At 66.1% G+C, this 55,988-nt stretch carries 52 protein-coding genes (2 of these 52 running past the window's edge); 25 read left to right on the plus strand and 27 right to left on the minus strand.

Going from position 1 to position 55,988, the window contains the following annotated elements; translation table 11 throughout:
• From C3942_RS22070 to C3942_RS14685, 3 genes are all read left to right on the plus strand, one after another.
• Nucleotides 1-224 carry the final stretch of a hypothetical protein gene (locus C3942_RS22070; RefSeq protein WP_133164311.1) on the plus strand. 283 nt of this gene lie to the left of the window's left edge, so 224 of the gene's 507 nt are visible here — the last part of the coding sequence; its start codon lies beyond the left edge, outside the window; the stop codon is at nt 222-224.
• 98 nt (nt 225-322) lie between these two features.
• Nucleotides 323-526 (plus strand): helix-turn-helix transcriptional regulator, encoded by a 204-nt coding sequence (locus tag C3942_RS22980; RefSeq protein ID WP_104231107.1) that lies wholly within the window; start codon nt 323-325, stop codon nt 524-526.
• Between the two features lie 31 nt (nt 527-557).
• Complete coding sequence (locus C3942_RS14685) at nt 558-1,028, plus strand: rolling circle replication-associated protein (RefSeq protein ID WP_133164312.1); 471 nt, start codon at nt 558-560, stop codon at nt 1,026-1,028.
• 163 nt (nt 1,029-1,191) lie between these two features.
• Here the strand turns inward: C3942_RS14685 and C3942_RS22075 are convergent, their stop codons facing one another.
• The 4 genes from C3942_RS22075 to C3942_RS14695 form a co-directional block, all read right to left on the minus strand.
• The gene (locus C3942_RS22075; RefSeq protein WP_133164313.1) at nt 1,192-1,533 is read right to left on the minus strand and encodes a hypothetical protein; all 342 of its coding nucleotides are present in this window, start codon (nt 1,531-1,533) and stop codon (nt 1,192-1,194) included.
• Nucleotides 1,534-1,829: 296 nt separating this feature from the next.
• A complete protein-coding gene (locus C3942_RS22080) occupies nt 1,830-2,021 on the minus strand; it encodes a hypothetical protein (protein WP_133164314.1) in 192 nt (63 codons plus the stop codon).
• 102 nt (nt 2,022-2,123) lie between these two features.
• Entirely contained in the window at nt 2,124-3,311 is a 1,188-nt protein-coding gene (locus C3942_RS14690) for an FKBP-type peptidyl-prolyl cis-trans isomerase (protein ID WP_165797463.1), read from the minus strand.
• Between the two features lie 229 nt (nt 3,312-3,540).
• On the minus strand, nt 3,541-3,873 hold the full coding sequence (locus C3942_RS14695) for a hypothetical protein (protein ID WP_104231110.1): 333 nt from the start codon (nt 3,871-3,873) through the stop codon (nt 3,541-3,543).
• A gap of 97 nt (nt 3,874-3,970) precedes the next feature.
• Here C3942_RS14695 and C3942_RS14700 point away from each other — a divergent pair, with 97 nt between their 5' ends.
• From C3942_RS14700 to C3942_RS14710, 3 genes are all read left to right on the plus strand, one after another.
• On the plus strand, nt 3,971-4,225 hold the full coding sequence (locus C3942_RS14700) for a helix-turn-helix domain-containing protein (protein ID WP_104231111.1): 255 nt from the start codon (nt 3,971-3,973) through the stop codon (nt 4,223-4,225).
• A 251-nt stretch (nt 4,226-4,476) separates the two neighbouring features.
• Nucleotides 4,477-5,055, plus strand: a complete 579-nt coding sequence (locus C3942_RS22085) for a hypothetical protein (protein ID WP_133164315.1) — start codon at nt 4,477-4,479, stop codon at nt 5,053-5,055.
• 792 nt (nt 5,056-5,847) lie between these two features.
• A complete protein-coding gene (locus C3942_RS14710) occupies nt 5,848-6,519 on the plus strand; it encodes a DUF4417 domain-containing protein (protein WP_243393615.1) in 672 nt (223 codons plus the stop codon).
• A gap of 825 nt (nt 6,520-7,344) precedes the next feature.
• Here the strand turns inward: C3942_RS14710 and C3942_RS22090 are convergent.
• The 3 genes from C3942_RS22090 to C3942_RS14725 are packed head-to-tail and all read right to left on the minus strand — an operon-like array spanning nt 7,345 to nt 11,316.
• Nucleotides 7,345-8,769 (minus strand): hypothetical protein, encoded by a 1,425-nt coding sequence (locus tag C3942_RS22090; RefSeq protein ID WP_133164316.1) that lies wholly within the window; start codon nt 8,767-8,769, stop codon nt 7,345-7,347.
• 3 nt (nt 8,770-8,772) lie between these two features.
• On the minus strand, nt 8,773-9,951 hold the full coding sequence (locus C3942_RS14720) for an AAA family ATPase (RefSeq protein WP_104231115.1): 1,179 nt from the start codon (nt 9,949-9,951) through the stop codon (nt 8,773-8,775).
• Nucleotides 9,952-11,316 carry a protein kinase domain-containing protein gene (locus C3942_RS14725; protein WP_104231116.1) on the minus strand — a complete coding sequence of 455 codons (1,365 nt, stop codon included), beginning with the start codon at nt 11,314-11,316 and terminating at the stop codon, nt 9,952-9,954.
• 470 nt (nt 11,317-11,786) lie between these two features.
• Here C3942_RS14725 and C3942_RS22340 point away from each other — a divergent pair, with 470 nt between their 5' ends.
• Nucleotides 11,787-11,960, plus strand: a complete 174-nt coding sequence (locus C3942_RS22340; RefSeq protein WP_165797465.1) for a hypothetical protein — start codon at nt 11,787-11,789, stop codon at nt 11,958-11,960.
• A 213-nt stretch (nt 11,961-12,173) separates the two neighbouring features.
• On the opposite strand, the gene C3942_RS14730 is transcribed toward C3942_RS22340, so the two are convergent.
• The gene (locus tag C3942_RS14730; protein ID WP_165797466.1) at nt 12,174-12,626 is read right to left on the minus strand and encodes a MarR family winged helix-turn-helix transcriptional regulator; all 453 of its coding nucleotides are present in this window, start codon (nt 12,624-12,626) and stop codon (nt 12,174-12,176) included.
• 142 nt (nt 12,627-12,768) lie between these two features.
• Here C3942_RS14730 and C3942_RS14735 point away from each other — a divergent pair, with 142 nt between their 5' ends.
• The 5 genes from C3942_RS14735 to C3942_RS14755 all read left to right on the plus strand — a co-directional run bounded on the left by C3942_RS14735 (nt 12,769) and on the right by C3942_RS14755 (nt 20,269).
• Complete coding sequence (locus C3942_RS14735; RefSeq protein ID WP_104231118.1) at nt 12,769-13,962, plus strand: efflux RND transporter periplasmic adaptor subunit; 1,194 nt, start codon at nt 12,769-12,771, stop codon at nt 13,960-13,962.
• The gene (locus C3942_RS14740; RefSeq protein ID WP_104231119.1) at nt 13,959-17,117 is read left to right on the plus strand and encodes an efflux RND transporter permease subunit; all 3,159 of its coding nucleotides are present in this window, start codon (nt 13,959-13,961) and stop codon (nt 17,115-17,117) included. The genes C3942_RS14735 and C3942_RS14740 overlap by 4 nt, the downstream gene beginning before the upstream one ends.
• Nucleotides 17,114-18,550, plus strand: coding sequence for an efflux transporter outer membrane subunit (locus C3942_RS14745; RefSeq protein ID WP_104231120.1), 1,437 nt, complete (start codon nt 17,114-17,116; stop codon nt 18,548-18,550). The genes C3942_RS14740 and C3942_RS14745 overlap by 4 nt, the downstream gene beginning before the upstream one ends.
• A gap of 16 nt (nt 18,551-18,566) precedes the next feature.
• Complete coding sequence (locus C3942_RS14750; RefSeq protein ID WP_104231121.1) at nt 18,567-19,526, plus strand: MBL fold metallo-hydrolase; 960 nt, start codon at nt 18,567-18,569, stop codon at nt 19,524-19,526.
• Nucleotides 19,527-19,588: 62 nt separating this feature from the next.
• Nucleotides 19,589-20,269: a DUF4336 domain-containing protein gene (locus C3942_RS14755; RefSeq protein WP_104231122.1), complete on the plus strand. Its 681-nt coding sequence runs from the start codon at nt 19,589-19,591 to the stop codon at nt 20,267-20,269.
• 39 nt (nt 20,270-20,308) lie between these two features.
• Here the strand turns inward: C3942_RS14755 and C3942_RS14760 are convergent, their stop codons facing one another.
• A complete protein-coding gene (locus C3942_RS14760) occupies nt 20,309-20,962 on the minus strand; it encodes a ribonuclease T2 family protein (RefSeq protein WP_104231123.1) in 654 nt (217 codons plus the stop codon).
• A complete protein-coding gene (gene ppsA, locus C3942_RS14765; protein WP_104231124.1) occupies nt 20,962-23,337 on the minus strand; it encodes a phosphoenolpyruvate synthase in 2,376 nt (791 codons plus the stop codon). The genes C3942_RS14760 and ppsA overlap by 1 nt, the downstream gene beginning before the upstream one ends.
• 77 nt (nt 23,338-23,414) lie before the next feature.
• Between ppsA and ppsR the strand changes: the two genes are divergently transcribed.
• The 5 genes from ppsR (at nt 23,415) to recR (ending at nt 29,384) form a co-directional block, all read left to right on the plus strand.
• A complete protein-coding gene (gene ppsR, locus C3942_RS14770; protein WP_243393616.1) occupies nt 23,415-24,254 on the plus strand; it encodes a posphoenolpyruvate synthetase regulatory kinase/phosphorylase PpsR in 840 nt (279 codons plus the stop codon).
• Between the two features lie 108 nt (nt 24,255-24,362).
• Entirely contained in the window at nt 24,363-25,685 is a 1,323-nt protein-coding gene (locus tag C3942_RS14775) for an alkaline phosphatase PhoX (RefSeq protein WP_104231126.1), read from the plus strand.
• Between the two features lie 11 nt (nt 25,686-25,696).
• A complete protein-coding gene (locus C3942_RS14780) occupies nt 25,697-26,959 on the plus strand; it encodes an alkaline phosphatase PhoX (RefSeq protein ID WP_104231127.1) in 1,263 nt (420 codons plus the stop codon).
• 86 nt (nt 26,960-27,045) lie between these two features.
• Nucleotides 27,046-28,737, plus strand: a complete 1,692-nt coding sequence (locus C3942_RS14785; protein ID WP_104231128.1) for an alkaline phosphatase D family protein — start codon at nt 27,046-27,048, stop codon at nt 28,735-28,737.
• Between the two features lie 44 nt (nt 28,738-28,781).
• On the plus strand, nt 28,782-29,384 hold the full coding sequence (recR, locus tag C3942_RS14790; protein ID WP_104231129.1) for a recombination mediator RecR: 603 nt from the start codon (nt 28,782-28,784) through the stop codon (nt 29,382-29,384).
• Nucleotides 29,385-29,459: 75 nt separating this feature from the next.
• Here the strand turns inward: recR and C3942_RS14795 are convergent, their stop codons facing one another.
• Complete coding sequence (locus tag C3942_RS14795) at nt 29,460-29,798, minus strand: 4a-hydroxytetrahydrobiopterin dehydratase (protein ID WP_104231130.1); 339 nt, start codon at nt 29,796-29,798, stop codon at nt 29,460-29,462.
• A gap of 54 nt (nt 29,799-29,852) precedes the next feature.
• On the opposite strand from C3942_RS14795, the gene orn reads away from it, so the two are divergent.
• Both orn and C3942_RS14805 read left to right on the plus strand, forming a co-directional pair.
• Nucleotides 29,853-30,428 (plus strand): oligoribonuclease, encoded by a 576-nt coding sequence (gene orn / locus C3942_RS14800; RefSeq protein ID WP_104231131.1) that lies wholly within the window; start codon nt 29,853-29,855, stop codon nt 30,426-30,428.
• Nucleotides 30,425-31,171, plus strand: coding sequence for a MipA/OmpV family protein (locus C3942_RS14805; RefSeq protein WP_104231132.1), 747 nt, complete (start codon nt 30,425-30,427; stop codon nt 31,169-31,171). Before orn ends, C3942_RS14805 begins: the two co-directional genes overlap by 4 nt.
• A gap of 704 nt (nt 31,172-31,875) precedes the next feature.
• On the opposite strand, the gene C3942_RS14815 is transcribed toward C3942_RS14805, so the two are convergent.
• The 15 genes from C3942_RS14815 to C3942_RS14880 all read right to left on the minus strand — a co-directional run bounded on the left by C3942_RS14815 (nt 31,876) and on the right by C3942_RS14880 (nt 49,315).
• Nucleotides 31,876-33,213 (minus strand): ATP-binding protein, encoded by a 1,338-nt coding sequence (locus C3942_RS14815; RefSeq protein ID WP_104231257.1) that lies wholly within the window; start codon nt 33,211-33,213, stop codon nt 31,876-31,878.
• 26 nt (nt 33,214-33,239) lie between these two features.
• Nucleotides 33,240-33,917, minus strand: coding sequence for a response regulator transcription factor (locus tag C3942_RS14820; protein WP_104231134.1), 678 nt, complete (start codon nt 33,915-33,917; stop codon nt 33,240-33,242).
• 16 nt (nt 33,918-33,933) lie between these two features.
• Nucleotides 33,934-34,071, minus strand: a complete 138-nt coding sequence (locus tag C3942_RS22345) for a hypothetical protein (RefSeq protein WP_165797467.1) — start codon at nt 34,069-34,071, stop codon at nt 33,934-33,936.
• A gap of 144 nt (nt 34,072-34,215) precedes the next feature.
• Complete coding sequence (locus C3942_RS14825) at nt 34,216-34,557, minus strand: hypothetical protein (protein ID WP_104231135.1); 342 nt, start codon at nt 34,555-34,557, stop codon at nt 34,216-34,218.
• Nucleotides 34,558-34,654: 97 nt separating this feature from the next.
• Nucleotides 34,655-36,004 carry a DUF1329 domain-containing protein gene (locus tag C3942_RS14830; protein ID WP_104231136.1) on the minus strand — a complete coding sequence of 450 codons (1,350 nt, stop codon included), beginning with the start codon at nt 36,002-36,004 and terminating at the stop codon, nt 34,655-34,657.
• Nucleotides 36,001-38,616 carry an efflux RND transporter permease subunit gene (locus C3942_RS14835; RefSeq protein ID WP_243393617.1) on the minus strand — a complete coding sequence of 872 codons (2,616 nt, stop codon included), beginning with the start codon at nt 38,614-38,616 and terminating at the stop codon, nt 36,001-36,003. Before C3942_RS14835 ends, C3942_RS14830 begins: the two co-directional genes overlap by 4 nt.
• A gap of 196 nt (nt 38,617-38,812) precedes the next feature.
• Complete coding sequence (locus C3942_RS14840) at nt 38,813-39,916, minus strand: efflux RND transporter periplasmic adaptor subunit (protein ID WP_104231137.1); 1,104 nt, start codon at nt 39,914-39,916, stop codon at nt 38,813-38,815.
• A 74-nt stretch (nt 39,917-39,990) separates the two neighbouring features.
• Complete coding sequence (locus C3942_RS14845) at nt 39,991-40,692, minus strand: response regulator (RefSeq protein ID WP_104231138.1); 702 nt, start codon at nt 40,690-40,692, stop codon at nt 39,991-39,993.
• Nucleotides 40,692-43,382, minus strand: coding sequence for a DUF4118 domain-containing protein (locus tag C3942_RS14850; protein ID WP_104231139.1), 2,691 nt, complete (start codon nt 43,380-43,382; stop codon nt 40,692-40,694). Before C3942_RS14850 ends, C3942_RS14845 begins: the two co-directional genes overlap by 1 nt.
• A 75-nt stretch (nt 43,383-43,457) precedes the next feature.
• Nucleotides 43,458-44,087: a potassium-transporting ATPase subunit KdpC gene (gene kdpC / locus C3942_RS14855; RefSeq protein WP_243393618.1), complete on the minus strand. Its 630-nt coding sequence runs from the start codon at nt 44,085-44,087 to the stop codon at nt 43,458-43,460.
• Between the two features lie 12 nt (nt 44,088-44,099).
• Nucleotides 44,100-46,139 (minus strand): potassium-transporting ATPase subunit KdpB, encoded by a 2,040-nt coding sequence (kdpB, locus tag C3942_RS14860; protein WP_104231140.1) that lies wholly within the window; start codon nt 46,137-46,139, stop codon nt 44,100-44,102.
• A gap of 8 nt (nt 46,140-46,147) precedes the next feature.
• Nucleotides 46,148-47,848, minus strand: a complete 1,701-nt coding sequence (gene kdpA / locus C3942_RS14865; protein ID WP_104231141.1) for a potassium-transporting ATPase subunit KdpA — start codon at nt 47,846-47,848, stop codon at nt 46,148-46,150.
• 17 nt (nt 47,849-47,865) lie between these two features.
• Nucleotides 47,866-47,955 (minus strand): K(+)-transporting ATPase subunit F, encoded by a 90-nt coding sequence (gene kdpF, locus C3942_RS14870; protein WP_104231142.1) that lies wholly within the window; start codon nt 47,953-47,955, stop codon nt 47,866-47,868.
• Nucleotides 47,956-48,154: 199 nt separating this feature from the next.
• Nucleotides 48,155-48,454, minus strand: coding sequence for a hypothetical protein (locus C3942_RS14875; protein WP_104231143.1), 300 nt, complete (start codon nt 48,452-48,454; stop codon nt 48,155-48,157).
• Between the two features lie 222 nt (nt 48,455-48,676).
• Nucleotides 48,677-49,315: a TetR/AcrR family transcriptional regulator gene (locus C3942_RS14880; protein WP_104231144.1), complete on the minus strand. Its 639-nt coding sequence runs from the start codon at nt 49,313-49,315 to the stop codon at nt 48,677-48,679.
• Nucleotides 49,316-49,389: 74 nt separating this feature from the next.
• Between C3942_RS14880 and C3942_RS14885 the strand changes: the two genes are divergently transcribed.
• From C3942_RS14885 to C3942_RS22350, 6 genes are all read left to right on the plus strand, one after another.
• Nucleotides 49,390-50,172: an NAD-dependent deacylase gene (locus C3942_RS14885; RefSeq protein ID WP_104231145.1), complete on the plus strand. Its 783-nt coding sequence runs from the start codon at nt 49,390-49,392 to the stop codon at nt 50,170-50,172.
• Nucleotides 50,169-50,804, plus strand: coding sequence for an HD domain-containing protein (locus C3942_RS14890; protein ID WP_104231146.1), 636 nt, complete (start codon nt 50,169-50,171; stop codon nt 50,802-50,804). Before C3942_RS14885 ends, C3942_RS14890 begins: the two co-directional genes overlap by 4 nt.
• A 466-nt stretch (nt 50,805-51,270) precedes the next feature.
• Entirely contained in the window at nt 51,271-52,263 is a 993-nt protein-coding gene (locus tag C3942_RS14895; protein ID WP_104231147.1) for a hypothetical protein, read from the plus strand.
• A 128-nt stretch (nt 52,264-52,391) separates the two neighbouring features.
• The gene (locus C3942_RS14900; RefSeq protein WP_104231148.1) at nt 52,392-54,119 is read left to right on the plus strand and encodes a vWA domain-containing protein; all 1,728 of its coding nucleotides are present in this window, start codon (nt 52,392-52,394) and stop codon (nt 54,117-54,119) included.
• 93 nt (nt 54,120-54,212) lie between these two features.
• Entirely contained in the window at nt 54,213-54,710 is a 498-nt protein-coding gene (locus C3942_RS14905) for a sigma-70 family RNA polymerase sigma factor (protein ID WP_243393619.1), read from the plus strand.
• Complete coding sequence (locus C3942_RS22350) at nt 54,697-55,551, plus strand: hypothetical protein (RefSeq protein WP_165797468.1); 855 nt, start codon at nt 54,697-54,699, stop codon at nt 55,549-55,551. The genes C3942_RS14905 and C3942_RS22350 overlap by 14 nt, the downstream gene beginning before the upstream one ends.
• A gap of 5 nt (nt 55,552-55,556) precedes the next feature.
• Here the strand turns inward: C3942_RS22350 and C3942_RS14920 are convergent, their stop codons facing one another.
• Nucleotides 55,557-55,988 carry the 3' portion of an acetoacetate decarboxylase family protein gene (locus C3942_RS14920; protein ID WP_104231152.1) on the minus strand. The gene runs 504 nt beyond the window's last position, so only the last 432 of its 936 coding nucleotides appear in the window; the start codon falls outside the window, past its right edge; its stop codon occupies nt 55,557-55,559.

Consider the following 55,988-nt stretch of genomic DNA (forward strand, 5'->3'; position numbering starts at 1 on the left):
GAGAGTTGGCGCAGACACCACCGGACAATTCCCCCGTCGCGAAAGAGGTCCCCAAAATGACGGTCGCAGATGTAGCGCGCCTGATCGCGGTATTCTCTCTCCGGCGCCATCTTTCAGACGGAAGGGCGATGGAACCTGCAGAGATTCATATCGAAAAGCTCGCCAAAAAAATTGAGGGGGAGTACGCCGCCATGGAAAGGGCCTCTAGCACACCTTCAAGTTGAAGAGTAGAGCAAAAAATCAGGCGTTTTTTCTCTGGTGACCCCGGTATGGGGCGGCTACATATTGCTGAGCATCCACTTACAGCCACCAGGATGCAGGCATGTCCACCAGTCAGTTGCAGATTCTTTCCCGGCGTGAGGTAGAGGTTCTCACTAGCCTGTCACGCTCCACCTTGTACGCCCTCGTGGGCCGGGGTGAGTTTCCCACTCCGATTCGCCTTCTTCCGACCCGGTCTGTCGGTTGGAGCAAAGAGGAGGTGGAGGAATGGATCCGAGCTCGCATGGCCGGCCGCGGCCATGGGTAAGCCAGTAACCACAGCGGCTGCAGCAAGGCCCGTGGCGAAGCTGTCATACGAAATTGCCGGTAATGTTTATTCAGCGCAGATGCTCCGCGCGTGGGTGGACTTTCTGGTCGATACAGACCTGCCGATTTTCGCCACCCTAACATTCCGTCGACCGGTGACCCAGCGGACCGCGCTGCGCAGTTTCCGGGAGATGATCGACTTCACGAACCGCAAGCTCTACGGCACGCGATGCTGGAAGAAGCCGAACCTGCTATTGCGCTGGGCGGTGGTGGTGGAGCGAGGTGTCGAGGGGCTGCTGCATGTCCATGCGCTCCTGGATGCCCCAGAACGCGATCTTGTCCTTGCCACGCGCCACCTTGAGCGCGTTTGGCGCAAGTACCAGGGTATCGCGCAAATTGGGCCTGTCAGGTCGTCGGAGCGCTGCGTTCGCTATCTCTGCAAAACCCTGCCGCAAGACGGGCAGGTTGAGCTCAGTCGCAACCTGAAGAAGTTTCCCAAGTAAGTCCCGCGCCCTGTCGGCGCAAGCTCCCGAGCGCTAGACGCGGGGGGGCTTCGGGACAGCGCGTGTGCGAGATTTATCTCGCGCTTGTCTGTAGTCCTGTCTGAAACCCAGGATTTCGGCGGATCCGGGTAGCCGTAGGCGCCTGTGCGCCGCAGCGTCGAGGTCACCAGAGCCTGGCGACGACTGTGCCAACAATCTGCATCGCGGAGCCGGCGAAGATGCAGAGTAATCCCGCCACCGTTAGCTCCTTCACATGCCGCTGGAAGAAGCTGTTCTGCACATACTCGGTGTATATGACTGCGACCGCACCTTTCATTTTCTCCTGCATTTCATCGCCGCTTTCAAGGTGCTCTGCGCTGCAGGGGTTGTGCCCGCTAAGTGTGCATAGTGCTTCTTGGGTTTTCAGTAGTGATTGATAAATGTCGCGCCCAGCTAAAAAAAGGAGAAAAGTTCCACCAACAATGACGACGGTGCCCAAAATGGATAGCCAGTCTTGCAGCAGCATGTAGCCCCCGTTTGTTCTTCTGAGCTATGGGAAGGATACGGTAGGAGTCACGGAGTGTTCAGTGACAACTCCCTGCGTAGTGTGCGGGTGGAATCGTTGGCTCCTGTCGCGACCGTGCTGTGGCGGCCACGCGAGGGTTTCGAAATGGTTTCGAAAGGGTTGGCCCAACCTTGTTGGAGGCCCCTGTAAGCCCCTCTAAAGCCCCTCTAAAGCCCCTCTAAAGCCCCTTCAAAGCCCTTCCAGGACTGGGTGGCGCCGTTCACGCCACCTGATATGCACGCCACCACGTCCGCCCATCAGGCGCTGGATGTCGGTGTGCTCTTTCGCTTTTTTATCGCCTCTTTGACGTGTTCAGGTGTCACCGAATCCCAGTAGGCGCGCTCTTCTTCGGAATACTTACGAGGAGGGCGGCAGTCATAGCCATCGTAGAGGTCTGGACGCTCAGCCGGGCTCGGCATCTTCGATTTGCATTTTGCTTGGTCAACCATTTTTTCTCCCGTGTGCGCCATGAAGGCTTGCCCAAAGACTTGGCCGAAGCCTTCCCGAAAGCCTTGCAGGAAGCCCAGCGGCTCTGCTCTGCGGATTTTTACTTACCCTTGGCACGCCGCGCCTCCGGAAACCTTGTTCAATTTGACCTTGTACGTTAGCGGTGAATTGGGTGGGATGCGGGGAAGCGCGCCCCGTGACCCGAAGGCCAGTGCGGCGGGGATGCGGGCTTCATAGCTGCCACCTTCGCGCATTTTCTGGAGGGCTGAGACCCAGCCGCGCAATTGGTGTCCGGCTAGGCGTGAATTCGCGGCATCGACGGTTTCAACAACTGACCCATCATCGAGCACCAGGGTGTAGGAAACATTGACGGTGCTGGTTGGCGTTGGCGCGCACCCTGTGCCTGGTTCCAGCGTCGTCACCTGGACTGCATCTTCGTCTCGGGGTGCCGCAGGTGATCCGGCGATAACGGGTGCGGCCTGGGGCTGCGCCGGTGCCGCCGCGCCGCCCTGCTCAGCGTAGGACTCGCAGTAGGTTGGGAGGGAGTTCGCAGCGGCCAAGTCGCTGAACTCCGCTCGCGTCTTGAGGGTGCATAGACGCTTTCCACGGAATGTGGCGAATTCGATCTTTCTGGGCATCTTGAAGACGGCGCCAGTGACTAGTTGCGCCTCAGTTTGGGTGATTTTGTACATGGCTGCGCCCTGGGGGGCGGCCTCGACCTTGCCACCTACGGCACGCCCCAGTTGGACAACTACGTCATCGTAGACGCAGCACGGATTCACTATCGCTTTATCGACAAGGTTGAAGGTCAGGTCCTTGATGTTCGCCGACCAAGTCGCACTTGAGGTGTTCTTGAGGGAGACATAAACCCCATTTCTCGGGTGCGCCGCGACGGCGATGATGGTGCCGCCGAACTGGCCGGCGAAGAATTGTTCTTCGGGCTGTTCCCCGAGCATTTTCTCTACGTTGGCGACCGACAGATATCCCCCCTCTTTGAAGCACTCCTCCGCCACGTCAAAGGGAGCCCCGTCGGCTGTCTTCGCACCAAAAGTGGCGAGTACGGCGGCCTCCATGTCCCGGGTGGTTAGTTTCGGCCACCGGGCCTTGTTGCCGTCCATGTCCTTCCAGAGTGCATCCAGCACATGGCCGGGCATGTAGCCTTGCTTGCGGCCGCGCGCGGCCTCCTGAGCAACGGCAATCATCTGCACGCATCGCTGCCGGTTATTTTCTTCATCCTGGGCCTTGATTGTCGCGGCGCTGGGGGGCGATGCCGCGGCAAGCAGCGGGGGCATTGGAGCGCTCCCTGCGGCAGATTGAGGGGCTGGCGGGGGTGGCCGGGGCGAGCCCTCTATCAGGGTCAGCGCAAGCATGCCTATCCCAACAATCACCGCGCCCGCCGCGACGAATGTCCCTGTCTTCTTCATTTACTACCCCCGGAGATGTGAATGGCGCGGGCGCCTGCTGCGCAGAGCGTCCGCAGGCCGTAGTAGACAGAGCCGACGGCGTGACCCGGCCCCCGCGCTAGTCGGAAAAGAGAACGTCGGAAACCCGGATGCCCTCAAACACGACTCGGGCAGTTTCCGCCTTTCCCGTAATGGGGTTGTAGGTGCGGCCCATATACCTCCAGTAGTCCGTGCCGGACACGGTAGTAGTGGCGTCAGGCCTTCCGGCGATAGACAGGACCTCTTCATAGGTCTTGCCGATCAGCGGGGCAGCGAATTCATCACGAGTGACAGTGGGCTGGGTATGGCCGGCGTTGTTGCCTTTGATGTTGACGCCAATGAGCAGGCCAATCCCTAGGAAGATCGCGCACAGCACCATGACAGCCCAGACGTTAATTCCTGTCGCCTGCATCCGAATATCTCCTTAGGCCCGGCAAGCTGAAAACTCCTAGTGCATATGATACTCATAGCCCGTGGTTCCTTAGGAAGCAAATTCCTATGGTCTGGGCATGCAGAAGCGGCCCGACCTCATTGCTCTTGGACGAAAAATCCGCGCCGTCCGCGAGGACAAGGGGTTTTCCCAGGAAGGGTTTTCGGTTGAGGTCGGTCTTGACCGTGCCTACTACGGTGGGATTGAAAGGGGCGAGCGCAATGTTGCTGCGGTCAATCTCATGAAGATGGCACAGGCCCTTCAGGTGGAAGTTGGGGAGTTGTTCCCCGCGCTTGATGAGCTGGCCGCCCTTTCCAAGCGACGGACCAAGTAACGCCCGTTTGCGCTAACAGTGCCGACACGCTGATTTTTACCCTCAAGACGGGTTGGATCGGACTCGGCGGAGTTTTGCCGAGAAAATCTGAGAGGTTTTGCCGGAATTAGGCATTACTCTAACTCGTTGTAATGCAGATGATTTCTGTTTTGCCGGCGTTATCTCGCCACGTAACTTTCCCCTGAATACCTCTGGACAGCGCAGATCAAGGGGCGTAATCTCACTTCATTCACGTGAGATTGGTTAGTGTCATGAAGTTATCCATTCATCAACTGGTAGGCGGTAAGGAGGTCTTGGCGGGTGCAGGGCCGGGCGCCGCTCTGCTTGCGCAACTCGTGGCTGTACGTCCTGAAGTTGCGGGGCCAGTGGTGATGCACTTGGACTTCAGCGGCATCGATGTAGCTACGTCGAGCTACCTTAGAGAAAGCGTGCTTGCGTTTCGAGACTACTGCCGGATGGGGTCATCCGAGGTGTACCCCGTTTGCGCCAACCTCTCCAGCGATATCGAAGAGGAACTCAAGGTGCTTTTGGCCCAGCGCGGCGATGCCCTGGCTGCATGTGATTTAGGGCCGGAAGGGCTGGCGGAAAATGCGCGGGTTATCGGAGTCCTGGAAGAGAAGCAGAGAGAAGCGCTGCAACTGGTCATCAATGCTGGGGCTGCAGACGCCCCCACGCTTGCCCGCCAGCAGGGAGCGGACGTGAAAGTGGGTACCACGGCTTGGAATAACAGACTGACGGCACTCGCTCGCAAGTCACTGCTGGTTTGCCGCCCGGCTGGGCGTTCAATGCAGTTCAGTCCTGTGCTGAGAGGTATGTCATATGGGCCTTGATTTCATTCGGAAGCGCGCGGGTAGTTTCAAGAAGGCCTGGCTGCGGGGAAGCGAGGAGCTCGCCAGGAACGACCTGCTCACGCGCCACCCGGAATGCCAGTCGCGCACGGTTGTCGCTGACCTGGGCGATGAATGTGGCGCCTCAGTAGGCCAGCGTGTTGTCCTGGAGGCCGCCGGCGGCAGGTTGCTGCTGTACCGCGGTCACGCGCGAATCGGCGCAATCGCGCGGCCGCCAGCGGACTTGGCGTCGGCGATCGCGAGCAACGGCGGCGTAGCTCTCGGTGAAATCACCCAACTCAACCACTTCAGCGGGACGGCGGACGTATGCGTCTTAAGGTAGTAAACCGGCAGCTTCCTGACTCCGAGCCGAGTTCGCCGCGGCGAGAGCGCCGCCTTTGGCATGTAGCGAATGAGGGAATGATGCCGATGGGCTGCGGGGCCTGCCCGGATAGCTCTCTGTGTGGCGGCTTGCAGATCAACGACAAAATCTTCGATTGCGGAAGTTTCTGCCGGTGCCCTGATCCCGCTGCATGCGACACGGTATGTAGAGCTCGACCGGAGCACTATGTTGCGCGCCGTAGCGAGGTCTTTGGATTCGACTTGGCGAATGTGCCCCGCTGTGAGGCTGTAGCGTCCATCAAGGCCCCCAGCTACATCCCCATGCTCATGCATGGGTCTCGTAGATCAACCCCGCTTAAGCTGGATGCGGTGGCCGTTCCCCTTGCTGAACTGCTGGACAGGCGGAGCGGGGCGCACCGCTTCGGCAGCCGTGCGGAGCTATATGATCATTTCATGCTCGATGATCTTACCGCCGTGATTGCTTCGGGCACGGATGAGGACAAAAGCATCGAGCGCGTTTGGGGGCTGAAAGACCCTGCGGCTTTCGCGAAAACCCTCATGAATATGGGGGTATCGGCTGTCACGTCACCCAACTTCAGCTTGTTCAACGATGTCCCGCGTTGGGACAACCTCTACAACATGAAGAGGATCGCTCTCTGCTGGCAGCAATTTCAAAGTGCCGGCTTGCATTCACTACTTCACGTGAACGCACGGACCGATCAGGATTGGAATCGCTGGATCGAATTCATCGAGGCGCGCCCAGAAATCTCTGGCGTGGCATTTGAATTCGGCACGGGTGCAGGGGCACAGTCTAGGGAAGGCTGGCACCGCGACCAGCTTTGCCGCCTGGCGCAGTCCATTTCCAGGCCATTAGAACTTTACGTGCGCGGCGGGCTTCAAGTGCTGGGCGAGCTTAGGACCGCGTTTGGTAACGCCAATATTAAGATGATCGACAGCCGCCCCTTCATGAAAGCAATGCACCGCCAGGCGGGGGAAATCGCGGCAAGCGGTAAGTTGGAGTGGACGCCGGCGCCAACGGCCTTCGGCCAGGAACTTGACGACCTGCTGGCGTTGAATATCTTCCAGTGCCGGCTTGACGTGCTCCAAGGCACGCGCAGGAAGTAAGGCTCGTTACCCGGGGTTCCTGCAAGTTATCGAAGTGACGAATCCAGGCAGGTTCGCCCGCTGTTGTACCCTCGCCATGGCTAAGTCCGGGCTCTGCCCATCGATTACCAGGACGTGGTCCCCACTCCTGAAACGCAGCATGCCCATCAAGTTGGCAAGGCCCACGAAGATGGGCCGGAATCCGCAGCCGCGTTGGGCGGAGCGCCCATATCGCGATACGCCGTCTTGGAGAGCAAACTGAAGTGCATCTCCAGCATCCTTTAGGTCGGCGTAGTCGGGGCAGCTTTTAAGGCTATTTAAAATGCCAACGCCTGCATCGGCCACCACAAACTCGAACTCGTTGTTGCCTGCACGGTACCCTACGTAGCCGGTATCGACCGCTTGGCTGTGCAGATGAATGTTGTCTTCCAACTCGCCTATTGCACCTACCAGTTGCTGCGCCACCCTTTTGTGTATACCGGCCTTTTCTGCGGCTCGCTGTGCCCAAACAAGAAACTCAGTCCATTTTAGGTCGGCAGAGGGATCAGTGCGAGGCGTAACGAAGTATGCCCCCACTTGGTCCGTGATCAATTTCCCCCGTGCATGCTTCTCAAAAAAAGGGGCTGCCGCTGTCCTCGCGGGGCACGGGGCAATGGAATCCAGGGTGGGTAAACTCGCTACGCCACCGGTCTTCATCAGCGCCAACTCCACTAGCGGCCCTAGTTCATTTGCCTCAAAGCGCATGCTACGAAGATCAACAGCCCGGCCCTTTGATAGGGCAAGTGCTAGATCATCAAGCAAGCTGAAATTTAGCAGCATGCGGTGCGTTATCGAGAAGAGCGGCCTCTAGTCAAGGAGGCGCTTTTGCTCCTTGCTGCTGGAGCTCGTCTTCTTTTTGCTTGAACTGGAAGCGCTCTCTTCAGCAACCGCGCGCACTCGCTCTGCTATGTGCGGCCATAGCAGATTCGCCAATGTCGCCGCGAGTGCATTGTCCACCGGCGGAGAGGTGGATGCTTTCGTGGCGGGCTTTTGATCATGTTCCACGGTGCGGGTGTCGCCTGCATCAGCCAAGGCGATAGATATGTTCACCCCAGGATATAGGGCTACCGTTCCAATGCGCTGCTGCTTGAGCTTTAGATGAACCAAAGGGTCCCGAAGTCCAGGATCCACCAGCACCACAGCTTCGTCTACAGCAATGTCTGCCGCTGGGGGTTCGTCTAACCGCAAAGTACGAGTTAATTCTCTCGCTACTAGCCTTCCTAGTCCGTCGAATCCGGAAGTCCATGTCACCTGTTCGCCTATTCCGCCGATGGTATAGGCCCAAGCAAGAATTTCCGGCCACCGCCTAGCCTCTCTTTCGGCCAAGCTAAGGCTAGGCGCACCACCTGCGGCTACCGTCGAGAGATAACCAGCCGCTAGTGCAAGCAACATTCTTTGCGAAAGATTTTCCTCGCCATCCAATTGTTTGAGCAGCTTGTCGTAAATTCGGAGACGTCTTTCCGCTGTCAACTGATGAAGTATCGCGATTTCGTCAGCTTCCGGAAGCATCCCCATCAACGGCTGTGCGAATTCCAACGCCTCAAATTCGCGGTTATTCGATCGGCCTCGTGCCAGGCCTCTTAAAGCATCAATGGCGCGGAAGGTTTCCGGGGATCGTGGTGAGCTGGATTCTTGAGATAACGCCATCAGCACCTGCCATATAGGAGCAAGTGCTGAAATGAGCCGCTGACTTGCCGGCTCACGAGGACGTAGCAGCCTGTTCGCGGCGTCAAACCGCCCCAGAACATCCTCAATCGAAACTCTTCCCCATAGCGCTGCGGTACGCGCTACGGCAAAAGTTCTTGTGCCCAAGCAAGCGGGCAATTTCAATGTGCGCAGAGGACGCTCGCCCAGCAGCAGCGCCTCTGCAATTACCAAGCCAGACCAAGCAGCCTCGAATCCCCCAAGATCGGCTTCGCGAGACGTAGGGGTGGTTTTTTGGAACTGCTCAACGGTTAAGTAGTGGCACCAAGATGTAAGGGGAGATAGCTCATTGCGCGTTTGAGCAAAGCGCCCGAACAGCCTTCGCAAATCCTCTTGTCGTGCCACTACCGCAAGAGGTTGTGCAACTTCTCGATGAGAATTTTCTCGCCAAAGGACGCCAGTCCTACCCGCGTCGATCCGAATGTTGGCTTCTCTTTTTATCCATTGAGAGCCTGGAATGGCATGACCGATGGTGACGTCGTTCAGTTCGTCATCATCGACAACTCGAAAGAGATACGTGTAATTCATTGGCTACCAGTCCGGCTTCGTTTTCTTTGAGTAGGATCCAGCGATTTCCTGCGGCACAACGCTTGTGAAGCGAATATCCAAACTGGTCTTTGCTCGGGTCACGACAGTGTAGTAATGCTCAGGAGTGTGGTACCTCATGAGGTCATCTGCAAAGAGCCAATGAACCGCGCGAAATTCAAGCCCCTTGCACCCCTGGACAGTCACAATGTTAATGGGGCGATCCGCATCGAACTCAGGACTGTAGTAGTCGTCGTCCTCATCGGGGTCCCATGCGCGGATGACTTTAGATTTTCCTTGTAGCTCTTCGTCTCTCTCAAGATGACTGAATACCAAGTCACGATCATCTTTTCTTGCGACGATAACACCCAGCCTATCACCTTGGCGCAGTCGGTCTTCATAGACTCGAATTTGATCGCGCAGTCGCTTGGTGCATTCCTCAAGCTGTTGGGCCTTTGAGGCAGGGCTTGCTACCTCAATACTTGCTGGTTTGGGACCTTTATAGTGGCAATTTGCAGACATCCCTTTCGTTCCTGGAGCAACGAGGATTCTATCAGCCATTTCGCAAATTTCAGGCGCGACACGGTAGTGCCATTCCAAGGCGGTTTCATGGCCGCTGACTAGTTTCCGTGCAGGCACTAGTCCATTAGTGTTTTCGAATAGCTTTTGGCGTTCGTCCCCCGTAAAGAAGAGGGTGTTGGCCCATTGACGAATGAGTTGAACCTCCTCATCGTAAAGGTCTTGTACTTCATCAACGAAAATGGCATCGAACGGGGGCTGTGAGGAATGTTTCTTGAAATCCAGCGCCCCTTGCGCAAGTTGTCGCTTCCAGATGGAGTAGTCGCGTTTTGAGGTCGGCCTCGGAGGTAGCGAAACTCCATGCGTTTTATACAGCCGGCGAATCCAAGACTCTAACGTGCTTACCGAGGCTTGCGGAAAAATCTCGCGTCCCTCCGCATCAAAGCACCCTGTCTTCACGAATTCCGTGAGCGAGCGAGTAAAAGTTAAGACCAGAACTCGCGGCATATCCTGGCTGCGAACAAACTGCGCGCGCCTCAATAGAATGTTTGTCTTCCCACTACCCGGCGGTCCAGTAACCAGGTGGTTTTGAGTAAGCGGCAGGTCATCAATCAGTTGGAGCTGTTTTTTGTCCAGATCATCGCGTTTTGCCCACCAGAGTGACATCTACTCCCCCTTGTCTTGTGCGATTGATAGGTCCCGGGCGAGAGTGGCGATCGCGGTCTCGACTTTGGACTTAAGAAGCAATTCCACATCAACGCTGTCGGCCATGTCTGGCAAATCCAACTCCGCAGTCCTATCTAGACCCGCTATGGGAGCTGCCATTTTCATGTGTATTCCATAGCCAGGCCCCTGAGGCGTGACGACGCCAGTTAGCACTATGGCGAGTTCAACTAGATCGTCACTGTGTTCCCGAGGTCTCCACTTCAGCGTCACAGTACGACCGGCATCACCGGCGTTAATGTGCTCCTCGTGCGTCGCTGTAATTCCGGTGGAAGAGAGGTACTCAACCATTCCATTTTTGAGATGTTTGGACACCTCTCTGAATCGCTGATTGCCTGCCGAGGGAGGGCGAATTTCCCCGGAAGTGTCTCGTGGTTTCACCGCGCCAATACCGATCATTTGAAGGGCGTTTTTCTTTTGGCTATCAGGACTATCCAGGAAATCGTCCAAGCTGATCTTTGAACGACGTTCCCAATTCTTATCAAGAGCTCGCTGAGCAAGCAGAACCAATGCCGGATCGGCGTCGGCCGCCAGAACAACTGGATCAACCGTCGCCACCATCCATGCAAATCGGTAGCGGTTAACTTTGGCCTTTTCGAACTCGGTCTTGAACAGGGGTTCTCGCATAATGAGGTCATATAGGAGAGCGCCGAGTTGATACACGTTAACGGCGTGCCATAGCTCAGGGCCGGGATCAAGGAGGCGGAACAGATACTCAGGAGGGGCGTAGCGAGCGGTTGCAACTACAGGCAGGCGTCCGTCCTGGTCAGTTCCTCGCCCGACCGGATCATCAATGTCGCGAGTTACAGAGAGGTCTAGGAGAGTAACTTTCTTCCAGTCTTCAGATACAAAGACATTGGCGCTTTTAACATCCCGGTGACAAATATTACTTTCTGAAAGGAATATCACAGCCTTGGCGACTTCTGAGACAATATGTCCGATCTTGTCGCGCGGCACCTTATCTAAAACAGTCTCTAATTCCTTCCCGGGGGCTCTGTTCATCAGAAGGAATAGTCTGTCCTCGAATCGGCCTCCGTCATAAACCTCCACAAGGGAGGGGCACCCGTGGCGGCCAAGAGCCTTTTGTGCATCGACTCGGTCCGCTTCTATATCGCCGAGCTTTCCGGTCGAGTATTCCTTGTCGTAGAGCTTGAGGGCGTAGAGGGCTTCGTCGGACCCTTGAACGGAATAAACAGGCGCTGTGCCTCCACGGCCGGCCTGATCTCGGAGTTCGTACCCCCTCTCTGCGCACCAGCGCTGTGCAATCTCTAAACTCAGTCGAGCTTGTTGCTCTTCTTCTTTATTCACAGACTAAGTCCCCATTCATAAGTCTGCCGCAAGTGCGACCTTAACTCAGTACCCCTGCGGCACGCTAAAAGATGTGCCCGAGCGGGCATGCATTGGGGGTCACTTTGGGGGTCATTCTTGGTTGTTGTTTATTAATGTTTATATAAATCAAATTTTTACAGTTTCAATGAGAAGTCCCGTGGGGACGCCAAGATTTATCAAAGCCCAGCTCTGCTGGGCTTTGTCGTTTGCGGGGGTGAGAACCCCGGAGGGGTTCGTTGGTCCACGGGAGTGGATGAACGTGTCGCCCTTCGCCCGGCGGAGGGGCCAGCCCATGGATGGGCCGGACAATCCCCATGGGGATGCCATTCGACAAGCAAGGCCCGGCTCCGCCGGGCTTTGTCGTTTCTGCTCCCCGGAACCCGGCAACCCGTCCGCAGTCACAGGCTTGGCCGGCTTTGCCGGCGTGACGGATGTTCCAAGGAGGGAGCATGTCTTTCGCCATCTACATCGTGGGCTTCCTGATCCTGACCGGAGGCCTGGCTTACGGTGCAGTCCTGCTGCATGTGCCGCAGGAGTGGATCGTGGTGGGCTGCATCGTGATGCTGGGCATTGGCCTGCTGACCGGCGTGAGGTCCACGCGCCAGAAGGATCCGGCACCCTGACAGTGCGAATTCCGGGCAAAAAAACTCCCGCGGTCTTGCGAGCGCGGGAGCAAGGTGCGAGAGAGGCAGGCGCCTCTCTGGAGGAGAGCGTTTCGGGTTGCACTGTGATGGATCGGCCACCCGCTTACCGGGATATGGAGCACGAATCGTGCCGCGAATGACGGCTGCGTCACATTTGGCTCGATTTCCCGCGGTGGCCGTTGCGGCCTTGTGTCAGGCGGCGGCGGTGGCGCGGGGCTGGAGACTGCCGGCGCGTTCCCGGATCTGTTCCAGGACGCGGACGCAGGTTTCCAGGTCCTGCGGGTCGATGGCGCCGTAGAGCTCGCGGCGCAGGATGGCGACCTGGGTCTCGATATCGGCGCAGGCGGCCTTGGCGCGGTCGGTCAGCACCACATGGTAGGCGCGGCGGTCATTGGGGCAGGACTTGCGCTGCAGCCAGCCGTCGGCGCTGAGGCGGTCCAGCATGCGCACCAGGGTCGGGGATTCGATGCCCAGCTCGGCGGCCAGGGCCGACTGCGTCAGGGGCTTCTGGGCGCGATGCAGGGCCAGGATCGGCTGCCAGCGGGCCTGGGACAGCCCGATGGGCTCCAGGCGCGAGTCGAGGAGGCCGCGCACCGTCCAGAATACGTCGCGGACCAACGGGGAGATTCTCTCGTCAGGCTTCATGTCATCCTCCGGCCATCGCAGCTTCATTATTGCATGCTAATCGTTAGCATGCTACTTTAATTGTCATCACGCAAATCATTGCGGCCGCTATATCGTAAGCCCATGGCGGCTTCCGGCGCTGTGATCGTGCAGGAGAACAACAATGTCCAAGGCTGCAATGCACCCCTCCCTGATCGTCCTGGCGTTGATCGCCGCGCTCTCCGGCTGCGGCAAGAAGCCGGAGGAAGCGGGCCCCAAGCCGCTCGCCGTCGGCGTGATCCAGGTGAAGCCGCAGCCGGCGACGATCACCTCGGAGTACGTCGCCAAGGTGGAAGCCTCCAACACGGTGGAAATCCGCGCGCGCGTCGGTGGGCTGCTGGAGAAGCAGTCTGCCCTGGAAGGCCAGCTGGTGAAGCGCGGGCAGGTGCTGTTCCAGATCGACCCGCAACCCTTCGTGGCGGCCCTGGCGCAGGCCAAGGCGGCACTGTCGGAGGCCGAGGCGGGGCTGCAGCAGTCGGAGCGCGACCTGGCACGCGTCAAGCCGCTGGCCGAGATCGATGCCGTCAGCCAGCAGGAGCTGGACTCGGTGGTGGCGCGCAACAGCGCCAACCGGGCCGCCGTGGAGGCCGCGCGCGCGGCGATGAAGACGGCCGAGCTCAATCTCGACTACACCCGCATCACTTCGCCGATCGACGGCATCATGGGGCGCGTGCAGATCCGCGTCGGCGGCCTGGTCAGCGCCAATACCTCGCTGCTGACCACGGTCTATGCATCCGACCCGATGTACGTGAACTTCAGCATCAGCGAGCGCCGCATGATCGAGCTGCAGCGCCGCCTGGACCTGCATGCCGGCGATCCGGTGCGCACCGACGGCGTCTTCAAGATCATCCTGGCCGACGGCTCGAAGTATCCGCAGAAGGCCAAGCTCAACTTCATCGACGCAGCGGTGGATGAAAGCACCGGCACGCTGCCGATCCGCCTCGAGGTGGAAAACCCCCAGCGCCAGCTGCTGGCCGGCATGTTCGCCCGTGTCGTGGTGCTGGCCGACCAGGTGCCCAATGCGTTGATGGTGCCTCAGCGGGCGGTGCAGGAACTTCAGGGCCGTACCTCCCTGTGGATCGTCGGTCCCGACAACAAGGCCGAGACCCGCGACGTGACCATGGGTGCGCGCATCGGCACCGACTGGATCGTGACGGAAGGACTGAAGCCGGGCGAGACCGTGGCGGTGGACGGCACGCAGAAGCTCAAGCCGGGCACGCTGCTGGCACCGCAGCCGCTGGAAGCGCCGCCGGCCGAAGCGGGCGCGCCCGCCAAGGCACCCGCCGCTGAACCGGCCAAGGCCGGGGCGCAGCCGTGAGCGAGTTCTTCATCAGTCGTCCGATCTTCGCGACGGTACTGTCGATCATCATCACGATCGCCGGCGCCATCGCGCTGACGCAGCTGCCCATCGCGCGCTATCCGCAGATCACGCCGCCGTCGATCGTGGTCAGCACCAGCTTCCCGGGCGCCGACGCGGCGACCGTGGAGCAATCCGTGGCCGCACCGATCGAGCAGCAGGTCAACGGCGTGCCGAACATGCTCTACATGAGCTCCAAGAGCGGCAACGACGGTTCCTACAGCCTGAACATCACCTTCGACATCGGCACCGACCAGGACATCGCGGCGGTGGAGGTGCAGAACAAGGTGGCCATCGCGCAGCGCCAGCTGCCGCAGGAGGTGGTGCGCCAGGGCGTGACCGTGACCAAGCGCCAGCCGCAGATCCTGCTGCTGGTGGCGATCCGCGCCACCGACCCGAAGTACGACTACCTGTTCCTCAGCAACTACGCCACGCTCAATGTCTACGACGCGCTGGCGCGCATCCCCGGCGTCGGCCAGGTGGTGGTGCTGGGCGGCCGCGACTACGGCATGCGCATCTGGCTGGACCCGGAGAAGATGGCGCGCCTGGGCGTGACCACGCAGGACGTGTCCAGGGTCCTGAACGAGCAGAACGTGGTGGCGCCGGCCGGTACCGTGGGCGCCGAGCCGGCGCCGCCGGGGCAGGAGAAGCAGTACGCGGTGAGCGTGCGCGGCCGCCTCAGCGATCCCGCCGACTACGAGAACGTGGTGGTGCGCGCGCGCAACGACGGCTCGATCGTGCAGCTCAAGGACATCGCCCGCGTCGAGCTGGCCGCTACCGACTACACCCGCTCCAGCCGCCTCAACGGCGAGCCGGTGGCCAACATCGGCATCTACCAGTTGCCGGACGCCAACGCGCTCGATGTGGCCAAGGGCGTGCGCAAGACCATGGACGAGCTGTCGCACAGCTTCCCGGAGGGCATCGAGTACTCGATCCCCTTCGACACCACGCTGTTCGTGTCGGAGTCGGTCTACGAGGTGGAGCACACCCTGGTGGTGGCGGCGATCCTGGTGCTGGCGGTGGTGTTCCTGTTCCTGGAGAGCTGGCGCGCGACGCTGATCCCGATGCTGGCGGTGCCGGTGTCGATCGTCGGCGCCTTCAGCGCCTTCGTTGCCATGGGCTTCTCGATCAACACCCTGACCCTGCTGGCCCTGGTGCTGGCGATCGGCCTGGTGGTGGACGACGCCATCGTGGTGGTCGAGGCGGTGATGGAGAAGATGGACTCCCATGGGCTGTCGGCGCGCGAGGCGACGCGGCAGGCGATGCGCGACGTGTCCGGACCGGTGATCGCGATCGCCCTGGTGCTGAGCGCGGTGTTCGTGCCGGTGTCCTTCCTGCCGGGCCTGACCGGGCAGTTCTACCGGCAGTTCGCGCTGACGCTGTCGGTGTCGGTGGTGATCTCGGCGCTCGTGGCGCTGACCTTCACGCCGGCGCTCTGCGCGCTGCTGCTCAAGCCCAGCGCCGAGTCGCACTGGGGCGGGCCCGTCGGCCGCTTCTTCGGCGCCTTCAACCGCGGATTCGAGCGCGCCACGCAGCGCTACACCGGCACCGTGCGCCGGGCGATACGCCGCAGCGCGGTGAGCCTGCTGGTGTTCGGCGTGCTGGTCGCGGCGGCGGCCTACCTGGTGGCCAAGCGCCCGGGCGGCTTCCTGCCGGACGAGGACCAGGGCTACCTGATCACCACCATCTCGCTGCCGCCGGCGGCTTCGCTGCAGCGCACCGACGAGGTGGTCCGCAAGTATCGCGAGATCACCGCGCAGATCCCGGCCATCCAGAACACCGTGGCGATCAGCGGCTTCAGCCTGCTGGCCGGCATCACCCAATCCTCCGCCGCCACCGTCTTCGTGGCGCTGAAGCCCTGGCATGAGCGCGGCAAGGGCGAGAGCGCCAAGGAGATCCTGGGACGCCTGATGAAGGAAACGACGGCGATCCGCGAGGCGAACTTCCTGGTACTGAATCCGCCCTCCATCCCGGGCATCGGCCAGGCCGGCGGCTTCGAGTTCATCCTGGAGGATCGCAGCGGCGGCAGCATGGAGCGCTTCGTCGGCGTGATGCGGGACTTCCTGGAGCGCGCCAACCAGCGTTCGGACCTGCAGCGCGTGTTCACCAACTTCAATCCGACCACGCCGCAGGTGGAGTACGTGGTGGACCGCGAGCAGGCCAAGACCCTGGGCGTTCCGCTGTCCGACATCTTCGGCTCGCTGCAGACCTTCCTGGGCGGCAGCTACATCAACGACTTCAACCTGTTCGGGCGCACCTACCGCGTCACCGCGCAGGCCGAAGGGCTGGCGCGCGCCACCCCCGATGCAGTGAACCATCTGTACGTGCGTACCGACCAGGGGGCGATGGTGCCGCTGTCGACGGTGGTGCAGATCCGCGGCAAGTCGGGTCCGGACTACATCGAGCGCTTCAACGTGTTTCGTGCCGTCACCATCCAGGGCTCGGCGGCGCCGGGCTACAGCTCGGGCGATGCGATCCGCGCGATGGAGGAGCTGGCGGCCGACCTGCCGGCGGGTTATGCCTTCGAGTGGAGCGGTGCCACCTACCAGGAGAAGAAGTCCAGCGGCCAGGCGCCGTACATCTTCGCCGCGGCGATGATCTTCGTGTTCCTGGTGCTGGCGGCGCAGTACGAAAGCTGGATCGTGCCGTTCGCGGTGCTGCTGGGCATCCCCTTCGCCGTGTTCGGCGCTTTCGCGGCCCTGGCCTGGCGCGGCATGTCCAACGACATCTACGCGCAGATCGGTCTGGTGATGCTGATCGGCCTGGCGGCGAAGAACGCGATCCTGATCGTGGAGTTCGCCAAGCTGTCGCACGAGCGCGGCATGGAGCTGGTGGAGGCCGCCATCGAGGGGGCCCGCCTGCGACTGCGGCCGATCCTGATGACCTCGTTCGCCTTCATCCTCGGCGCGGTACCGCTGGTCGTCGCCACCGGCGCCGGTGCCGGCGCGCGCATGGTGCTGGGCACCGTGGTGGTGTTCGGCATGCTGGCGGCGACCCTGGTGGGCATCTTCATGGTGCCCCTGTTCTATGTGCTGCTGCAGGGCATGGCCGAGCGTTTTGGCAGGCCGCGCAAGCCCGAGCCGCCGAGCGCACATGAAGAAGGAGAGACGGCATGAAGACCGTATTCCGCCATGCCGGCTTGCGCCTGGGCGGCCTGGCCGCCGCCGCGCTGCTGGGCGCCTGCGCCCTCGGCCCTGACTACCAGCGTCCCGGCATCGAGACCCCGGAGCGCATCCGGGGCGACGCCGCGGCCACGCAGGCTTCCTACGGGGATCTCGGCTGGTGGGAGATCTACCAGGATCCGGCCCTGAACACACTGCTGCGCCAGGGCCTGGAACGCAACCTGGACCTGCGCATCGCTGCCGCCCGCGTCGAGCAGGCGCGCGCCACCGCCGGCGTCAGCCGCCTGCAGCAGTTGCCGCAGATCGACGCCAGCGGCTCGGCAGCCCGGCGCAAGCTGTCGGAGTCCTCGGTCGCTCCCGGCGCTGAACGCCTGGGCGAGCAGGGGACGGCCGCGGTGGCCTTGTCCTGGGAACTGGATCTCTGGGGCCGCCTGCGCCGCCTCAACGAGGCCGCACGCGCCGACCTGCTGGCCAGCGAGTACGCCCAGCGCGGCGTCGCCAACAGCCTGGTCGCGGATATCGCGACGGCATACTTCAGCCTGCAGTCCTACGACCGCCGGCTCGACATCACGCGCCGCACCATCACCACGCGCGAGGAGTTCCTCAAGCTGACCCGTGCGCAGTACGAGCGGGGCGTGGTCAGCGGGCTGGACGTGTCCACCGCCGAGGCGCAACTCGCCACCGCGCAGGCCAACCTGCCGGCACTGGAACGCAGCGTCGCGCAGACCGAGAACCAGCTGTCGCTGCTGCTCGGCGGCAACCCGGCAGGTATCGCGCGCAGCGCCTCCGGCGCCACGGCGGCGCCGGTGCCGGAAACCCCGGCTGGCCTGCCTTCGCGGCTGCTGGAGCGGCGACCGGACATCCTGCAGTCCGAGCAGGCGCTGGTCGCGGCCAATGCGCGCATCGGCGCGGCCAAGGCGGCGCTGTTCCCGACGCTGTCCCTGACCGGCAGCTACGGCGTGCTCAGCGGCGATGTCTCCGAGCTGTTCAGCTCCGGTGCCGAGAACTGGTCGGTGGGCGTGGGCCTGCTGCAGCCGCTGCTCAACGCCGAGCGCAATCTCTACCAGGTGGACCTGGCGGACGCACGCAAGCGCGAGGCCCTGCTGGGTTACGAGAAGACCGTGCGCAACGCCTTCCGCGAGGTGGCGGACAGCCTGGTGGCGCGGGAGAAATCGCAGGCCGTGCTGCAGGCGCAGCAGCAGCAGGTGGATGCGCTGCGCCGCGCGGTGGACATCTCCAAGGCGCGCTACAAGCAGGGCTACTCGTCCTACTTCGACGTGATCAGCGCCGACCGCGACCTGTTCAATGCCGAGCTGTCGCATGATGCGGCGCGGCTGGATGCGCAGCTGTCGCTGGTGCAGCTGTACCGGTCGCTGGGCGGCGGCTGGCAGACGCAGGGGCAGGGCGGCGACAATACGGAGAAATAGCTCTCCGGACGAAGCCATGAACACCTCGCCACTTCCGCCGGCCCAGGACCTGGGCTGGGGCATCACCTGCATCGACACCCTCCAGGAACGTCCGGGCCTGGCCTGCTGCTACCTGGTCGGCCGCGACGGCGAATACGCCTTCGTCGAAGCGGGCACCGCCCACGGCGTGCCGCGCCTGCTGGCCTTGCTGGCGGAGCGCGGGATCGCGCGCGAGCAGGTCCGCTACGTCATTCCCACCCACGTGCACCTGGACCATGCCGGCGGTGCCGGCGTGCTGATGCGCGAACTGCCGGCGGCGAGGCTGGTGGCGCATCCGCGCGGGGCGCGCCACCTGATCGATCCTTCCAAGCTGATCGCCGGGGCGGAAGCGGTCTACGGCAAGGCGGCGGTGGCGCAGATGTACGGCGAGATCGCGGCGATCCCCGAAGAGCGTGTCATCGTCGCGGGTGATGGCCATGTGCTGCCGCTGGGCCGGTCCGAGCTGCGCTTCATCGATACGCCGGGCCATGCGCGGCACCATTTCAGCATCTGGGATGCGAGCAGCCGCGGCTTCTTCACCGGCGATACCTTCGGCCTGTCCTACCGCGACTTCGACGGTCCCGGCGGCCCGTACCTTTTCCCGACCACCACCCCGGTGCAGTTCGAGCCGGAGGCCTGGTTCGGCACGCTGGACCGCTATCTTTCCTTCAAGCCCGAGCGCATGTTCCTGACGCATTTCAGCGTGGTGGAAAACGTCACCAAGCTGGCCGCGGACCTGCGCGAGGGCTTGCATCGCTACGTCGCCCTGGCGACGCCGCTGCGGACGGCGCCGCAGCGCCACGGGGCGCTGCTGGAGGCCCTCAACCAGGACGCGCTGGCGGCGCTGAAGAAGCTCGGCAGCGCGATGCCGGAGGCCAGGGTGCGCGAACTGCTGGCCTTCGATACCGAGCTCAATGCCCAGGGCCTGGAAGTCTGGCTGGACAGGCCGGCGGCGTAGGCCCGGACGATCAGAAAGGCCATTCTTGCCGTAAGCTGCCGCAAACGACAGGGGAGAGACGAGTGAGCCTATTGACCCCGGTGGCGGAAGGCGTCTGGTGCGCTGCCGCCCCGCAGACCTTCATCGCCTTCCACATCGGCACGCGCATGACGGTGGTGCGCCTGTCCGGCGGCGGGCTGCTGCTGCACTCGCCGGTCCCGGTCACGCCGGAACTGCGCGCCGAGATCGACGTGCTGGGCCCGGTGCGGCACATCGTCTGCCCCAACCTGTTCCACCATCTCTATGCCGGCCAGGCGGCCGCGGCCTGGCCGCAGGCGATCCTGCACGGTCCGGCCAAGCTGCATCGCAAGCGCGCCGACCTGCCGTTCAAGGCGGTGCTGACCGCGACGCCCCATGCCGACTGGGCGGCGGATTTCGAGCTGCTGACGATCGAGGGCTGCCTGCTGGGCGAGACGGTGTTCTACCACCCGGCGACGCGCACGCTGATCGCCGCGGACCTGGTGGAGAACTTCAAGGACGCCGCCCACGCGCCGACGCGCTGGTACCTGAAGCTGGGCGGGCTGCTCGGCAACGTCGGCTGGCATCCGCTGCTGCGGATGGTCTACGTCCAGCGCCGCAAGGCGCGCGCCTGCATCGACCGCCTGCTGCAGTGGCCCTTCGAGCGCCTGGTGCTGGCGCATGGCGAGGTCATCGAGCGCGATGCGCGCGAGCAGGTGCGGCAGGGCCTGAGCTGGCTGAAATGAAGCTTCCGCCCGGGCCGACCCCGGGCGGAAGGATGAAGCTCAGCGGCGTCCCGGGTTGCTCGGGCGGATGCTGACGCTGCCGCGGCAGCGGTCGCTGACATCGCGGCCGCAGTCGCGGAAGCCGAACTCCTGGTTCAGGCAGATGCGCACTTCGCTGAGCCAGCGGCTCTTGCAGCCCAGCGCGATGCCTTCGGCGGTCAGACCGGGATTGGCCTTGATGAAGTTGCGCTCGATCTCCGCCACGTTGGTGCTGATCGGCTTCTGCGGCGAGGCATAGGCGTCCGGGATCACCAGGCGGCGGCGGGCCCGTTCGGTCTGCAGGAAATACTCCTTCACGTCCAGGCCGCTGCAGGCGCCGTGCTTGCGCCATTCATGCTCGATCAGGCGCTCGCTGGGCATCAGCGGCAGCATGCGTTCGACCAGGCTGGACGGCACGCGATCCACGCGCTGGCAGTCGCGCGGGTAGCCGATCTCGTACTGCGGCCAGAGGCCGTGCACCACGAACTGGTAGGAGCGTTCGCATTGCTGCTCGCCGTTGCCCTTGGCGGAGGCGCAGTACTCCGGCGACCACGACAGCGCCAGGATCCAGTAGTCGAACGGGGCGGCCGCCTTTGCAGGCGGCGCCTCCGCGCGGCAGGCCGACGACGAAACCGCCAGGCACAGGCCCAGCAGCAGGCTGGCAAGAGCCCGCATCAGGCGGCCTTCTGGCCGGCCAGATACAGCCAGGTCTCGACCACGGTGTCCGGGTTGAGCGACATGGACTCGATCTTCTGGTCGAGCAGCCACTGCGCCAGCTCCGGGTGGTCCGAGGGGCCCTGGCCGCAGATGCCGATGTACTTGTTCTTCTTGCGGCAGGCGGCGATGGCCATGCTCAGCATCGCCTTGACCGCCTCGTTGCGCTCGTCGAACAGGTGGGCGATCAGGCCCGAGTCGCGGTCCAGGCCCAGGGTCAGCTGGGTCATGTCGTTGGAGCCGATGGAGAAGCCGTCGAAGTACTCGAGGAACTGCTCGGCCAGCACGGCATTGCTCGGCAGCTCGCACATCATGATCAGCTGCAGGCCGTTCTTGCCGCGCTCCAGGCCGTTGGCCTTGAGGATCTCGCCAACCTGGCGGGCCTCGTCCAGCGTGCGAACGAAGGGCACCATGATCTTGATGTTGGTCAGGCCCATCTCGTCGCGCACGTACTTCAGCGCCTGGCACTCCAGCTCGAAGCAGGGGCGGAAAGACTCGCTGATGTAGCGAGAGGCGCCGCGGAAGCCCAGCATCGGGTTCTCTTCGTGCGGCTCGTAGCGGCGGCCGCCCACGAGGTTGGCGTATTCGTTGGACTTGAAGTCCGACAGGCGCACGATCACCGGTTCCGGGGCGAAGGCGGCACCGATGGTGGCGATGCCCTCGGCGAGGCGCTTGACGAAGTAGTCCACCGGGTTGCCGTAGGGCGCGATCATCGGATCGATGATGCGGCGCACTTCCGGCGCCTGGGCGTCGAGCTCCAGCAGGGCCTGGGGGTGGATGCCGATCTGGCGGTTGATGATGAACTCCAGGCGGGCCAGGCCCACGCCCTTGTGCGGCAGCGAGGCGAAGTCGAAGGCCTGCTCCGGCGTGCCGACGTTCATCATGATCTTGACCGGGATGTCCGGCATCTTGTCCAGCGCGATCTCGTCGACGGCGAAGTCGATATGGCCGGCGTAGACGTTGCCGGTGTCGCCCTCGGCGCAGGACACGGTCACTTCCGTGCCGTCCTTGAGCTTCTCGGTGGCGTCACCGCAGCCGACCACGGCGGGAATGCCGAGCTCGCGCGCGATGATCGCGGCGTGGCAGGTGCGGCCGCCGCGGTTGGTCACGATGGCGCTGGCGCGCTTCATGATCGGCTCCCAGTCGGGATCGGTCATGTCGGTGACCAGCACGTCGCCCGGCTGCACGCGGGTCATCTCGGCGATGGAGTTGAGGATGCGCACCTTGCCGGCGCCGATCTTCTGGCCGATGGCGCGGCCGCTGCTGAGCAGTTCGCCCTTGCCCTTGAGCTTGTAGCGGCGCAGCGTGTTGGCGGCGGCGCGCGACTGCACGGTCTCCGGCCGGGCCTGCAGGATGTAGAGCTGGCCGTCGATGCCGTCCTTGCCCCACTCGATGTCCATCGGGCGGCCGTAGTGGTCCTCGATGATCAGCGCCTGCCTGGCCAGCGCCTCGATCTCGGCGTCATTCAGGCTGAAGCGGTTGCGTTCCTCGGTGGATACCGGCGTGAACTCGACCGTGCGGCCGAGCTTGCGGTCGGCCGAGTAGACCATCTTCTTGGCCTTCTCGCCGAGGCCGCGCTTGAGCACCGCCGGGCGGCCGGCGCGCAGGTTGGGCTTGTAGGCGTAGAACTCGTCCGGGTTGACCGCGCCCTGGACCACGGCCTCGCCGAGCCCGTAGGAAGAGGTGATGAATACCGCTTCACGGAAGCCGGACTCGGTATCCATGGTGAACATCACGCCCGAGGCGCCCTTGTCGGAGCGCACCATGCGCTGCACGCCGGCGGACAGGGCCACGGCGGCATGCTCGAAGTTGTGGTGCACGCGGTAGGCGATGGCGCGGTCGTTGAACAGGGAGGCGAAGACTTCCTTGATCGCGTGCAGGACGTTGTCGATGCCCTGGACGTTCAGGAAGGTCTCCTGCTGGCCGGCGAAGGAGGCGTCCGGCAGGTCCTCGGCGGTGGCGGAAGAGCGCACGGCCACCGAAATCTCGGCGGTGGATTCGGCCAGCAGCTTGCCGTAGGCGTCGCGGATCTCCTTCTCCAGGGCGGCGGGGAAGGGCGCCTTGATGCAGGCCTCGCGGATCGCCTTGCCGACCCGGGCCAGTTCGACCACGTCGTCCACGTCCAGCTTGCCCAGCATCTCGTTGATGCGGCCGGCCAGGCCTTCATGGGACAGGAACTCGCGATAGGCGGCGGCGGTGGTGGCGAAGCCGTTGGGCACCTTGACGCCGCTGGCGGCCAGGTTGCGGATCATTTCGCCGAGGGAGGCATTCTTGCCGCCAACAATCTCGACGTCATGCATGCCGAGTTCGGAGTACCAGAGGACGTTTTGGCTCACGTTCTTTCCTGTTGCGTAGCTGGGGGCGTGCGGAGACCGCACGTTATGGTTTATAAGTGGCAGAACCACACAAACTGTTGAAACTCAACAACATGACGCCGCTGCGCCACGTATTCTTCGTTTCCGACGGCACCGGCATCACTGCCGAGACCCTGGGCCACACCCTGCTGACCCAGTTCGAGGCGGTGGAATTCAAGACCACCACGCTGCCCTTCGTGAATTCGCCCGAGAAGGCGCGCAGCACGCTGGACTTCATCAACTTCATCGCCAAGGACGCCGGCCTGCGGCCGCTGATCTTCAGCACCACGGTCAACGACGAGGTGCGCGCTATTTTACGCACCGCGGACGCGCTTTTCCTGGATTTGTTCGATCTGATGATCCACACCATCGAACTGGAGCTGGGCGTGGCCTCCACCCATGCCCAGGGCCGCGCCCACGGCATGGCCAACCAGCAGAAGTACAATTCCCGCATTTCGGCGATGAATTACGCCATGGAGCACGACGACGGGCAGTCCACCCGCGACCTGGCCCGTGCGGACGTGATCCTGATTGCCCCCTCGCGCTGCGGCAAGACCCCGACCAGCCTCTACCTGGCCCTGCAGCACGGCCTGTTCGCCACCAATTTCCCGCTGACCGAGGACGACCTGGAGCAGCAGAAGCTGCCCAGCAGCCTGCGCGGCCTGGAGAACAAGTGTTTCGGCCTGACTTCGGAACCGGAGCGCCTGTCGCAGATCCGCAGCGAACGCCGGCCGGGCTCCAAGTATGCCTCCCTGGCCCAGTGCGCCTACGAACTGCGCCAGGCCGAGCAGTTGTACCGCCGGGCCCAGGTGCCGTTCCTGAACTCGGCCAACATGTCGATCGAGGAAATCGCCACGATGGTGATGCAGGAGAAGAACCTGCGTAAGCCGACGTTCTAGGAAAAACAGCTCAAAAGCAGCTTCCTGTCATTCGCCCGTCATCCGGCTGACATACTCTCCGCGGGACAGCAGCCTCCCCCAAGCCACTGTTTCCTGGAGAGTTTCACGATGACCCGCCTGATCGCGCCCGCCCTTGGCCCGGTGTCGCGCCGTGAGTTCCTGCGCACTGCCTTCTGGACCGCCGGCGCCGCCGGGACCCTGGGACTGGCGGGCTGCGGCAGCAGCGATTCGTCAGGTGACGGGGGAGTCCCGGGCGAGAGCCGGTTCGCCGGCATCGGCCCGCTGGGGGCCCCGGACGAGAACGGCCTGCGCCTGCCGGCCGGCTTCAGCTCCCGCGTGATCGCGGTATCCGGCCAGCCGGTCTCCGGCAGCCTGAATCTCTGGCATGTCTTCCCCGATGGCGGCGCCACCTTCCCGACGCCGGACGGCGGCTGGGTCTACACCTCCAATTCCGAGTTCCCGCTGCTGGGCGGCGTCGGCGCGGTGAAGTTCGATGCGCAGGGCGGGATCGTCGATTCCTACCGCATCCTCAACTTCACCAGCGCCAACTGCGCCGGCGGCAAGACCCCCTGGGGCACCTGGCTGTCCTGCGAGGAGACCGACAGCGGCCGGGTCCATGAATGCGATCCCCAGAAATCCGGCAACGGCACGGCGCGGCCGGTGCTGGGCATCTTCAAGCACGAGGCGGTGGCGGTGGATCCGGAGCGCCGCCAGCTGTTCCTCACCGAGGACACCGGCGACGGCCGCTTCTACCGGGTGGTCCCGACGGCGGCGGACTGGCCGCCCGGGGCGGAGCGTCCCGCGCTGCAGGAGGGCAGGCTGCAGGTGCTGCGGTTCTCCGAACTGGGTGCCAGCCAATACCCGCCCGAGGGTTTCGACCTGAGCCGCCCGAGGGCGGTGATCTGGGAGGACGCGGTGGACCCGGGCGAGGCCCAGTCCGGCGTGCGCAGCCGTCTTGGCGACGCGGCCCCCGGCACGCTCTTCAAGGGCGGAGAGGGCCTCTGGTACTTCAAGGGCCTGGTGTACTTCTCGACCAAGGGCGACAACCGCATCTGGTGCTACGACACCCGCGCCCGGACGCTCGAGGCCATCTATGACTTCAACAAGGCCACCGGGGAGGACAAGATCCTCAGCGGCGTCGACAACCTCACGGTCAGCGAGCACGGCGACGTGCTGGTGGCCGAGGATGGCGGCGACATGCAGATCTGTGTGATCCTGCCGAACCGCCGTGTGCTGCCGCTGCTGCAGGTGACCAATGCCGATGGCGTGCCCGACACCGACTCCGAGATCACCGGTCCGGCCTTCTCGCCGGACGGCCGGCGCCTGTATTTCAGCGCGCAGCGCAGCGGCCGCCTGGGGCGTGCCGGCAGCGGCATCACCTTCGAGGTGACCCTGCCGTTCTCGGCCTGCCCCGGCGGCGTTTGCCCCTGAGGAGCCTGGACATGGACCGGCGCGATTTCCTGCGGCAACTGTTCCTCGGCTCCGGCGCCCTGGCGCTGGGCCCGCTCCTGGCGGCCTGCGGCGGCTCCAGCAATGCCCGCGGCGGCAGCACCGGCCCGGTGGGGGGACGCGTCAGCAACCTCGACCGCATCGGCCCCCTGGGCGCGGCGGATGCCAATGGCGTGCGCTTGCCGGCCGGGTTCCGCTCCCGCATCGTGGCGGTGCAGGGCGAGCCGCCGGCGGCCGGCAGCAGCTACCGCTGGCACGTGGACCCGGATGGCGGCGCCTGCTTCGCGATGCCGGACGGCGGCTGGGTCTATGTTTCCAACAGCGAGGAAGCCGGCTTCAACCTGCTGGCGCCCTCCGGCGGCAACGGCGGGGTCGGCGCCCTGCGCTTCGGCGCCGACGGTACGCTGAACTCGGCGTATCCGATCCTGCGCAACACGCGCAACAACTGCGCCGGGGGCCTCACGCCCTGGGGCACCTGGCTGTCCTGCGAGGAAGTGGTCGACGGCTGGGTCTACGAATGCGACCCCAGCGGCGCCGCCGAGGCGCAGCGCGTGCCGGTGCTGGGCCGCTTCAACCACGAGGCCGTGGCGGTGCACCCGCAGACCGGCTACCTGTACCTGACCGAGGACCGCGGCGACGGCTGCTTCTACCGCTTCCGCCCCGCCGGCACGGCCTCGGGACGCCCGGACTGGAGTGCCGGCGGCGTGCTGGAGGTGCTGGAGGCCATCGGCGACGATCCCAGGCGCACCCGCGCCCTGCGCTGGCATGCCGTGCCGACGCCGCAGCCCCGCTACCGTTCCGGCAGCTTCCAGGATCCCGAGACCCGCAACCAGGTGGTGGCGGCCACACGCTTCAACGGCGGCGAGGGCATCTGGTACCACGCCGGACTGATGTACTTCACCAGCAAGGGCGACAACTGCGTGTGGTGCCATGACCTGCGCGCCGACACCCTGGACCTGGTCTACGACGACGACTGGTATCCGGAGCGCCCGCTGAGCGGCGTCGACAACATCACCGTGAGCCAGTTCGGCGACGTGCTGGTGGCCGAGGACGGCGGCAACATGGAGTTGGTGGTGGTGACGCCGGAGCGGGCCTATCCGCTGTGCCAGGTCGAGCATGCCGACTCCGAGATCGCCGGCCCCGCCTTCTCGCCGGATGGCTCGCGCCTATACTTCAGCTCGCAGCGTGGTCCTTCGCGCGGGGGCAACCGAGGGGTGACGTTCGAGATCACCGGGCCGTTCTTCAGGAACGCCTGATCTGCCGGGCATCCGCCGCGAGAGCGGGGCCCGTCGCCTGTCCTGAATTCTTTGATTCTGCATTTCGAGTACTGGGGAAAAACCGCATGTCCGGACCACGTCGTCGTTCCACCCGCCGCAAGAGCGGCCTGAGCCGCCGCGACTTCCTGCGCCGCGCCGGCGGTGCCGCCGCCTTCGGCGCGCTGCCCCTGCTGCCCGGTTGCGGCAGCTCCGATCCCATCGGGGGCGGCGGCGACGCCGAGTTCCTGCACGGCATCGCCAGCGGTGATCCGCTGCCGGACCGGGTGATCCTGTGGACCCGCGTCACCTCGACCGCGGAGCACGTGCCGGTGAGCTACGACGTGGCCTCCGACCCGGAGTTCCGGCATGTCGTCCAGCGCGGCAGCTTCACCACCGACGCGGCGCGCGACTACACCGTCAAGGTGGATGCCGCCGGCCTGCAGCCGGCCACCACCTACTACTATCGCTTCCGCGCCGGCGGGCAGACTTCGCCATCGGGACGCACGCGCACCGCGCCCTCGGGCGCGGTGGAGCGCCTGCGCGTGGGCGTGGTGTCCTGCTCCAGCTATGCCCATGGCTACTTCAACGCCTACCGCAAGCTGGCGCAGCGGCCCGACCTGGACGTGGTGCTGCATCTGGGCGACTACATCTACGAATACGGCACCGGCGAGTACGGCGACGCGCGTCCCTACGAGCCCGACCACGAGATCCTGACGCTGGCCGACTATCGCACGCGCCACGCCTACTACAAGCGCGAGGCGGATGTGCAGGCGGTGCACCGGCAGCATCCCTTCATCGCGGTCTGGGACGACCACGAGACCGCCGACAACAGCTGGCGCGACGGCGCCAACAACCACACCGAGGGCGAGGAGGGCGAGTGGGCCCTGCGCAAGGCCTGGGCGATCCAGGCCTACCACGAGTGGATGCCGATCCGCACGCCGGACCTGGCCAACCCGGAGCGCATCTACCGCAGCTTCCGCTACGGTGACCTCGCGGAGTTCACGATGCTGGACACGCGCCTGATCGGCCGCGACCTGCAGGCCTCGATGCTGGACGCCGGCAGCATCAACGACCAGGGGCGCCAGCTGATCGGCGAGCCGCAGCGCAATTTCCTGGCCACCACGCTGGCAGCGGCCGGCGGCGTGAAGTGGAAGTTCCTGGGCCAGCAGGTGATGTTCGGCCAGCTGCGCGTGGGCCTGCCGGAGCTGTCGCTGGTGACCAACATCCCGGTCGAGCAGTTGCGGGCCCTGCTGCAGGGCCTGCCCCTGGTCAGCACGGGCGGACTGATCATCAACACCGACCAGTGGGACGGCTACCGCGCCGAGCGCCAGCGCGTGCTCGACCTGATCTCGGGCCTGGACCTGGACAACGTGGTGGTGCTGACCGGCGACATCCACAGCTCCTGGGCCATGGACATTTCCGAGGACCCCAACAACCCGTTGGTCTACAACGGGCTGACCGGCGAGGGTTCGCGCGCGGTGGAGTTCGTCTGCACCTCGGTGACCTCCCCGGGACTGGAGCCGCTGAACCCGATCGCCGGGGCGCTGCGCCTGCTGAACCCCCACATGAAGTACGTGGACGTGGCGCGCAAGGGCTACCTGCTGCTGGACATCGTGCCGGAGAGGGTGACCGGCGAGTTCTGGTACGTGGACACCATCGACGCGGTCAGCGAGAACGAAAGCTTCGGCACGGCTTTCGCGACGGAGGACGGCAGCAACCGCCTGAGCTCGGCCGGGCAGACGGAACCGAGGACGGACGCCCCGGCCCTGGTGGCCTGAGCGCCGTTGCGCTGGCGATGCGCATGGCGGGGTAAAATCCCGCCATGTCCGCCTATTCTCCCCGTCTCAGCCGCCTGATCGAGGCCCTGCGCCGCCTCCCGGGCGTCGGTCCCAAGTCGGCGCAGCGCATGGCTTTCCACCTGCTGGACCGCGACCGCCAGGGGGCGCAGCTGCTGGGCGAGACCCTGGTGGAAGCCCTCGGCGGCATCGGGCGCTGTCCCAGCTGCCGCATGTTCTGCGACGAGGGCGAGAACTGCCGCTACTGCTCGTCCTCGCGCACCGCCGCCGGCCAGCTCTGCGTGGTCGAGTCGCCGGCCGACCTGATGGCGATCGAGGGCGGCACCTCCTACCGCGGGCGCTACTTCGTGCTGATGGGTCGCCTGTCGCCCCTGGACGGCATCGGTCCGGAGGAACTGGGCCTGGACCGGCTGCAGGCGCAGCTGGCCGCGGGCGAGGTGCAGGAAATGATCATCGCCACCAATCCCACCGTGGAGGGGGAGGCCACCGCCTATTACCTGGCGGAGATGGCGCGCGGGCAGGGCGTCCGGGTGACGCGCATCGCCCACGGCGTGCCCATGGGCGGCGAGCTGGAATACGTGGACGGCGGCACGCTGGCGCATGCGCTGAGCGGGCGTACGCCGGTCTGATTCCCGCTTTTTGTAGGAGCGGCCGTTGGCCGCGACACTCAGGATCGCGGCCAACGGCCGCTGCTACGGGCTTGGCTATTCAGCCAGCAGCTTTTCCACCTTCGCCGCGCAGATGAAGTCGTTCTCGGTGAGGCCGTTGACCGCATGGGTCCACCAGCTGACCTTGGCGACTTTGTAGCTGAAGTCGATGTCCGGGTGGTGATTCTCGGAATGCGCGATCCAGGCCACGGCGTTGACGAAGGCGGTGGTCTGGTAATAGGTGCGGAAGGTGAATTCCGCGCGGAGCATCCTGCCTTCGCGCAGCAGGCGCCAGCGCTCCGGCAACTGCTCCTTGAGCTTCATGCAGGCTGCAAGGTCCAGCGCCTTGGCGTCACCCTCGCAGGCCACGCAGCGCTTGGAGGCGAGGTCGGACATGGCCGGGCTCCCGTAGATTAAGATTCGGGATTATCGCCTAAACTGCGCCCTCACATGCCTGCCCATGCTTCCAACCTGATCTGGATCGACCTCGAGATGACGGGCCTGGTGCCCGAGCGCCATCGCATCATCGAGATCGCCACCATCGTCACCGACCAGAACCTCAAGGTGCTGGCCGAGGGCCCCGTCATCGCGGTGAAGCAGAGCGACGAGGAGCTGGCCGCGATGGACGACTGGAACACGCGCCAGCACGGCGGCTCCGGCCTGACCCAGCGCGTGCGCGACAGCCGGGTGGACGATGCCGCGGCCGAGGCGATGACCCTGGAGTTCCTGTCGCAGTGGGTACCTGCCGGCAAGTCGCCGATGTGCGGCAACTCGATCTGCCAGGACCGCCGTTTCCTGGCGCGCTGGATGCCGCGGCTGGAGAAGCATTTCCACTACCGCAACCTCGACGTCAGCACGCTCAAGGAGCTGTGCTCGCGCTGGACGCCCGCCATCTCCAAGGGCTTCGTGAAGTCCTCGACCCATCTGGCGCTGGACGACGTGCGCGATTCCATCGCGGAACTGCGCTACTACCGCCAGCATTTCCTGATCGCCGCCGCGCAACCGCACGACACGGAGTCCCCATGATCATCCGCCCCTTCCTCGCCGCATCGCTGCTGGCCGCTGCCGCCCTGCCGGCGGCGGCGCAGCAGGGCAACTACGTCAGCTTCGGCGCCGGGGCGCTGGTGTTCGACCAGGTCTACGTCGGCAACGATACCGAGGTCACCGGGCTGCCGTTCGTACAGGGCCAGTACGGAGACTTCTTCCTGCAGGGCCTGACCCTGGGCTGGTCGTTCCTGCGCCAGGACGCCTACCGTCTGTCGCTGCTGGGCAATTTCCGCCTCAACAGCCTGGAGTCCGGCGATCTCGATCCGCGGCTGGACATCGAGGAACGCAAGCAGACCTTCGAGGGCGGGTTGGGCATCAGCATGCCGCTGACCGAGCGCCTGCTGCTCGATGCGCACGTGCTGGCGGACCTGCTGGACCGCCACGGCGGCTACGAGGTGGGCTTGCGGGTTTCGCGCCCGACCCTCCTGGGCGACTTCGTGCTGGCGCCGAGCCTGGGCCTGAACCTGCTCAGCGAGGACTTCACCGCGTATTACTACGGCCTGAAGCCGGGCGAAGCGGGTTTTGCCGCCGGCTACGAGCCGGGCAACGTCGTGGTGCCGCAACTGGGCCTCAGTGCCTTCTACCCGCTGACGCCGCGCTGGACCCTGACCGGCCTGCTCGGCGGACGCTGGCTCGGCAGCGACATCGAGGACAGCCCGCTGGTGGACTCGGAGTGGGAGAGCACGCTGTTCATCGGCGCCAGCTACCGGCTGCCGCTGTGAAAAGCAGTGCTGAGTGCTGAGTGCTGAGTGCTGAGTGCTGAGTGCTGAGTGCTGAGTGCTGAGTGCTGAGTGCTGAGTGCTGAGTGCTGAGTGCTGAGTGCTGAGTGCTGAGTGCTGAGTGCTGAGTGCTGAGTGCTGAGTGCTGAGTGCTGAGTGCTGAGTGCTGAGTGCTGAGTGCTGAGTGCTGAGTGCTGAGTGCTGAGTGCTGAGTGCTGAGTGCTGAGTGCTGAGTGCTGAGTGCTGAGTGCTGAGTGCTGAGTGCTGAGTGCTGAGTGCTGAGTGCTGAGTGCTGAGTGCTGAGTGCTGAGTGCTGAGTGCTGAGTGCTGAGTGCTGAGTGCTGAGTGCTGAGTGCTGAGTGCTGAGTGCTGAGTGCTGAGTGCTGAGTGCTGAGTGCTGAGTGCTGAGTGCTGAGTGCTGAGTGCTGAGTGCTGAGTGCTGAGTGCTGAGTGCTGAGTGCTGAGTGCTGAGTGCTGAGTGCTGAGTGCTGAGTGCTGAGTGCTGAGTGCTGAGTGCTGAGTGCTGAGTGCTGAGTGCTGAGTGCTGAGTGCTGAGTGCTGAGTGCTGAGTGCTGAGTGCTGAGTGCTGAGTGCAGGAGCCAGCTTGCTGGCGACGGATCGCCAGCAAGCTGGCTCCTACAGGCCAGGACTATACGCGGACATTCCTCTGTCACTTGGCACTGAGTCCTCAGCACTCAGCACTGCTTTTAGCGCAGCGGCAGGGTCGCCGTCACCTTGCCGCCGCCCAGGGTCTCGGAGCGTCCCAGGTCCAGCTGGCCCTCGTAGGCCTTCACCAGTTCCGCCACCGCGGCCAGGCCGATGCCCTGGCCGGGCGTCTGGTCGTCGGCGCGCACGCCGCGCTGCAGCAGCAGGTCCGGATTCTCCGGAAAGCCGGGGCCGTCGTCCTCCACGACGAAGCTGCAGCGGTTGTCCGCCACGCGGCTGGAAATGCGCACGCGGCCGCCGCCGTACTTGCAGGCGTTGTCCAGCAGGTTGCCGAGCAGCTCGTAGAGGTCGCCCTGGTCGGCGCGCAGCTTCAGGTTGGGGGTCAGCTGCAGGTCGAAGCGCGGGTCCTTGTCGGCGTAGACCTTGGTCAGGGCCCCGGCGATCTTCTCGATCAGCGGGCGCACGCGCAGCGGCTTGCTCAGCGTGCGCGTGCCGGCGGCGGCGGCGCGGCGCAGCTGGTGGTCCACGATGCGCTGCATGCGCGTGACCTGCTCCTGCAGCTGTTCGCGCTGCGCCGCCGCCAGCCCCCGCTCCTGCGACATGCCGGAGAGCACCGCCAGCGGCGTCTTCAGCGTGTGGGCCAGGTCGCCCAGGGCATTGCGGTAGCGCAGCTGCTGGTTGCGCTCGTTGACGATCATGGCGTTGAGATCGTGCGTCAGCGGGCGGATTTCATCCGGGTACTGTCCGGTGATCTCGTCCTGCATGCCGGACTCGATCTCCTGCAGTTCGCGGCCCAGGCGCAGCAGCGGCGCCAGGCTCCAGCGCTGCAGGAACAGCAGGGTGGCGGTCAGCGCCATCGCGGTGCCGCCCAGCCAGCCCCAGAGCGTGCGCCGGAAACTGGCCATCTGTTCGCGGTAGCCCTTGGTCGTTTCCAGCACCACGATGTTGTAGCGCCGCGGATCGCGCGCCAGGTCGATCCAGCGCAGCCCGAAGCTCAGCGAGAACACGTCCGGATTCCGCAGGCGCTCGAACTGCCACTGGCCGACCTCGGTGAGCGCCGGCGGCGGCAGGTCCAGGAAGGCGGCGGAACTCCAGACGGCATGTCCGCGCTCGTCGAACAGCGCGGCATCCAGGCCGGACAGCGGCTGGCGCAGGCGCGGGTCGGGCACGGCATCCAGGGCGATGCTGAGCTCACCGTCCTCGCGCGGCGCGGCGGAGCCGAGCAGGGCGTAGACCAGGCCCTTGAGCTTCTCCTCCTCTGCCGTCAGCAGGCTGCTGCGGAACGCCTGGTCGAGCGCGTAGGCCGTCAGCGCGACGAAGGCCGTCAGCACCAGCGCGGAGGCCGTCAGCAGGCGGCCGCGCAGGGAGTTGCGGATCACGCCCGGCACCGGCAGGCGGGCGGTGTTCAGGCGCGTGGCAGGTCCCAGCGGTAGCCGGCACCACGCAGCGTGGTGATCGGGTTGTACTGGCTGTCCGGATCGAGCTTGGTGCGCAGGCGCCGGATGAAGACCTCGATCACGTTGCTGTCGCGTTCCTCGTCCTCGGTGTAGAGATGCTCGGTCAGCTCGGACTTGGAGATCACCTTGCCGGCATGGGTCAGCAGGTACTCCAGAACGCGGTACTCGAAGCTGGTCAGTTCCACCGGCTTGCCGTCGGCAGACACCGACTTGGCGGCGGTGTCGAGCTGGTAGGGGCCGGACTCCATCTTGGACTGCGCCCAGCCGCCGCTGCGGCGCAGCAGGGCGCGCACGCGGGCCAGCAGTTCCTCGCGATGGAAAGGCTTGACCAGGTAGTCGTCGGCACCGGCCTCCAGGCCCTCGACCTTGCTCTGCCAGCCGTCGCGGGCGGTGAGGATCAGGATCGGGAATTTGCGGCCTGCCGCGCGGGCACGGCGGATGATATCCAGGCCGTTGCCCTTGGGCAGCCCGAGATCGACGATGGCGACGTCGGCCGGGTACTCCTCGGCCATGTAGCCGCCCTGCTCGCCGTCGGAGGCGGCGTCCACGGCAAAACCCTCTTCCGAGAGGAAGTTGACGACCTGGGCCTGCAGGGCCGGGTCGTCTTCGATCACCAGTGCGCGCATGTTGTGGTTCTAGTGGCTAGTCGGGGGAAACGTGGACGGTGCGGACTTCGCCGTCCTTGAGCAGCTTCACGCGGTAGCCGCCGAAGCCGTCCTGGTCGATCGCCAGCACGCGTCCGCCGTGCTTGCGCTGCGCGCGATCGGCGGCATCCCGCATGGACATCCCCTGGGGGCTCCCCGGGTTCCGGTCGCTCCGGAATTCCATGGGGGGGACGAGATCCCGCCGCGGATCGGCCGCAGCCGGGCCTGCGACAAGGCCGCCCAGCAGGATCAGCAGGAGTGCAGTCGTGCCGCGCATGGCCTACTGTAGCCTCATCGCGCCGCTACGGCCACGGTTGCGCACTGGCAGGCGCTCGCCGGGCTCATAGGGCAGGCGGGTGCCGTAGACGCGGCCGTCGTAGTGGTAGAGCACGTCGTAGCCCTCCACGCGCTGTTCCATCCGCCAAGCCGTCACCGTGCGGCAGGACGGGGTCCCGGCGACATCCTCCGGCGCGTCGCACTGGCGATGGCGCTCGGCGACGCGCACCTCGCCGTAGACCGGCCGGCTGCTGATCACCTCGGCGTAGGGACGCGGGTCATCGGCGGCATGGAGTACGGTCATCGGCAGGCAGGCGAGGCTCAGTAGGGCGAGGATCTTGTTCATGGCTGGCGACCGCTAGCCTATGAAACAAAAGCTGAATTCTCTCTTAACTCAGACGGCTGAACGCGGGCTGAATGAAGCGCGATCCGGTCGTTTCCGGTTATTTCTGGGAGGTGGTGGCGAACTTCTTCAGCGTCGCCGGCGAGAAGTAGCCCGGGGTTTCCTCCCAGTCGTAGTCGATCAGCTTCCTTTCCTCGTTGGTCAGGTTGGTGGCGACGTAGCGCCGCGACTGCAGGTCGTAGTGCACCTGCACGCCGTTGACCACCACGGGTACGTTGGCGAAGCAGATCGAGTGCGACTCCGCCGTGCGCCAGAACTGGTTGCGCTCGTCGTAGATATCCTGGGCATGGACGATCCAGGAATCCTCGTCGAGGTAGAAGGTGCGCTTCTTGTAGCGGTGGGCGAACCCGGCCTTCACCTCGGCCTCGATCACCCAGACCCGGTGCAGCTCGTAGCGGGCGAGGTCCTGGTTGATATGGCCCTTGCCGACGATGTCCTTGTACTTCACCGCCGGGTCATAGAGCTTGTAGCTGTTGTAGGGAATGATCATCTCCTTCTTGCCCAGGAGCTTGATCGTGTAGCGGTCCAGCGGACCGTTGAACATGTCGATCTGGTCGTGCGTCATCAGGCCGTCGAACAGCGGGTTGTCGTAGCCTACCTCGCCGATGCGGCGCGCGCGCCCGACGCTGTTGTTGTAGACCCACACGCCGGTCTGGTCCTTGATGCGGTCCAGCGGGACGTGCAGCAGGTGCGCCTCGCCGGCCTTGTTCGGCGGCGACACCACCTTGGTCAGCGCATAGACGTTCATGCCCTTGAGCGTGTCCAGCGTCGTCTTCGGGTTGTTGTAGACGAAGCTCAGCTCCAGGTAGTCGCGCTCCACCACGTAGGAGCCGTCGGCATTGGTCGCGGCCATGTTGAGGAAGCCGCGGAAACCCTTGGTGTTGTAGCGCAGGATGTGGTTCCACATCACCTCGGTGCCGTTCTTGGGGATCGGGAACGGGTAGCCCTGGGTGGTGCAGCAGAAACCGTAGCCGTTGTTGTTCAGCTCCACCGTGGTGGCGTTCTTCTTGGTCGCCTCATAGAACCAGGCCGGGTAGCTGGCGCTGCGCCGGGACGGGTAGACCGGCATCTTGTAGGTGGAGGGGAAGGTCTTGAACAGCTGGCGGTGTCCCTCGGTCAGCTGGTCCTTGTACTGGTCGACGTTCTTGGCCGTGATGACGTACAGCGGCTTGTCGGCGGCATAGGGATTGCTGCCGCGGGGCATGGGCTTCTGCGGCAGTCCGCCGTCCCAGGCCGGGATCGTGCCGGCGGCATTGCCGGCAGCCTCCGCGCCCATGGGCGTCAGTTCCTTGCCCAGCTTGGCGGCCTCGGCGGCGGTGACCTTGGCCTGGGCGGGCAGGGCGAGCGCCGCCAGCAGGGCGGCCAGGGCGATGATGGGGCGTCTTTTCATGGCGTCGGGCCTCCTCGGCCCTGCGCTGGCGGTTGTCCTGTTTCGATTGTGCCGCCGGCGGAAGGTTCTGGCCCCCGCTGCCGCAGCACGGCCCAGGCCAGGGCCGGCAGCAGCAGGATGGCACCGAACAGGTTGGTGGTGAACATGAACAGCAGCAGCAGGCCCATGTCGTGCTGGAACTGCAGGTCGGAGAACAGCCAGGTGACCACGGCGATGATCAGCGACAGCGAGGTGAAGATCACGGCCTTGCCGGTGTGCCGCAGTGCCTCCAGGAAGGCCTGGCGCAGCGGCAGGCCGCCGGCCAGCATCGCCGCCAGCACGCTCCAGAGGTAGATGCCGTCGTCCACGCCGATGCCGACGCCGAAGGCAGCGACCGGCAGGGTCGCGGACTTCATGCCGATGCCGATCGTGGCCATGCCGCCGTAGGTCAGCAGCGAGCACAGCACCAGCGGGCCGATGATGCAGATCACGCTGGCCAGCGAGCGGAAGGAGATCCAGACGAAGATCAGCAGCGTCAGGTGCACCCAGACGATCACCACGATCTCGCGGGCGCGGATCTCCTCGTTGGTGGCGGCCATCACGCCGACGTTGCCCGAGGCGAGCTGGAACTCCACGCCGCTGTCGCGGTTGGCCTCGTCGAAGGCCTTGGTGGCATCGACGATGCGCTGGATGGTTTCGGCGCGATGGTCGCGCGTGAAGACCAGCACCGGCATCACGCTGCAGTCCGGGTTGTTGAGGCCCAGCGAGGACGGCACCATGCCGGCGATGTTGCCGAAGCCCTCCTCGTTGCGCGGCAGCACCCGCCACTTGGGCGCGTCCTCGAACCAGGCGCCGCGGATCACGCGCGCCAGCTGCGGCAGGGCCAGCACCGACTGGACGCCCTCGGTGTTCTGCATGTGCCAGGCAAAGCGGTCGATGGCCTCCATCTTCTCCGGCTTCACGCAGCCGTATTCGCCGACCACCGCCACCACCTTGAGCAGGTCCACGCCGATGGCGAAGTTGGAGACGATGGCCTGCGAGTCGCGGTTGTAGCGCCCGTCGGGCTTGAGCTCGGGCACGCCCACCTGCTGGTCGCCGATGGTCAGCTGCGGATACATCCACAGTGCCCAGGCCAGCGAGAGCAGGGCCACGCCAAGGGTGGGCACGGCGTACCTTGTCTCCGCGAAGCGCGCCAGCCGGCGCCACAGCCGGTCGCCCAGCTCCACGCGGCGCTGCTGCCGGCGGCGGAACTGCTCCACGTCGGGCAGCGAGACCCAGGACAGCACGATCGGCAGCATGACCTTGTTGGTGACGATCACCGCGGCCATGCCCAGCGCCGCATTGATCGCCATCTCGCGCACGATCTCGATGTTGATGAAGGCCAGCGTGGCGAAGCCGATGACGTTGGTCAGGATCGCGACCGTGCCCGGGATGAACAGGCGGCGGAAGGTCTCGATGGACGCGTCCAGCGGATTGCGCTGGTTGACCGCCACCTCGTTGCCCCAGCCGTTGATGTACTGGACGCCGTGCGACACGCCGATCGACAGGATCAGGAAGGGGACCAGGATGGCGAAGGGGTCCAGGCCGAATCCGGCGAGGTGCAGCAGGCCCAGTTCCCAGATGACCGCGGTGATCGCCGCCGACAAGGGCAGCAGGGACAGCCGCCAGGAGCCGCAGAAGGCCCAGAGCAGCAGCATGGTCAGCACCAGGGCGACGAAGAAGAAGCCCACCACTTCCAGGCTGGCGTCGGTGACGTCGCCGACCACCTTGGCGAAACCGATGATGTGGATCGTGAAGCTGGGGTCGTAGTCAGGGTTGGCGTCCTGCCGCAGTTCAAGTTCGCTGCGCTTGACCAGGCGCAGGGCCTCGTCCGCGCGCTCGCGATCGGCCATGACGTGGAAGAAGCCCGGTGCCCACAGCGGGGCGGAGTAGCGCGTGGACACCACCTCGCCGGCCTTGAAGCCCTCGACGTCGGCTCGTGCCACCCACTGCCAGCGCTGCGGACTGGCATAGCGGCCGCGGATGCGCTCCAGTTCGCGCGCCACCCAGCGGTAGTCCAGCTTTTCGCCGGTGGCCGGGTCGTGCTCGAGCAGTTCGCCCACGATCATGGCGCCGTTCTGGTCGGCGGACACCAGCCGGCCGATCACTCCGGCCTTGGCGACGTTGCCGCGGATCAGCTGCAGCATCTCCGGGGTCGGCTGGTAGTTGCGCGGCACCACGTCGCCGGAGCCGAAGCCGCCCTCGACCACCTCGATGTAGCGCACGCCCGGGGTGAACAGCGAGGAAACGCGGGAGCGGTCCACGCCGGGCAGGAAGAACACGTCGTCGGTGATGCGGCGCAGGTGTTCCAGGAAGCGCGGCTCGTAGATGCCCTGGCCGTCGGTCCGGTCGCGGCGGATCAGCGCGATGGAGATCAGGTTGGCGCCGCCGAAGGCCTGTTCATACTGCTTGAACACCTTCATGTAGGGGTGTTCCAGGGGAATCTGCTTCTCGAAGCCGGCGTCGGGCTTCAGGTGCATCGCGGAGACCGCCATGCCGGCGGTGACCGCGATCAGCGCCGCGAAAGTCAGGCGCCGCCGCCCGTACACCAGGGCGATGAAGAACCGCAGTATCGATTCGGCAGTGACCGCCACCGCGCTCCTCCACGAGCAGGTGCCGCCGGATTATGGAAGCCTTGGCGGCGGGGTCCGGGTCGGTCCCGGATTCAGGAGCCTATTGTGGTCAGAGCCGCGGGTGCGCTCAAGCACTACGGCGGTCGCCCGCTTCCGCCACAGCCGCAGCGTTCCCGGGCGAAGGCCGGAGCCCGGCCTCGATGAAGACCCCTGCCGCTCAGGGGGGTGCGGCGGGAGGCCGGCTTTCGCTGGCCTGAGCTTTCTCCGCGGAGCCGGCGGCTGGTACCACATTGGCCCCATTGGAGACCTTCTGCAGGCCGGAGATGATGATCGTTTCCCCGGGCTTGAGGCCCTCGGCAACCTCGACGCGGCCAGGTTCACGCTGCCCCAGGCGGATTTCGCGTTCGCGGGCCACGCCCTGGCTGACGGCGTAGACGAACTGCTGTTCGCCGCGGGGGAAGACCGCCTGCTCCGGGATCACCACCACCTGCTCGCGGACGCCGGTCTGCAGGCGCACGCGCGCGAACAGCCCCGGCCGCAGGCGTCCTTCGGGATTGGCCAGGCGGGCGCGCAGGCCCACCGAGCGGGTGGTATCGGCCACGCGCGGCTCGATGGCGTAGACCTCGCCGCGGAAGCGCTCGCCCGGCCAGGCGTCGAACTCGATGTCCAGCGGCTGCCCCGCGGACAGCTGCGACAGGGCCAGTTCCGGCACGCGGAAGTCGATCTTGACGCTGGAGACCGCTTCCAGGTTGACCAGGGCCTGGCCCGGGTTGACGTAGTCGCCCGGGCTGACCTGGCGCAGGCCGGCGATGCCGGCAAAGGGCGCCGTGATGCGGGTCTTGGCCAGTTGCGCCTGGGCCAGAGCCAGGCTCGCCGCCGCGGCGTCCTGGGCCGAGGACAGGGTGTCGCGCTCCTGCTGCGAGATCAGCTTGCGCTCGAACAGTTCCAGGCCGCGCTGGTAATTGCGCTGCGCCAGGCCGTGGTCGGCGTGAGCCTGCGCCAGCTGGGCGCGATGCACGGCGTCGTCCAGTTCGAACAGCACCTGGCCGCGAGTGACCGGACGGCCTTCGTCGAAGCCGATCCGGGCGATGCGGCCGGCAATCTCGGGGCTCAGCGTGACCGATTCGTCCGAGCGCACGCTGCCCACGGCCACGATCTGCCGGGAGAGCGTAGCGGTGGCGACCGGCGCCATTTCCACGGCGACGGCGGGCTTGGCGGTGCCGGCCTTGGCCGGATCGGCCTTGCCGCCGCCGGCCTTGTCGCAGGAGGACAGGGTCAGGCAGGACAGCAGCAGCAGCGTCGGGAGGCGACGGGTGGTCATCTTGGGTTGGTCTTTTGGCCCTGGGCGAGGCTCAGAGTGTCGGCAGGCCGCGAAGTTCGGCGAACCCTGCAAGCTTACCAAGAGGTTTGCTGCAATTCCTTCAGGCGATAGCCCACACCGGGCTCGGTCACGATCAGGGCCGGCCGTTCCGGGTCGGCCTCCAGCTTGGCCCGCAGCTGGCGGATGTAGACCCGCAGGTACTGCACGTCGGCTTCCAGCTCGCTGCCCCAGACCGCCCGCAGCAGGTGGCGGTGGGTCAGCACCTTGCCGGCATGCAGCACGAGTTGCTGCAGGATTTCGTATTCCTTGGGCGAAAGATGCAGTTCCGCGTCGTCCAGCAGCACCTGGCGGCGCACCAGGTCGACGGCCAGGCGGCCGTTGCGGTAGACCGGCCGCGCACCCTGCTGCTGCAGGCGGTGGCGCAGGGCGGCGCGGATGCGCGCCATCAGCTCCTCGGCGCCGAAGGGCTTGGTGACGTAGTCGTCCGCCCCCTCGTCCAGCGCCTGCACCTTGCCGGCTTCGCCGTCGCGGCTGCTGAGCACGATCACCGGTACGGGCGAAAGCGCACGGATGTCGCGCAGCAGGTCCAGGCCGTCGCGGTCGGGCAGGCCCAGGTCCAGCAGGACCAGGTCCGGACCGCGCTCGCGCACGGCCTGCAAGGCATGCGCGGCATTGCCGGCTTCCAGCACCTCGAAGCGGTGCGCGCCCAGCGTCGTGCGGAGCAGGCGCCGGATCGGCACCTCGTCGTCCACCACCAGGATCCTGCCGGCATCCATCAGGCGGCCTCCGCGGGGGACACGAACAGCGAGGAGGGCAGTTCGATCTCGAAGATGCTGCCGCTGCGCTCGCGGCGGTTGCGCGCGCGGATGCGTCCGCCCATGGCATCGACGAAGCCGCGGCAGACCGCCAGGCCCAGGCCGATGCCGGCGCGCTGACGGTCGCCGCCGCGGATGCGGAAGAAGGGATCGAAGATGCGCTGCAGGTCGGCCTCGGGAATCCCGGGGCCCTCGTCGCGCACCTCGATCGATACGGCATAGCGGTGCCGCTGAGCGGAAATCTCGATGCGCGTGCCCTCGGGGGCATATTTGCCGGCATTCTCCAGCAGGTTCACCAGCACCTGTTCCATCAGCACGAAGTCCAGCGTCAGCATCGGCAGCTCATGCGAGTAGGCGGTGCTGACCTGGTGGCGCTCGAGCAGGCGCGCGGTACGCTGGAGCGCCGAGCCCACGATCTCCTGCAGCTCGCAGGTTTCGCGCTTGGGCTGCAGGGCGCCGGCATCGAGCCGCGTCATGTCCAGCAGGTTGCCGACGAAGCGGTGCATGCGCTCGGTCTCGTCCTGCGCGGTGGTCAGCAGTTCCTCGCGCTGTGCGTCGTCGTACATCGCGCCATAGGACCGCAAGGAGGAGATCGAGCCCATGATGCTGGCCAGCGGCGTGCGCAGGTCGTGCGAGATGGAGGTCAGCAGCGCGGAGCGCAGTTGCTCGGTCTCGGCCAGCATGCGCGCCTGGTCGATCTGCTTGGCCAGGCGGATGCGTTCGATGGTGATGGCGGCGAGATCGGCGATGGTATCGAGCATGCGGCGCTCGGAGGGCTCGAGCAGTGCTCCGCGGCCGTCGCGCTGCGCCCCGAGCACGCCGACGATGCCCGAGGGCGTGCGCAGCGGCAGCCACAGGCGGCTGGCACCGGGCAGGGTGTCGGCGCCGCGGCCGGTGGCCTCGCCTTTCTCGAAGCTCCATTGCGCCGCCGCCAGGTCCTTGTCGTCCAGGCCGCTCTCCGCGCTCAGGCGCTTGCCGTCGTCGTCGGGCAGCAGCAGCAGGGCCTGCAGGTCGAGGATGCGGGCCACCTGGCCCGTGGTGACAGCCTGCAGGTCCTCCAGCTTTCGCAGGCCGGCGAGGCGGCGCGTGAAGTTGAGCAGCTCGGCGCTGTCGTAGGCCTGCTCGCGCGTGGCCAGGGCCTGCTGGCGCAGCCGTGCCATCAGCTGGCTGACCACGACCGAGACGGCGATGAAGAACACCAGCGACAGCACGTTGGCGGGATCGGCGACGGTGAAGGTGTAGCGGGGGCCCAGGAAGAAGAAGTTGTAGGCCCCCGAACTGGCCAGGGCCGCGTAGAGGCTGGGCACCATGCCATAGCGCGTGGCGCTGATCATCACCGCCGCCAGGTAGATCAGGGCGACATTGTGGACCTGGGTGGCCGCATGCAGCAGCCAGCCCAGGCCGGTGGCCGCCGCCACCAGCAGCGTCACCGGCAGGATCGCCGCCAGGTTCCAGTCGCCCGGCCGCGCGAACGCGCGCCGCGGCAGGCGGCGGCTCTCCGCCTGGGGATCCGCCACCACGTGGATGGAGATGTTGCGGGCGCGGCGGACCAGTTGATCGACTACCGAGCCGTGCCGGAGTTCGAACCAGCGGCTGCGCTGAGACTTGCCGGTGACGATATGGCTGATGTTGTGTTCACGCGCATAGGCCAGCAGGTCGCCGGCGATGTCGCTGCTGCCGGCGATCGACAGCGCGTTGCCATCCAGGCGCTCCGCCAGGCGCAGGTTCTCCGCTACCTGGTCGCGCTGCGCTTCGTCCAGCTGCAGGCTGCGGGCGGTTTCCAGGTAGAGCGCGGTCCACGGTGCGTCGAGCCGGTCGGCGAGCCGCTTGGCGTGACGCACCAGAGCCTGCGCGCCGGGAGACTCGTTGACGCAGACCAGCACGCGATCGCCGGCCGGCCAGACCTCCTCGATGCCATGGGTCCGCCGATGATGGCGCAACTGCTCGTCCACCTGGGCAGCGGTGCGGCGCAGCGCCAGCTCGCGCAGGGCCGTGAGATTGCCGGTATTGAAGTAGCCCTGCAGGGCGCGTTCGCCGGCCTCGCCCTGGTAGACCTTGCCCTCGCGAAGGCGCTCGATCAGCTCGGTCGGCGTGATGTCGATGACCTCGACCTCGTCGGCGAGGTCCAGGATCGCGTCCGGCACGGTTTCGCGCACGCGCACCCGCGTGATGCCGGCGACGATGTCGTTGAGGCTTTCCAGGTGCTGGATGTTGATCGTGGACCAGACGTCGATGCCGGCCGCCAGCAGCTCCTGCACGTCCAGGTAGCGCTTGGGATGGCGGCTGCCCGGCGCGTTGGTATGCGCCAGCTCGTCCACCAGCACCAGCTGCGGCCGGCGTGCCAGGATGGCGTCGAGGTCCATCTCCTCCAGTTCTCGTCCTTCGTAGGGCACCCGCCGGCGTGGGATCAGCGGCAGGCCCTCGACCAGCGCCATGGTTTCGCGCCGCCCGTGGGTCTCGACGATGCCGATCACCACGTCCACGCCGTCGCGCTGCTTCTTGCGCGCCGACGACAGCATCTCGTAGGTCTTGCCGACGCCCGGGGCGGCGCCCAGGAAAACCTTCAGCTTGCCGTGCTGCTCGCGCTGTACCCGTTCCAGCAATGCCTCGGGCGAGGGGCGATGGGGTTCGGACGGGACCGTGCTGTTCATGACCTCATTCTATGCACTTCAAAAAAAAAGAAGCGCGCCCGCGGTCCGCGGGCGCGCCGACGACAGGCCAGGTCCTCAGGGAATGCCTGCCGGCGCGCGCCGGCGTCCCGCCTCCGCGTCCAGTGCCAGGTTGAGGGCCAGCACGTTCACCCCAGGTTCGCCCAGGAACCCCAGGTCGCGGCCATGGGTGTGTTCCCGGATCATCAGGCGCACGCGGTCCACCGGCAGCCCGCGGGCGGCGGCCACGCGGGCCGCCTGGTAGTCGGCCGCGGCGGGGCTGATGTGCGGATCCAGGCCGCTGCCGGACGCGGTCAGCAGGTCCGCCGGGATCGGCTGGCCGGGCTGGGCCTTGCCGAGGCGTTCGGCGTCGGCGGCGATGCGTTCCAGCAGCGCCTTCGAGGTCGGGCCGTAGTTGGAGCCGCTGGACGAGGCCGCGTCATAGCCGGCGGCACCGGCGCCCGACGGGCGGCCGTGGAAGTAGCCGGGGCCGGCGAAGGACTGGCCCAGCAGCGCCGAGCCGACGACCTTGCCGTCGCGCTGCAGCAGGCTGCCGCCAGCCTGCTGCGGGAAGACGGCGGACGCGATGCCGGTGACGGCCAGCGGGTAGATCAGCCCCAGCAGCAGCGTCAGCAGCAGGAGCAGGACGATGGCTGGGCGCAGGATGCCCGGTTCCGGGTGCATGTCGGTGAGCACGTGGATACGCATGGGTCAGCCTCCTCAGGCCAGGCCGGCAGCCGCGACCAGCAGGTCGATCAGCTTGATGCCGATGAAGGGGACGATCAGGCCGCCCAGGCCATAGATCGCCAGGTTGCGGGACAGCAGGCGCGCAGCGGGCGCTGGCCTGTAGCCGACGCCGCGCAGGGCCAGCGGGATCAGCGCCAGGATGATCAGGGCATTGAAGATGATCGCCGACAGGATCGCTGACTGCGGCGAGGCCAGGCCCATGACATTCAGGGCGCCCAGTTGCGGGTAGAAGGCGATGAACAGCGCCGGGATGATGGCGAAGTACTTGGCCACGTCGTTGGCGATGCTGAAGGTGGTCAGGGCGCCGCGGGTCATCAGCATCTGCTTGCCGATGCCGACGATCTCGATCAGCTTGGTGGGATCCGAGTCCAGGTCCACCATGTTGCCGGCCTCGCGCGCGGCCGCCGTGCCGGTCTGCATGGCCACGCCGACGTCGGCCTGGGCCAGTGCCGGGGCATCGTTGGTGCCGTCGCCGCACATCGCCACGAGCTTGCCCTTGGCCTGCTCGGCGCGGATCAGCTCCAGCTTCTTCTCCGGCGTGGCCTGGGCCAGGAAGTCGTCGACGCCGGCCTCGGCCGCGATGGCGGCCGCGGTCATCGGGTTGTCGCCGGTGATCATCACCGTGCGAATGCCCATCTCGCGCAGTTCGGCGAAGCGCTCGCGGATGCCGCCCTTGACGATGTCCTTGAGCTGCACCACGCCGAGCACCCGGCCGTCGCGCGCCACCGCCAGCGGCGTACCGCCGCCCTTGGCGATGCGCGCGGCGATCTCGTCCAGTTCCGCCGGGATGGCGTGGCCTGCCGGATGTGCCTTGACGTAGTCCTTCACCGCGTCGATGGCCCCCTTGCGGATCTCCTGGCCATCGACGTCCACTCCGGACATGCGGGTCTGCGCCGTGAAGGGGATGAACTTCGCGTGCAGCGGCGCCATTTCGCGGCCGCGCAGGCCGTGCTTCTGCTTGGCCAGGATCACGATGCTGCGGCCCTCGGGCGTCTCGTCCGACAGGCTGGAGAGCTGCGCCGCATCGACCATCTCGTGTTCGTAGACGCCGGGCAGCGGGTGGAATGCGGTGGCCTGTCGATTGCCGAGCGTGATGGTGCCGGTCTTGTCCAGCAGCAGCGTATCGACGTCACCTGCGGCTTCCACGGCGCGGCCCGACAGGGCCAGTACGTTGAATCGCACCAGGCGGTTCATGCCGGCGATGCCGATGGCGGAGAGCAGGGCGCCGATGGTGGTCGGGATCAGCGTGACGAACAGCGCTGCCAGCACGATCACCGAGACCTGGCCGCCGGCGTAGCGGGCGAAGCCCGGGATCGTCGCCACCGCCAGCACGAAGATCAGGCTCATGCCGGCCAGCAGCACGTTCAGCGCGATCTCGTTGGGGGTCTTCTGGCGCGCGGCGCCTTCCACCAGCGAAATCATGCGATCCAGGAAGCTCGAGCCGCTGGCGGCGGTGATCCGTATCTCGATCGTGTCGGACAGCACGCGCGTGCCGCCGGTGACGGCCGAGCGGTCGCCGCCGGCCTCGCGGATCACGGGCGCGGATTCACCGGTGATCGCGGATTCGTCCACGGTAGCCACGCCCAGCACCACGTCGCCGTCGCCCGGGATGGTTTCGCCGGCGCTGACCCGGACCCGGTCGCCCACGCGCAGTTCGGTGGCATTGACCGCCTCGACGCGGCCGTCGCGCAGGCGGTTGGCCAGGGTCTGGGTACGGGTCTTGCGCAGTTCTGCCGCCTGCGCCTTGCCGCGGCCCTCCGCGATCGCCTCGGCGAAATTGGCGAACAGCACCGTGAACCACAGCCAGGCGATGACCTGGCCCGAGAACAGCAGGCCGCCGGCGCTGGTGATGGCATCGCGCAGGAACAGCACCGTGGACAGGGCGGCAACCAGCGCCGTGATGAAGATCACCGGATTGCGGGCCAGCTTGGCGGGCGACAGCTTGCGCAAGGCATCCTGGGCTGCCGGTGCCAGCAGGGCGCGGTCGAACAGGGATTTGCTTTTCTGCGTCATGGGAAACCTCAGTAGCTGCTGCCCTGCAGCAGAGCGAACTGCTCGGCGATGGGACCCAGCGCCAGGGCCGGGAAGAAGGTCAGCCCGCCGACGATCAGCACCACGCCGACCAGCAGCGCCACGAACAGGCCGTTGTTGGTAGGGAAGGTGCCCCCCGAGGGCGCCACCGTGTTCTTTGCGCCCAGCGAGCCGGCGATGGCCAGCATCGGCAGGATGATCGCGAAGCGGCCCAGCAGCATGGCGATGCCCAGCGTGGTGTCGTAGAACGGCGAGTTCGCGGTCAGCCCGGCGAAGGCGCTGCCGTTGTTGGCGGCCGCCGAGGTGTAGGCATAGAGGATCTCGCTGAAGCCGTGCGGGCCCCGGTCCTGCAGGCCGGCCAGGCCCAGGTCGAGCACGCCGGCCAGCGATGTGAAGCCGAGGATGCACAGCGGCGAGGCGAGAATTGCCAGCACCGTGAGCTTCACCTCGCGCGCCTCGATCTTCTTGCCCAGGTATTCCGGAGTCCGGCCCACCATCAGTCCGGCGATGAACACCGCCAGGATCACGAACAGCAGCATGCCGTAGAGGCCGGCGCCGACGCCGCCGATGACGACTTCGCCGAGCTGCATGTTGATCATCGGCACCATGCCGGCCAGCGGCATCAGGCTGTCGTGCATGGCGTTCACCGCGCCGCAGGAGGCGGCCGTGGTGATGACCGCGAACAGCACCGAGGCGGGGATGCCGAAGCGCACCTCCTTGCCTTCCAGGTTGGCATCGACGCCGGCGGCCTGCAGCAGCGGGTTGGCGGAGGTCTCCGCCCAGTAGGCCGCGGCCACGCCCGCCAGGAACAGGATTCCCATGGCGCCGAAGAGGGCCCAGCCCTGCTTCTCGTCGCCGACCATGCGGCCGAAGACGTTGGTCAGCGCGGCGCCGATGGCGAAGATCGACAGCATCTGCGCCAGGTTGCTCAGGGCCGTCGGATTCTCGAAGGGATGCGCGGAGTTGGCGTTGAGGAAGCCGCCGCCGTTGGTGCCGAGCATCTTGATCGCCTCCTGCGAGGCGATCGGGCCCTGGGCGATCAGCTGCTTCGCGCCCTCCAGCGTGGTGGCCTCGGTGTAGGGCAGCAGGTTCTGCGGCACGCCCTGCCAGACCAGGAACAGCGCGTAGGGCAGGCACAGCGGCAACAGGATGTAGAGCGTCACGCGCGTGAGGTCGGCCCAGAAGTTGCCGAGGGCCTGGGCTTGGCGCCGGGCGAAGCCGCGGCTGAGCGCGATGGCCAGCGCGATGCCGGTGGCGGCCGAGACGAAGTTCTGCACCGTCAGGCCGATCATCTGGCTGAGGTAGCTCATGGTGGCTTCGCCGCCGTAGGACTGCCAGTTGGTGTTGGTGACGAAGCTGATCGCGGTGTTGAATGCCAGGTGCGGGCTCAGTGCCGGCAGGGCCTGCGGATTCAGGGGCAGCCATTGCTGGGTGCGCAGGATCAGGTACAGCAGCGCGAAGCCGGCGAAGTTGAAGGCCAGCATCGCCAGCGCGTAGCCATGCCAGGACTGCTCGCGCTGCGGATCGACGCCGGCCGCCCGGTAGAACAGGCGCTCCAGCGGCCCCAGCACCACGGACAGTCCGTGGCGCCGGCCCTCGACCACGCGAAGGATGTAGCCGCCCAGCGGGCGGACCAGCAGGATGATGAGGCCGCAGAAGACGAGGATCTGCAGCCAGCCAAGGGCTGTCATGGAAGGAGCTCCCGGTGCTAGAAACGTTCGGCGCGGATCAGCGCGTAGACGAGGTAGATCAGCGTGCCCACGGCGACGCCGCCGCCCAGCAGGTAGTCGAAGGCCATGGTCAGAGTTTCCCCGCGCCCTTGGCATAGAGGACCATCAGTGCGAAGCCCAGCACGCCCAGTCCGAGAAAGATGAGGTCACCCATCGAGATGCTCCTGAGCCGCCATGATGGCGGCGCGGGTATTAGGCGCGCCGGCCCCGTAGGAATTCGAGGAAGGGCCGGCCGCCGGGAGATAAAGGAAAGATAAAGATGCGCCTCTAGATGAAGCGCTCGGCCTGCAGGGCCAGCGCCGCCGGCTCGGCGGCATGGGCCACCAGGTAGACCTGCCGTCCGGGGGCGGCGCCCAGGATCAGGCCGGCGGCGATGGCGCCGGCACCGAGGGCGGCAATGGCCAGGCGCACCGGACCCTGCCAGGCGGAAAGGAACTCGGACAGGGCGGCGAGGCCGGCGTGATCGTTGCGGAAGGCGAGGCGGGCGAGGGGGCGGCCCTCGCGGCGCAGGTCGACCTGTACTTGGTGCGGCTGGATGTCGATGCCGACGCAGAGTGCGCTGTCCATGTGGGGAGTACCCGTGACGGGGCGGATCGCCCCGGCGCACACCTTAGGGACAGCCGGATAAATTGGGGGTGAAGACCGGCGGCCGCGACATCAAGGTTGCATAAAGACGCGCCTCCCGAGGAGCTTGCCCCGGAAACTCCTCGTGCCGCGAAAGCCGGCATCCAGTACCGGACAGGAGTGGCCCTGGGCGCAGCGGGATACCGGCTTCCGCCGGCATGACGACTAGCCGAGTTTCGCCACCAGCTTCACCAGTTCCGGCGACTTGGCATAGGCGCGGAACAGGGTGCGGGCCAGCACGCCGAGCTGGCGGTTGACTTCGTCGGGCGTCAGGTGGCGCAGCGGCAGCACGCAGGCTTCCACCAGCGAGATGATGGCACGGGCCATGTCGTCGAGGTCTCCGCCCAGGTCCATGCTGCCCTGTTGCTGGCCGCGCTTGAGGGCATCGTGCAGCACGGCGATGGCGGCGGACTCGAAGGCGCGCTGGGCCGTGATGATGTGCACCGTCTCCGGGGTGTCCGGGATCAGCCAGTAGCCGCCGATGCCCTTCTCAATGCGCGGGTCCTGCAGCAGACGCGACAGGCCGCCGAACAGGGCGACCACGGCTTTCACCGGGTCCGGCTCGGCCCGCATGACGTCGAAGATGTAGCTGTCGAAGATCGTGTGCAGGCGCTTGAGGCAGTCCAGGTACAGGGCTTCCTTGCCCTGGAAATGCCAGTAGAGGGCGCCCTTGCTGAGCTTGGCGGCGGTGGCGATATCGCCGATGGAAACTCCCTCGTAGCCATAGCGGCCGAACAGTTCGAAGGCGCGGTCGCCGATGACCTTGAGTGTGTCGAACTGTTCGTGGGCGGGCTTGCGCGGCATGGCAGGGGATCGGGCGGCTGGTATGTTTATGGTAAGTATCAAGAAATTCTGAACGATTCCGCTATTCTTTGCCTGTGTCCCCGACCGACCCCAGTTTCGAGCAGAGCCTGGACCGCGCGGCAGCCCTGCTGCGCGGCGCGCGGCGCGTGCTGGCCATCACCGGGGCCGGCATCTCCGCCGACTCCGGGCTGCCGACCTATCGCGGCGTCGGCGGGCTGTACGAGGATGCCGCCACCGAGGATGGACTGCCGATCGAGGAAGCCCTGTCCGGCAGCATGTTCCGCCGGCGTCCCGAGATCTGCTGGAAGTACATCCACCAGCTGGAGCGCAACTGCCGCGGGGCCCGGCACAATGCCGCCCATGACGCGCTTGCTGCGCTGCAGCAAGGATTTGCGCAGTTCACTGTGCTGACCCAGAACATCGACGGCTTCCATGTCGATGCAGGCTCTGCCGACGTCATCGAGATCCACGGCAACCTGCGCGAGCTGTACTGCGTGCAGTGCGGAGCCTCGCGCGGGGTCCCGGACTTCTCCGCCGTGGAGAACCTGCCGCCGCGCTGCGGGCGCTGCGGCGGGATCGAACGCCCGCGCGTGGTGCTGTTCGACGAAATGCTGCCGGAGGCCGCGCTGCGGCGCCTGCAGGATGTGCTGGAGCAGGGCGTGGACGCGGTGCTGAGCATCGGCACCACCAGCGTGTTTCCCTACATCGCCGCCCCGGTGCTGATGGCGCGCCGCCACGGGGCGCCGAGCATCGAGATCAATCCGGGCCGCAGCGAAGTGTCGGAGCTGGTGGACCTGCGCCTGCGGGCGAGGGCCATCGACGTGCTGCCGGCGCTGGCGGCAAGGCTTTCCCCGTGAGCAGCCTCGCGCGCTGGTCGGAAGTCTGGGAAGAGCTGGGCCTCAAGGCCGATCCGGAACTGCATGCCGACCTGCGCCTGCGCTATTCCAGCTCCTCGCGGCACTACCACACGCTGCACCACCTGATGGAGTGCCTGGAACTGTTCGCCGAGACACGGGACCTGGCCGAGCATCCCGCCGAGATCGAGCTGGCGCTGTGGTTCCATGACGCCATCTATGAAGTGAAGCGCCACGACAACGAAGTCCGCAGCGCCGAGTGGGCGCAGCGCGCGTTGCGCAAGGCCGGCGCCGACGACGCCCTGGTCACGCGCGTCTACGACCTGGTGATGGTGACGCGTCATGACGGCCAGCCCGTGACGGCCGACCAGCAGCTGCTGTCGGACATCGACCTGGCCATCCTCGGCGCCCGTCCTTCGCGCTTCGACGAATACGAACGGCAGGTGCGCGAGGAATACAAGCACGTGCCGTCGCCAACCTTCAAGGCGGTGCGCCGCCAGATCCTGCAGGGTTTCCTGGCCCGGCCACGCATCTACCACACGCAGTGGTTCTACGAGCGCCGCGAACGCCTGGCGCGCGGCAACATCGACCGCTCGCTGCGGCAGCTCTCGCGCTGGCGCCTGTCGCCGATGTAGCCGGGCCTGCGGGCCGCAAATCCTCACGCAACCTCACAGCCCGTGGCCGCGGCGGCTCCAGGCTGGGCAGGGCGCGCCGGAAGTCCCGCGACGCCGGTGCCGTAAAACCGTCACGGCCGCGACGGAATCCCGGCAAAGGCAGGATCCGTTCCCGCGGCGCGGCGTTTTCCCTCGCGCGCCGCCCGTCGGGGATTTCCTGCCGCTGGCGGCTCCGGCCTGTAGGGGCGCGTGGGCGGGCATCGCTGCCCTTGCCGCGAGACCTGTTGGGCGCAGATGACGGCCGGGGGACGTCGTTCCTTGGGGAAACTCCTGTTTCATCCATGCCTTGTAAGCAATGGATTACATAAAATCAGCCAAGGCTTACATCTTGGCCGGCTGAAGTTCAGCGGCGATTGACCTCGGAGCCCGTTGGAACCCTGACAGCTGAACCCTGACGATCTTTCATCCCATCGCATGTGGATTGTTTGTGACCGGGCGTACCCCCAAGGGCTGCGCCAGCGCCATGACCACCACCTGCCGGACTTCGCTGCATACCTTCCGCCGTGAACTGCGGATCCTGCTGGGCCTGGGGCTGATGGCCGCGGCGGCGCTGACGGCGGGTACGGCGCGGGGTTCCGAGGGGCTGCTCTACGAAGAGGATGCAAGCATCGCGGTCGGCGAGGGGGCAGGCGGCGCCACCTATTCCCGACGCCTCGACCGCGACGGCAACTACGAGGTTCGCGCCAGCTTCCGCAGCTTCTCCGGCGACCCGCTGAGCGTCGCCTTCCGCTTCTCGCCGCAGAGCAGCCATGAATCGGTCCGGGAATTCGGCGTATCGGTAGAGGAACTGGATGCGCTGATGGCCGCCTGCCGCGCGCGCAGCGGCTGCGACCAGGAAGAGTTCAACCGCCACACCACGCGCTACTACCGCGACCACTCGCTGACGCTGAGCCAGGAGCGGGCGGACCAGGCGCCGAGGCTGCGCGTGGACGTGCCGCGGGTGGTGGAGCGCAACCGGGCCCGCGTGAAACCGGTCGCGGTGGCGCTGCGCCGCCTCGCGGCCCAGCAGGGCCGCGACACGGAGTGGATGATGGAGGCCGCCATTGCCCTGGTGCAGAGCGGCATGGTTTACCGCCAGCCGGCTACCTGGGACGGCGGGCGCAAGATCCTGGGTTTCTATCCGCCGCTGCGTGCCCTGGAGCGTGGCTACGGCGACTGCGATACCAAGTCGGCCCTGCTGGCCGCGATCCTCCAGAACCTTTCCAGCACGCCGCTGGTGGGCGTGCACGTGCCGCAGCACTACCTGCTGGGGATGGCGCGCACCCCGCGCAGCGACCAGGCGTACATCGTCCACCAGGGGCGGCCCTACGTGCTGGTGGAAGCTGCCGGCCCGGCCGCGCGGCGCCCGGGTGAAGTGTCCAAGGCCACGCATGCGGCGCTGGTGCTGAAGAAAGGGATCCGGGTCGACCCGATGATCTGAACGTCCTGGGGAGTCGCCGCAGCGCATTTCCGGCCCTGGCCGGGGTGCGCTGCGGTTTTTTTTGCTTTAACCCCATTGCCGTAGCGGCCCCGTTTACAGGATCAACACCCCGCAAACGGAGCTTCGCGATGCGCCTGCAACCCCTGCTGTTGAGTTTCTCCAGTGCCAGCCTCGTGCTGCTGGCCGCCTGCACGAACACTTCGGGCTACCACGATGGCATGGCGACCGGCGCGGCCTCGGCGCCGCCTCCGCCGGAACTGGAGGCACGCCGGGAGGCGCATGACAGGGCCGCCGCCAAGGCGCGGGTCCAGGCCCAGGCCGCGGGCGGCGCGCAGGTGAAGAGGGCCTACGAGGCCCTGGCGATCGCGCCGGCGGCGCCGGCCCTGCTGGCGCCGATGCCCCAGTTGGAGGACCGCGAGAACTACGCGAAGATCGAAAGCAACCCGGTGACGCTCGTGGCCGAAAGCCCGGTGTCCACGTTCAGCATCGACGTGGACACCGGCAGCTACAGCAACGTGCGGCGCTTCCTCAACGGCGGCAGCCTGCCGCCGCAGGACGCGGTGCGCGTGGAGGAACTGGTCAACTACTTCGACTACGACGATCCGCTGCCGCGGGACCGCAGCCGGCCGTTCAGCCTGCACACCGAGATCGCCCCGACGCCCTGGAATGCGAAGACGAAGCTGCTGCGCGTGGCGATCCGCGGCTGGCAGCCGACGGGGCCGCGCCCGGCGTCCAACCTGGTGTTCCTGGTGGATGTGTCGGGCTCGATGAACGAGCCGAGCAAGCTGCCACTGGTGAAATCCTCGCTGAAGCTGCTGACACGGCAGCTGACGGAGCGGGACCGCATCAGCCTGGTGGTCTATGCCGGAGCCTCCGGCGTGGTGCTGGAGCCGACGCCGGGCGATGACGGTGATGCCATCGAGAGCGCGCTGGACCGGCTCAGCGCGGGCGGCTCCACCAATGGCGGCGAAGGCATCCGCCTGGCTTATGCGATGGCGCAGCGTGCCTTCATCCCCGGCGGCAACAACCGCGTACTGCTGGCGACCGACGGCGACTTCAACGTCGGCACCACCAGCTTCGAGCAGCTGGTGGACCTGGTGGAGGAGAAGCGCAGGAGCGGCGTGGCACTGACCACGCTGGGCTTCGGCGGCGGCAACTACAACGACCAGCTGATGGAACGGCTGGCCGACGCCGGCAACGGCAACCACGCCTACATCGACACGCTGGCGGAAGCGCAGAAGGCCCTGGTGGATCAGCGCGACGCCACGCTGACCACGATCGCCCGCGACGTGAAGATCCAGCTGGAGTTCAATCCGGCCCTGGTCAGCGAATACCGCCTGATCGGCTACGAGAACCGCCAGCTGCAGCGCGAGGACTTCAGCAACGACAAGGTCGATGCCGGCGAGATCGGCGCCGGCCACCGCGTCACGGCACTGTACGAGATCGCGCTGGCGGGCGAGGGCGGTGAGCGCGTGGAACCGCTGCGCTACGGCGGCAAGGCGCAGGCGAAGGCCACCGGCGAGGAACTGGGCTTCCTGCGCCTGCGCTACAAGCGTCCCGGGGACGGCATGGAGGCGGCCAGCCTGCTGATCGAGCACCCCCTGCTGCGCCGCGAGGTGCGCGACAGCCTGGAGGGCACCAGCGATGCCTTCCGCCTGTCGGCCTCGGTGGCGGCCTTCGGCCAGCTGCTGCGCGGCGGCCAGTACACCGGCGGCTTCGGCTACACTCAGGTCGAGCGGCTGGCGCGCGATGCCCGCGGCCGCGACAGCCATGGCTATGCAGGCGAGTTCCTGCAGCTGGTCAAGCTTGCGCAGGGCCTTTCCACCGGCCAGGCGCGGGCTCAGATAGGAGAGTAGCGACTGGAAGCGGCAGAGGGCGGGGCGGGGTTCGCCGATGCGGCGGCCCCGTCCGGCGACGAGGAACTGATGCTGCAGTACCGGAACGGAAGCATGGCCGCGTTCGAGACGCTCTACCGCCGCCACAAGGATCCGCTCTGGCGCTACCTGCTGCGCGGTGCCGAGGATCGCGAGGCCTGCAACGAGATGTTCCAGGACGTCTGGGCCAGCGTGGTCCGCAGCCGGACCTCCTGGGAGCCGCGCGCACGCTTCACCACCTGGCTGTATACGCTGGCGCACAACCGGCTGGTGGACTACTACCGCCTGCGCACCCTGGCCACCGCACCGCTGGAAGAGGCGGAGGATGTGGCTGGCCCCGAGCACGAATCGCCCGATGCGGCGGCGCGCAATGCTCAGCTGCGGCAGCGGCTGCTCGATACCCTGGCGCAGTTGCCGCATGAGCAGCGCGAAGCCTTCCTGCTCAAGGAAGAGGGTGGACTGAGCCTGGAGGAGATTGGCCAGGCGACCGGCGTAGGGCGTGAGACGGTGAAGAGCCGGCTGCGCTACGCGCTGGCCAAACTGAGACAGGAGCTGAGCGATGTCTGGCCCTGAACGCCAAGCGCCCGACGACAAGCTGCTCGAGGATTTCCTCGACGGACGCAGTCCCGCGAGCCGCGCCTGGCGCGAGGCCATGCGCGGTGAATCCGCGCCTCCGGAGATGGAGGGCGCGGTTCTCGACATGGCCCGCCGCGAGATCGAAGAGGCGGCGGCCCGGCCGCCCTCGCGCGACCGCTTCCGGGACCGCCGCTGGCCCTTCGCGCTGGCCGCGGTGCTGGTGCTCAGCTTCAGCACGCTGCTGACCATCGTGCAGGATCCGGCGGCGCACAAGGATGCGATGATGGCGGCGCCCGATGCGGCACCGGCCGCAGCCGTGGTGCTGCCGGAAGCCGCGGCGCCGGTCGCTGTCGAGGCCCCGCCGCAGCCGGCGCCAGTGCGTGAGGCGGCCCCGGCGCCCAAGCCGCAGGCATTCCCCGCGCGGCCTTCTTCGCCGGCTTCGGCCATGTCCGCCGGTTCGGCGGACGCCCTCCGGGACCGTGCCGCGGCGGATGCGCCTTCCGGGCCGGAAGCCGCCGCCATGGCGATGCCCGCGCCACCGCCGGCCGCGCCAACCGCGACGGAGGAGTCGCGCCAGGCGGAGCCGGATGAGCTGAAGGCGGCGAGGCGGACTCCCGAGATGCTGCAGCAGCGTGCCGCGCCGCCGGCCTTCGCGGGAGCCGCGAAGCTCGAGCGCGAGGAGGCGGAGAGCGAAGCGGCGGCAGCAACCGGGCTCGAGCGTATCCGGCGGCTGCTGGCCGAAGGCCACGAGGAGCAAGCGCGTCAGGCCTTGGCGGCCTGGCGCAGGCAGTGGCCGGAACGTCCCGTTCCCGAAGACCTGAAGCGGCTGGCCGACTGAAACGCTCAGGCCGGGCCGAGCGGCTCCGGCGTGCCGAGGATGGCGTTGAGCCGCGCGCAGATGCGCGTCTCCATCGGCCGGGCCAGCAGGGGCAGCGAGCGGAAGGGGCGGTACTGCGGATGCTCGCCGAACTCCACCTTGGCGCTGCCGCGTGCCCCGCGGTAACCCTCGGCGACCACGGTGCAGCGGCTGCGCAGGACCTGGCCCTGCAGGATCGAGAAGCTGTTATGGCTCAGGTCCATTTGCCACTGCAGGTAGCTGCGCGGTGCGGAAACCTCCAGTGCCATCATGCGCTGGCCGTCGATCTCCATGCTCGCCAGGCCGGTCTGGCTCCCCAGGGCGAACTCGGCATGCGCCAGCAGGCGCGGCAGGCCGTACAGCTGCACGCCCACGTCGCGCGGGCGCGCGCGATCCACGGCGGAGGCCAGCGTGAACAG

The sequence above is a fragment of the Solimonas fluminis genome (assembly GCF_002930645.1).
GTDB lineage: Bacteria > Pseudomonadota > Gammaproteobacteria > Nevskiales > Nevskiaceae > Solimonas_A > Solimonas_A fluminis.

Excerpts from the sequence above, each read along its gene's own strand:
- C3942_RS14730 (WP_165797466.1), bottom strand. The coding sequence starts at position 12,626 with ATGAAGCCTGACGAGAGAATCTCCCCGTTGGTCCGCGACGTATTCTGG.
- C3942_RS14745 (WP_104231120.1), top strand. The coding sequence starts at position 17,114 with ATGAAGACCGTATTCCGCCATGCCGGCTTGCGCCTGGGCGGCCTGGCC.
- C3942_RS14845 (WP_104231138.1), bottom strand. The coding sequence starts at position 40,692 with ATGGATGCCGGCAGGATCCTGGTGGTGGACGACGAGGTGCCGATCCGG.
- C3942_RS14875 (WP_104231143.1), bottom strand. The coding sequence starts at position 48,454 with ATGGACAGCGCACTCTGCGTCGGCATCGACATCCAGCCGCACCAAGTA.
- C3942_RS14775 (WP_104231126.1), top strand. The coding sequence starts at position 24,363 with ATGACCCGCCTGATCGCGCCCGCCCTTGGCCCGGTGTCGCGCCGTGAG.
- C3942_RS14735 (WP_104231118.1), top strand. The coding sequence starts at position 12,769 with ATGTCCAAGGCTGCAATGCACCCCTCCCTGATCGTCCTGGCGTTGATC.
- C3942_RS14900 (WP_104231148.1), top strand. The coding sequence starts at position 52,392 with ATGCGCCTGCAACCCCTGCTGTTGAGTTTCTCCAGTGCCAGCCTCGTG.
- C3942_RS22080 (WP_133164314.1), bottom strand. The coding sequence starts at position 2,021 with ATGGTTGACCAAGCAAAATGCAAATCGAAGATGCCGAGCCCGGCTGAG.
- C3942_RS14825 (WP_104231135.1), bottom strand. The coding sequence starts at position 34,557 with ATGAACAAGATCCTCGCCCTACTGAGCCTCGCCTGCCTGCCGATGACC.
- C3942_RS14700 (WP_104231111.1), top strand. The coding sequence starts at position 3,971 with ATGCAGAAGCGGCCCGACCTCATTGCTCTTGGACGAAAAATCCGCGCC.
- C3942_RS14780 (WP_104231127.1), top strand. The coding sequence starts at position 25,697 with ATGGACCGGCGCGATTTCCTGCGGCAACTGTTCCTCGGCTCCGGCGCC.
- C3942_RS22090 (WP_133164316.1), bottom strand. The coding sequence starts at position 8,769 with ATGAATTACACGTATCTCTTTCGAGTTGTCGATGATGACGAACTGAAC.
- C3942_RS14720 (WP_104231115.1), bottom strand. The coding sequence starts at position 9,951 with ATGTCACTCTGGTGGGCAAAACGCGATGATCTGGACAAAAAACAGCTC.
- C3942_RS22340 (WP_165797465.1), top strand. The coding sequence starts at position 11,787 with ATGTCTTTCGCCATCTACATCGTGGGCTTCCTGATCCTGACCGGAGGC.
- C3942_RS14785 (WP_104231128.1), top strand. The coding sequence starts at position 27,046 with ATGTCCGGACCACGTCGTCGTTCCACCCGCCGCAAGAGCGGCCTGAGC.
- orn (WP_104231131.1), top strand. The coding sequence starts at position 29,853 with ATGCCTGCCCATGCTTCCAACCTGATCTGGATCGACCTCGAGATGACG.
- C3942_RS14795 (WP_104231130.1), bottom strand. The coding sequence starts at position 29,798 with ATGTCCGACCTCGCCTCCAAGCGCTGCGTGGCCTGCGAGGGTGACGCC.
- kdpB (WP_104231140.1), bottom strand. The coding sequence starts at position 46,139 with ATGACGCAGAAAAGCAAATCCCTGTTCGACCGCGCCCTGCTGGCACCG.
- C3942_RS22075 (WP_133164313.1), bottom strand. The coding sequence starts at position 1,533 with ATGCTGCTGCAAGACTGGCTATCCATTTTGGGCACCGTCGTCATTGTT.
- C3942_RS14880 (WP_104231144.1), bottom strand. The coding sequence starts at position 49,315 with ATGCCGCGCAAGCCCGCCCACGAACAGTTCGACACACTCAAGGTCATC.
- C3942_RS14805 (WP_104231132.1), top strand. The coding sequence starts at position 30,425 with ATGATCATCCGCCCCTTCCTCGCCGCATCGCTGCTGGCCGCTGCCGCC.
- C3942_RS14710 (WP_243393615.1), top strand. The coding sequence starts at position 5,848 with ATGCTCGATGATCTTACCGCCGTGATTGCTTCGGGCACGGATGAGGAC.
- kdpA (WP_104231141.1), bottom strand. The coding sequence starts at position 47,848 with ATGACAGCCCTTGGCTGGCTGCAGATCCTCGTCTTCTGCGGCCTCATC.
- C3942_RS14695 (WP_104231110.1), bottom strand. The coding sequence starts at position 3,873 with ATGCAGGCGACAGGAATTAACGTCTGGGCTGTCATGGTGCTGTGCGCG.
- C3942_RS22345 (WP_165797467.1), bottom strand. The coding sequence starts at position 34,071 with ATGCGGGATGCCGCCGATCGCGCGCAGCGCAAGCACGGCGGACGCGTG.
- C3942_RS14840 (WP_104231137.1), bottom strand. The coding sequence starts at position 39,916 with ATGACCACCCGTCGCCTCCCGACGCTGCTGCTGCTGTCCTGCCTGACC.
- C3942_RS14830 (WP_104231136.1), bottom strand. The coding sequence starts at position 36,004 with ATGAAAAGACGCCCCATCATCGCCCTGGCCGCCCTGCTGGCGGCGCTC.
- recR (WP_104231129.1), top strand. The coding sequence starts at position 28,782 with ATGTCCGCCTATTCTCCCCGTCTCAGCCGCCTGATCGAGGCCCTGCGC.
- kdpF (WP_104231142.1), bottom strand. The coding sequence starts at position 47,955 with ATGGCCTTCGACTACCTGCTGGGCGGCGGCGTCGCCGTGGGCACGCTG.
- kdpC (WP_243393618.1), bottom strand. The coding sequence starts at position 44,087 with ATGCGTATCCACGTGCTCACCGACATGCACCCGGAACCGGGCATCCTG.
- C3942_RS14760 (WP_104231123.1), bottom strand. The coding sequence starts at position 20,962 with ATGCGGGCTCTTGCCAGCCTGCTGCTGGGCCTGTGCCTGGCGGTTTCG.
- C3942_RS14905 (WP_243393619.1), top strand. The coding sequence starts at position 54,213 with ATGGCCGCGTTCGAGACGCTCTACCGCCGCCACAAGGATCCGCTCTGG.
- C3942_RS14750 (WP_104231121.1), top strand. The coding sequence starts at position 18,567 with ATGAACACCTCGCCACTTCCGCCGGCCCAGGACCTGGGCTGGGGCATC.
- C3942_RS22085 (WP_133164315.1), top strand. The coding sequence starts at position 4,477 with ATGAAGTTATCCATTCATCAACTGGTAGGCGGTAAGGAGGTCTTGGCG.
- C3942_RS22980 (WP_104231107.1), top strand. The coding sequence starts at position 323 with ATGTCCACCAGTCAGTTGCAGATTCTTTCCCGGCGTGAGGTAGAGGTT.
- C3942_RS14690 (WP_165797463.1), bottom strand. The coding sequence starts at position 3,311 with ATGCCCCCGCTGCTTGCCGCGGCATCGCCCCCCAGCGCCGCGACAATC.
- C3942_RS14850 (WP_104231139.1), bottom strand. The coding sequence starts at position 43,382 with ATGAACAGCACGGTCCCGTCCGAACCCCATCGCCCCTCGCCCGAGGCA.
- C3942_RS22350 (WP_165797468.1), top strand. The coding sequence starts at position 54,697 with ATGTCTGGCCCTGAACGCCAAGCGCCCGACGACAAGCTGCTCGAGGAT.
- C3942_RS14820 (WP_104231134.1), bottom strand. The coding sequence starts at position 33,917 with ATGCGCGCACTGGTGATCGAAGACGACCCGGCCCTGCAGGCCCAGGTC.